The 57,671-nt window shown below is 70.3% G+C and carries 46 protein-coding genes (1 of these 46 running past the window's edge); 25 read left to right on the forward strand and 21 right to left on the reverse strand.

The features are described 5' to 3' along the window. Together IPK71_04445 and IPK71_04450 are read left to right on the forward strand one after the other, a co-directional pair. Positions 1 to 626, forward strand: the 3' portion of a protein-coding gene (locus IPK71_04445; GenBank protein ID MBK8212978.1) for a hypothetical protein. Its footprint begins 211 nt before the window's first position; 626 of the gene's 837 nt are visible here — the last part of the coding sequence; its start codon lies off the left edge, out of view; the stop codon is at positions 624 to 626. Between the two features lie 188 nt (positions 627 to 814). Next, positions 815 to 2,017: a serine/threonine protein kinase gene (locus IPK71_04450; protein MBK8212979.1), complete on the forward strand. Its 1,203-nt coding sequence runs from the start codon at positions 815 to 817 to the stop codon at positions 2,015 to 2,017. Between the two features lie 4 nt (positions 2,018 to 2,021). Here IPK71_04450 and IPK71_04455 read toward each other — a convergent pair whose 3' ends face one another. From IPK71_04455 to IPK71_04480, 6 genes are all read right to left on the reverse strand, one after another. Continuing rightward, positions 2,022 to 3,371 (reverse strand): sigma 54-dependent Fis family transcriptional regulator, encoded by a 1,350-nt coding sequence (locus IPK71_04455; protein ID MBK8212980.1) that lies wholly within the window; start codon positions 3,369 to 3,371, stop codon positions 2,022 to 2,024. A 34-nt stretch (positions 3,372 to 3,405) separates the two neighbouring features. Then, on the reverse strand, positions 3,406 to 6,171 hold the full coding sequence (locus IPK71_04460) for a protein kinase (protein MBK8212981.1): 2,766 nt from the start codon (positions 6,169 to 6,171) through the stop codon (positions 3,406 to 3,408). A 34-nt stretch (positions 6,172 to 6,205) separates the two neighbouring features. Next, positions 6,206 to 6,817 carry a hypothetical protein gene (locus IPK71_04465; protein MBK8212982.1) on the reverse strand — a complete coding sequence of 204 codons (612 nt, stop codon included), beginning with the start codon at positions 6,815 to 6,817 and terminating at the stop codon, positions 6,206 to 6,208. After that, entirely contained in the window at positions 6,814 to 8,325 is a 1,512-nt protein-coding gene (locus tag IPK71_04470) for a protein kinase (GenBank protein MBK8212983.1), read from the reverse strand. The genes IPK71_04465 and IPK71_04470 overlap by 4 nt, the downstream gene beginning before the upstream one ends. Before the next feature lie 302 nt (positions 8,326 to 8,627). Further along, complete coding sequence (locus IPK71_04475) at positions 8,628 to 9,452, reverse strand: hypothetical protein (GenBank protein ID MBK8212984.1); 825 nt, start codon at positions 9,450 to 9,452, stop codon at positions 8,628 to 8,630. Positions 9,453 to 9,958: 506 nt separating this feature from the next. Next, positions 9,959 to 11,575 (reverse strand): DUF4215 domain-containing protein, encoded by a 1,617-nt coding sequence (locus IPK71_04480; GenBank protein ID MBK8212985.1) that lies wholly within the window; start codon positions 11,573 to 11,575, stop codon positions 9,959 to 9,961. Positions 11,576 to 12,019: 444 nt separating this feature from the next. Between IPK71_04480 and IPK71_04485 the strand changes: the two genes are divergently transcribed. Next, positions 12,020 to 12,472 (forward strand): hypothetical protein, encoded by a 453-nt coding sequence (locus tag IPK71_04485; GenBank protein MBK8212986.1) that lies wholly within the window; start codon positions 12,020 to 12,022, stop codon positions 12,470 to 12,472. A gap of 6 nt (positions 12,473 to 12,478) precedes the next feature. Here the strand turns inward: IPK71_04485 and ppk2 are convergent, their stop codons facing one another. Beyond that, on the reverse strand, positions 12,479 to 13,666 hold the full coding sequence (gene ppk2 / locus IPK71_04490; protein ID MBK8212987.1) for a polyphosphate kinase 2: 1,188 nt from the start codon (positions 13,664 to 13,666) through the stop codon (positions 12,479 to 12,481). A gap of 245 nt (positions 13,667 to 13,911) precedes the next feature. Between ppk2 and ung the strand changes: the two genes are divergently transcribed. The 4 genes from ung to IPK71_04510 all read left to right on the forward strand — a co-directional run bounded on the left by ung (position 13,912) and on the right by IPK71_04510 (position 17,500). Further along, on the forward strand, positions 13,912 to 14,589 hold the full coding sequence (gene ung / locus IPK71_04495; GenBank protein MBK8212988.1) for a uracil-DNA glycosylase: 678 nt from the start codon (positions 13,912 to 13,914) through the stop codon (positions 14,587 to 14,589). Positions 14,590 to 14,672: 83 nt separating this feature from the next. After that, positions 14,673 to 15,527 carry a hypothetical protein gene (locus tag IPK71_04500; protein MBK8212989.1) on the forward strand — a complete coding sequence of 285 codons (855 nt, stop codon included), beginning with the start codon at positions 14,673 to 14,675 and terminating at the stop codon, positions 15,525 to 15,527. A gap of 123 nt (positions 15,528 to 15,650) precedes the next feature. Beyond that, a complete protein-coding gene (locus IPK71_04505; protein MBK8212990.1) occupies positions 15,651 to 16,094 on the forward strand; it encodes a fibronectin type III domain-containing protein in 444 nt (147 codons plus the stop codon). Further along, complete coding sequence (locus tag IPK71_04510; protein ID MBK8212991.1) at positions 16,091 to 17,500, forward strand: multicopper oxidase family protein; 1,410 nt, start codon at positions 16,091 to 16,093, stop codon at positions 17,498 to 17,500. Before IPK71_04505 ends, IPK71_04510 begins: the two co-directional genes overlap by 4 nt. A gap of 29 nt (positions 17,501 to 17,529) precedes the next feature. On the opposite strand, the gene IPK71_04515 is transcribed toward IPK71_04510, so the two are convergent. After that, positions 17,530 to 18,177, reverse strand: a complete 648-nt coding sequence (locus tag IPK71_04515) for a hypothetical protein (GenBank protein MBK8212992.1) — start codon at positions 18,175 to 18,177, stop codon at positions 17,530 to 17,532. A gap of 43 nt (positions 18,178 to 18,220) precedes the next feature. On the opposite strand from IPK71_04515, the gene IPK71_04520 reads away from it, so the two are divergent. From IPK71_04520 to IPK71_04560, 9 genes are all read left to right on the forward strand, one after another. Beyond that, the gene (locus tag IPK71_04520) at positions 18,221 to 18,517 is read left to right on the forward strand and encodes a hypothetical protein (protein MBK8212993.1); all 297 of its coding nucleotides are present in this window, start codon (positions 18,221 to 18,223) and stop codon (positions 18,515 to 18,517) included. Positions 18,518 to 18,532: 15 nt separating this feature from the next. Beyond that, the gene (locus IPK71_04525) at positions 18,533 to 19,180 is read left to right on the forward strand and encodes a hypothetical protein (GenBank protein ID MBK8212994.1); all 648 of its coding nucleotides are present in this window, start codon (positions 18,533 to 18,535) and stop codon (positions 19,178 to 19,180) included. Positions 19,181 to 19,237: 57 nt separating this feature from the next. Continuing rightward, positions 19,238 to 20,626 (forward strand): DNA ligase, encoded by a 1,389-nt coding sequence (locus tag IPK71_04530; protein ID MBK8212995.1) that lies wholly within the window; start codon positions 19,238 to 19,240, stop codon positions 20,624 to 20,626. Between the two features lie 50 nt (positions 20,627 to 20,676). Continuing rightward, a complete protein-coding gene (locus tag IPK71_04535) occupies positions 20,677 to 21,276 on the forward strand; it encodes a hypothetical protein (protein MBK8212996.1) in 600 nt (199 codons plus the stop codon). Positions 21,277 to 21,427: 151 nt separating this feature from the next. Then, on the forward strand, positions 21,428 to 22,849 hold the full coding sequence (locus IPK71_04540; GenBank protein MBK8212997.1) for a WGR domain-containing protein: 1,422 nt from the start codon (positions 21,428 to 21,430) through the stop codon (positions 22,847 to 22,849). Between the two features lie 3 nt (positions 22,850 to 22,852). Beyond that, positions 22,853 to 25,951, forward strand: a complete 3,099-nt coding sequence (locus tag IPK71_04545; GenBank protein MBK8212998.1) for a hypothetical protein — start codon at positions 22,853 to 22,855, stop codon at positions 25,949 to 25,951. Between the two features lies 1 nt (position 25,952). After that, positions 25,953 to 27,650, forward strand: a complete 1,698-nt coding sequence (locus IPK71_04550) for an SWIM zinc finger family protein (protein ID MBK8212999.1) — start codon at positions 25,953 to 25,955, stop codon at positions 27,648 to 27,650. A 285-nt stretch (positions 27,651 to 27,935) separates the two neighbouring features. Further along, complete coding sequence (locus tag IPK71_04555) at positions 27,936 to 29,522, forward strand: RNA-directed DNA polymerase (protein MBK8213000.1); 1,587 nt, start codon at positions 27,936 to 27,938, stop codon at positions 29,520 to 29,522. Positions 29,523 to 29,679: 157 nt separating this feature from the next. Next, positions 29,680 to 30,822: a hypothetical protein gene (locus IPK71_04560; protein MBK8213001.1), complete on the forward strand. Its 1,143-nt coding sequence runs from the start codon at positions 29,680 to 29,682 to the stop codon at positions 30,820 to 30,822. 7 nt (positions 30,823 to 30,829) lie between these two features. Here the strand turns inward: IPK71_04560 and IPK71_04565 are convergent, their stop codons facing one another. Further along, a complete protein-coding gene (locus IPK71_04565) occupies positions 30,830 to 31,438 on the reverse strand; it encodes a DUF937 domain-containing protein (GenBank protein MBK8213002.1) in 609 nt (202 codons plus the stop codon). Between the two features lie 78 nt (positions 31,439 to 31,516). Further along, complete coding sequence (locus IPK71_04570) at positions 31,517 to 32,335, reverse strand: hypothetical protein (GenBank protein ID MBK8213003.1); 819 nt, start codon at positions 32,333 to 32,335, stop codon at positions 31,517 to 31,519. Between the two features lie 242 nt (positions 32,336 to 32,577). Between IPK71_04570 and IPK71_04575 the strand changes: the two genes are divergently transcribed. Next, positions 32,578 to 33,597, forward strand: a complete 1,020-nt coding sequence (locus IPK71_04575; GenBank protein ID MBK8213004.1) for a hypothetical protein — start codon at positions 32,578 to 32,580, stop codon at positions 33,595 to 33,597. On the opposite strand, the gene IPK71_04580 is transcribed toward IPK71_04575, so the two are convergent. After that, on the reverse strand, positions 33,584 to 33,973 hold the full coding sequence (locus IPK71_04580) for a hypothetical protein (GenBank protein MBK8213005.1): 390 nt from the start codon (positions 33,971 to 33,973) through the stop codon (positions 33,584 to 33,586). The two genes, IPK71_04575 and IPK71_04580, sit on opposite strands and share 14 nt — an antisense overlap. Before the next feature lie 64 nt (positions 33,974 to 34,037). Beyond that, the gene (gstA, locus tag IPK71_04585) at positions 34,038 to 34,646 is read right to left on the reverse strand and encodes a glutathione transferase GstA (protein ID MBK8213006.1); all 609 of its coding nucleotides are present in this window, start codon (positions 34,644 to 34,646) and stop codon (positions 34,038 to 34,040) included. 289 nt (positions 34,647 to 34,935) lie between these two features. Here gstA and IPK71_04590 point away from each other — a divergent pair, with 289 nt between their 5' ends. The 3 genes from IPK71_04590 (at position 34,936) to IPK71_04600 (ending at position 36,684) form a co-directional block, all read left to right on the forward strand. Beyond that, entirely contained in the window at positions 34,936 to 35,322 is a 387-nt protein-coding gene (locus IPK71_04590; protein ID MBK8213007.1) for a hypothetical protein, read from the forward strand. Positions 35,323 to 35,386: 64 nt separating this feature from the next. Further along, positions 35,387 to 35,797, forward strand: coding sequence for a hypothetical protein (locus tag IPK71_04595; protein MBK8213008.1), 411 nt, complete (start codon positions 35,387 to 35,389; stop codon positions 35,795 to 35,797). Between the two features lie 125 nt (positions 35,798 to 35,922). Then, on the forward strand, positions 35,923 to 36,684 hold the full coding sequence (locus IPK71_04600; GenBank protein MBK8213009.1) for a hypothetical protein: 762 nt from the start codon (positions 35,923 to 35,925) through the stop codon (positions 36,682 to 36,684). A gap of 30 nt (positions 36,685 to 36,714) precedes the next feature. Here the strand turns inward: IPK71_04600 and IPK71_04605 are convergent, their stop codons facing one another. The 3 genes from IPK71_04605 to IPK71_04615 are packed head-to-tail and all read right to left on the reverse strand — an operon-like array spanning position 36,715 to position 42,229. Beyond that, positions 36,715 to 39,813: an efflux RND transporter permease subunit gene (locus IPK71_04605; GenBank protein ID MBK8213010.1), complete on the reverse strand. Its 3,099-nt coding sequence runs from the start codon at positions 39,811 to 39,813 to the stop codon at positions 36,715 to 36,717. Further along, positions 39,810 to 40,979 carry an efflux RND transporter periplasmic adaptor subunit gene (locus tag IPK71_04610; GenBank protein ID MBK8213011.1) on the reverse strand — a complete coding sequence of 390 codons (1,170 nt, stop codon included), beginning with the start codon at positions 40,977 to 40,979 and terminating at the stop codon, positions 39,810 to 39,812. The genes IPK71_04605 and IPK71_04610 overlap by 4 nt, the downstream gene beginning before the upstream one ends. Then, on the reverse strand, positions 40,976 to 42,229 hold the full coding sequence (locus tag IPK71_04615; protein MBK8213012.1) for a TolC family protein: 1,254 nt from the start codon (positions 42,227 to 42,229) through the stop codon (positions 40,976 to 40,978). The genes IPK71_04610 and IPK71_04615 overlap by 4 nt, the downstream gene beginning before the upstream one ends. Positions 42,230 to 42,450: 221 nt before the next feature. Between IPK71_04615 and IPK71_04620 the strand changes: the two genes are divergently transcribed. Beyond that, on the forward strand, positions 42,451 to 43,101 hold the full coding sequence (locus IPK71_04620) for a response regulator transcription factor (protein MBK8213013.1): 651 nt from the start codon (positions 42,451 to 42,453) through the stop codon (positions 43,099 to 43,101). Continuing rightward, a complete protein-coding gene (locus IPK71_04625; protein ID MBK8213014.1) occupies positions 43,088 to 44,428 on the forward strand; it encodes a HAMP domain-containing histidine kinase in 1,341 nt (446 codons plus the stop codon). The genes IPK71_04620 and IPK71_04625 overlap by 14 nt, the downstream gene beginning before the upstream one ends. 164 nt (positions 44,429 to 44,592) lie before the next feature. Here IPK71_04625 and IPK71_04630 read toward each other — a convergent pair whose 3' ends face one another. The 3 genes from IPK71_04630 to IPK71_04640 all read right to left on the reverse strand — a co-directional run bounded on the left by IPK71_04630 (position 44,593) and on the right by IPK71_04640 (position 46,497). Beyond that, entirely contained in the window at positions 44,593 to 45,012 is a 420-nt protein-coding gene (locus IPK71_04630; protein MBK8213015.1) for a hypothetical protein, read from the reverse strand. 70 nt (positions 45,013 to 45,082) lie between these two features. Beyond that, complete coding sequence (locus tag IPK71_04635; protein MBK8213016.1) at positions 45,083 to 46,102, reverse strand: M56 family metallopeptidase; 1,020 nt, start codon at positions 46,100 to 46,102, stop codon at positions 45,083 to 45,085. After that, entirely contained in the window at positions 46,099 to 46,497 is a 399-nt protein-coding gene (locus tag IPK71_04640) for a BlaI/MecI/CopY family transcriptional regulator (protein ID MBK8213017.1), read from the reverse strand. Before IPK71_04640 ends, IPK71_04635 begins: the two co-directional genes overlap by 4 nt. A 219-nt stretch (positions 46,498 to 46,716) precedes the next feature. On the opposite strand from IPK71_04640, the gene IPK71_04645 reads away from it, so the two are divergent. Further along, on the forward strand, positions 46,717 to 53,619 hold the full coding sequence (locus IPK71_04645; protein ID MBK8213018.1) for a beta keto-acyl synthase: 6,903 nt from the start codon (positions 46,717 to 46,719) through the stop codon (positions 53,617 to 53,619). Next, the gene (locus IPK71_04650) at positions 53,612 to 54,334 is read left to right on the forward strand and encodes a 4'-phosphopantetheinyl transferase superfamily protein (protein ID MBK8213019.1); all 723 of its coding nucleotides are present in this window, start codon (positions 53,612 to 53,614) and stop codon (positions 54,332 to 54,334) included. The genes IPK71_04645 and IPK71_04650 overlap by 8 nt, the downstream gene beginning before the upstream one ends. A 7-nt stretch (positions 54,335 to 54,341) precedes the next feature. Here the strand turns inward: IPK71_04650 and IPK71_04655 are convergent, their stop codons facing one another. The 3 genes from IPK71_04655 to IPK71_04665 all read right to left on the reverse strand — a co-directional run bounded on the left by IPK71_04655 (position 54,342) and on the right by IPK71_04665 (position 56,833). After that, positions 54,342 to 55,313, reverse strand: coding sequence for a c-type cytochrome (locus tag IPK71_04655; protein MBK8213020.1), 972 nt, complete (start codon positions 55,311 to 55,313; stop codon positions 54,342 to 54,344). After that, positions 55,310 to 55,660: a cytochrome c gene (locus tag IPK71_04660; GenBank protein MBK8213021.1), complete on the reverse strand. Its 351-nt coding sequence runs from the start codon at positions 55,658 to 55,660 to the stop codon at positions 55,310 to 55,312. The genes IPK71_04655 and IPK71_04660 overlap by 4 nt, the downstream gene beginning before the upstream one ends. A gap of 72 nt (positions 55,661 to 55,732) precedes the next feature. Beyond that, positions 55,733 to 56,833 carry a hypothetical protein gene (locus IPK71_04665; GenBank protein ID MBK8213022.1) on the reverse strand — a complete coding sequence of 367 codons (1,101 nt, stop codon included), beginning with the start codon at positions 56,831 to 56,833 and terminating at the stop codon, positions 55,733 to 55,735. Positions 56,834 to 56,901: 68 nt separating this feature from the next. On the opposite strand from IPK71_04665, the gene IPK71_04670 reads away from it, so the two are divergent. Beyond that, positions 56,902 to 57,396 (forward strand): hypothetical protein, encoded by a 495-nt coding sequence (locus tag IPK71_04670; protein ID MBK8213023.1) that lies wholly within the window; start codon positions 56,902 to 56,904, stop codon positions 57,394 to 57,396. The last annotated feature ends 275 nt before the right edge of the window (positions 57,397 to 57,671 follow it).

Here is a 57,671-nt window from a genome sequence, read left to right on the forward strand (position 1 = left end):
ACGTGGGCATCGTGACCGTGCCCATCGGAGCGCGCGAGAAGCGCCCGGTCATCGTGTCGCTCCATGGCGCAGGCTCCCTCGCCGAGTGGGGATGCGGAGACTGGATGGGCCCCACCGGCGGGTACGCGTTCGTCGTGTGTCCGCGCACGGCCACGGAGCGCCCGGGGCTCCCGTCGTCGTGGGGCTCGGCCGAAGAAGCGGCGAAGCGCGCCGAGACGACCCTCGCGCGCGCACGAGAGCGCTACGGCGCGTGGATGTCCGACGCGCCTCCTCTGCTCGTCGGGTTCTCGCAGGGCGCCGAAATGGCCGTGGTCGTCGCCCACGCGTCGAAGCTCCCCGTCGGCGCGCTGTTCGTGCACGAAGGTGGCTACCGCCAACAGAGCGTCGCCCTTGGTCGCCTGCTCGCGGGCCCGATCCGCGCGCGAGCCACCTGCTCCACGTGGGGGTGCGGCGCGAGCCTCCCTCGCCGCCTCGGGCCCCACGCGCGCACGGCCGACTACGGCCCACGTGGGCACTCGGTGGGGGTCGCCGGTCCCGAGATCACCGCCGAGCTCGCGAAGCTCGTCGCGGGCTTGCCCGAGTGGGCCGGGTTGCCGACGGCGAGCGCGCGCGCGCCCTCCGAGTGAGCGCGACGACGTGCCACGGCGGCACGTCGTCGCCGCACCGAGCCCATCCTTGCCGCGCGAACGTGGATCGATGGCGACCACCGATCCTTCCGATCACCCTTATTTTTGCCTATGGGCGCGATCGACCGCACCGGTGAGCTACGCTAAGGGAGGCCAGTCCCACGATGCCGGCGTCCCGTCTCCCGCGCATGACGCTCCCCGTACCCGGCCACGAGCCCTGGGACGGCGGCGCCGCGCGCGATGTCACGGCACGCCTGCCCTCCCCGTCGAGCGGCGGCACGGTGCCGATCCGGGGCCCCGTGTCGGTGCCCACGCCGACCGAAGCAAGGATCGACGGGCGCTTCGAGGCGCTGCTCTCGCCGGGGACGCTGTTCGGTGGTCGCTACGTGATCGAACGTCCGCTCGGACGTGGCGGCGCCTCCCTCGTGGTGCTCGCGTACGAGCCCGCGGCCGATCGGTACGTGGCCCTCAAGGTGCTCGTCCCCTCGGCCCACACCCCGCCTCGGACGCTCGAGAGGTTCGAGCGCGAAGGGCACGCGATGGCCGCGATGGCCACGCCCCACGTGGTCAAGGTGCTCGCCGCGCACCGACACGAGCAAGGGTTTCCCTACCTCGTGATGGAATACCTCGAGGGCGAGGACCTCGCTCGGTACCGCGAGCGCCACGGCCCATTGCCTCACCAAATCGCCGTCGATTTCTTGCTCGAGGCGTGCGCAGGCCTCTCGCGTGCTCACGCCGCGGGCGTCGTGCACCGCGACCTCAAGCCCTCCAACATGTTCCTTGTCGCCGATCACGATCGCGGTCGACCGTGCCTCAAGCTCATCGACTTCGGGATCGCGAAGGTGGCTAGCGGGGAGCGCATCACCCACACGTCCGAGGTGTTCGGCTCGCCCGAGTACATGTCGCCCGAGCAGGTGCGCGCCTCGTCCGACGTCGACGCGCGCTCGGACATCTGGTCGATCGGGGTGTGCCTCTTCGAGCTCCTCTCGGGACGTGTGCCGTTCTCGGGGGAGTCGGTGCTCGAGGCCGGCTCGCGCATCCTCTTCGAGAAGCCGCGCTCGCTCCGCGCGCTCTGCCCCGAGGCGCCGGAGGGGCTCGTCGCGGTCGTCGAGCGATGCCTCGAGAAGAGCCCAAATCGCCGATATTCTTCGGTCGACGACCTCGCGAAGGCCCTCGCACCGTTCGGATCCAAGGCCGCACGCACGGCGTCACGGCCGCGCCTCTCTGCCGTGGAGGCCGAGGTGCCCTTCATGGCGCGGAGGTCGACCGTCCGCGCGGCGTACGCGATCTTGGCCGTGGCGATCGTCACGTTCGTGTGGTCGATCGGCAGGCTCGTCGTGTCTCCCGCCGAAGCCCGCTCGAGAGCCGCGAGCACACCCGCGGCCCCCTGAAGCGTCAATCGCGGAGGCCGCGCCCCTCGCGCAGCCCGAAGCGCTGGGCGAGCCGATGGAGGTTCATGCGATCCATCTGGGCGCGGCGGGCCGCGCGGCTCAAGTTGCCATTCGCCCACTCGAGCAGCTCGCCCAAATAGGCCTTTTCGAAGGCGTCGATCGCGCGCGCCTTGGCCTCGCGGTACGGGAGGAACTCGGGTTTGTCGAGGGCCTCGCCGCGCCGCGAGCCGAGCCCCTTCGCGGGCGAGCCGTCACGGAACACGACCACGCGCTCGACCACGTTCTTGAGCTCGCGGACGTTGCCGGGCCAACTATGAGCCCGCAGCCCCGCGAGCACGTCGGGGGTGAAGAGATCGTCGGCCTCGGTCGCGCCGAACAGGTCGAGGAACATGCGAACCAAGAGCTCGATGTCGTCGACACGTTCCCGGAGCGGCGGCACGCGCACCGAGATGACCGAGAGGCGGTAGTAGAGATCCTCTCGAAAACGGCGCAAATTTACCTCTTTTTCGAGGCTACGGTTCGTGGCGGCGACGACGCGCACGTCGACCTTGCGCGGGTGCACCTCGCCGACGCGGCGGATCTCGCGCGCCTCGAGCGCGCGGAGGAGCTTCGGTTGGAGCTCGAGGGGGAGCTCGCCGATCTCGTCGAGGAACACGGTGCCACCATGCGCCGACTCGAAGGCCCCCGCGCGCTCGCGGTCGGCCCCGGTGAACGCCCCGCGCGCGTGCCCGAAGAGCTCCGCCTCGACGAGGCTCGGCGAGATGGCGCCGCAGTCGACCACGACGAACGGCTTCTCGGCCCGCGACGAGCGCCGCACGATCTCCCCGGCGACGAGCTCCTTGCCCGTGCCGCTCTCGCCTTCGATGAGCACGGTGGTGTCGTGCGCGGCCACCCGCTCGAGGATCGCGAAGAGCTTTCGCATCGCGAGCGAGCGGCCGTAGAGCTCGCCGAAGGAGAGCTGGTCCAGCGTCGAGACCTCGCGCGTCGACGCGACCTCGCGCACCCTGAGGCGAGACTGGCCCACGTCGATCACCGCCTCGGGGCCCGGGAGGCGCGCATCGGTCACCTGCACGCCGTTCACGTACGTGCCGTTCATCGACCCGTAGTCGACGACGCGCCAGCCGTTCGCCTCGCGGAGGAACTGCACGTGGAACCGCGACACGTGCCGGTCGCGCAGCACCACGTCGTTGCTCGGGTGCGCGCCGATGCGCACGCGCTCGCCGTCGAAGGGCACCGTGTGACCGACGGCCTCGCTCCCGTCGCGCTCCACTTGCACGGCGAGCGCACCATGGACGATCGATCGCCCTTGGGTACCCTCGGTCTCGGAGCGCGAAGCGGGGCCTTGGTCGCTCATCGGCGTCTCCCCATCGTATGCGTGCTCATCGCGCTCAAGGGCGCAAAATGCAGGTCGCCGCCGACATCACGAACAAGACCACCGAGATCGCGAGCGCGACCCACGCCGAACGCGTGGACACCAAAGGTGCCACCGCCGGCCCCTGCGCACGAGCGGCTCCCCCGCTCGTGGGCCCAGAGCCGTGAATCCACCAGCCCCTCGAAGAGGCTGGAGACAGCTCGGGGAGATCTGTCACTTGCCGATTCGGCAATTCCACCTCGTTCTCGCGAGCCTCGTTCGCCTCCTTGGCCGCGCGGGCGATGAGCTCGAGCGGGGCCGGGACGGGCACGGGCGCCGGCGTGGAGATCGCCACACCACCCCCTCCCAATGGCTTGCGCGACTCGGGCTCGAGGCCGACGAAGCGCGCGTCGAGGGCCCGGAGCGCCTCGCGCTGCGCCTCGAGGTGGGCCGGGCACTGCTCCCGGACGTACTCGGCCACGACGCGCGTATCGGCCACGAGGAGCGCCGACTCGATCGCCTTCGCCATCTCCGCCGCCGAGGGGAACCGCGCGTCGACGTCGCGGTTGAGCGCGCGCTCGAGCACCCGATCGAGCGCGTCCACCCCGGTCTGCCGAATCGCCCCCGTGCACACCATGAGGGCGGTCTCGATCGGGTCCTCCGAGTCGAACAGCTTGGCGCCGCAGACGAGCTCCCAGAAGACGACGCCCATCGCCCACAGATCGATGCGATGGTCGGATTTTTGGCCTCGAAAGCGCTCCGGCGCCATGTACGAGGCCTTGCCGCGGAGCTCGTTCCCCGTGGTGACCTCGGCACGACCGAGGGCCCGCGCGATGCCGAAGTCGATGACACGAACGGCGCCGTCGCTGCCGACCATCAGGTTCTGCGGCGAGATGTCACGGTGCACGAGCCCGAGGCGCTGACCGACCTCGTCGGCGGCGCTGTGCGCGGCCTCGAGCCCGCGGAGGGCGCCCACCACGATGGCCGCGGCGATGGGCAGAGGGAGCGCACGACGCCCGGCCGACGTGCGCGCGAGCTGCCCCACGCTCACGCCGAAGACGTACTCGAACACGAGCATGACGCCTTCGCCCGAGGTCACCACGTCCAGGATCGGCACGACGTTCGGGTGCGTGATGCGCGACGCCATGCGGGCCTCGTCGAGCATCATGCGCGAGAACTTGGGGTCGCTCGCGAGGCCGGCGTGCAGCTTCTTGATGGCCACGGTGCGCGAGAAGCCCGCCCCGCCGAACATCTTGCCGAGGTACACGGTCGCCATCCCGCCCGAGGCGATCGGCCGATCGATCGCGTACCTTCCGGCGTCACCCTGCCCGTCGTGGCGCTGCGGTCCGGCTTGCGAGGGCGGAGGTTGCGCGTCGGCCGCCGGATCGCGCGTCATGACGAGCGTGCCCTTCAGCCACCTGAGATCGTTCGACGCCTCGGCGCCACGCGGAGCCTCGGGGAGGAGAGACGGCGGAACGGCGGGAGCCTCCGGGAGGAGGGACGGCGGGACCTGAGGTGCGTCCGGGAGGAGCGACGGCGGACGGCTCGTGGCCGCACGGCCCGAAGGGCTCAGCGCGTTGGGACGCGTGACCGCGGTCTCGGTGACCGAGGTAGCTCGACGCACGATCTCGGCTCCCGTCGACGACAGCACCACGCCGGTGTCGTCGACCAGGTAGTGCACTTGAGACGTCTCTTCGTCGTGGACCCCGTCGATCTCCGCGATGCCGCGCGGACGCTCGGAGCGGTCGGCCTTCACCTCGGTCACGAGCACCGGCGCCGACCGCGCGTCGGCCAGCGCACCCGGATAGCTCGCTGCCTCGGCCTCGGCGGTGCGCCCGAGCGGGTCGCCGGGTGTGTCCGACCCCATGCTGAGGCGCGCCTCGTCGATCATCACGCGCACGAGCTGATCGAGCGTGACGATGGATCGCCCATCGCCATCGGCGGGTGAGGGGTCCGGCTCCTCGGCAGGGATGAGCCCAAGGCCGATCCGCAGCTCACGCGCGAAGACCCACGCCGCGGCGTAGCGTTCTTGCCGTGAGACCGAGAGCGCCTTCTCGAACACGGCCACGAGGGCGTTCGGGAGCCCGTCCTTCGCCACGGCCGCCTCGACGAACCGACGGCGCGTGTCCCGGGCATCGGCTCCTTCGGTCTCGACGAGCGCGGCGAGATCGGCCCCGAGGAGCCCCATCGCGAGGGCGGCGACGCCGTACACGTCGGTCCGCGCGTCGGCGAGGAGCTCGCCTTTCCGCTGCTCGGGGGCGAGCGTCAAGAGCACGCCCGCGCTGCTCGCGCCCGGCACCTTGCGGTAGCTCTCCGAGACGAGCCGCGCGAACGCGATGTCGGGGATGGCGAGGCGCTGCCCCTTGCGCTCCGGATCGACGAGCACGCTCTCCGACCGGAGCGCGCCGTGCACGACGCCCTTGCCGTGAGCCGTCTCGAGCAAATCTAGGATTTCACAAACGAATTCCATGGCGACCGGCCCCGGGAGGCGACCACCCCAGTGCCTTCGAAGCTCCTCGAGCGACTCTCCCGTGACGAGCTCGGTGACGACCACGGCGCGCTCCGAGTCGCCCGTTCCGGTCGCGAGGGTCTTGGGGATCCCGGGCGTGAGCACGCGGTTCACGTGCGTGGTCTCGTGGATCCACCGCTCGAGGGCGCGCTCACGGAGGCGCAGCCACAGGACGTAGCCGAGCGCGCGCTTGCCCTCGGCGTCCTCGACCTCGTAGCAGTGGCCACGCCGGTCGGCCCGCACGACGCGCACGACGCGGTACCCGGAATGGACCTCGGCCCCGACGGCGAGCACGCCGTTCCCTCGCGGGGCCTTGGGCGCTTCGGGGTCAGCGTTTCTTGAGGTCGATGGCATAGGAGGTGGGGCTGGGCGCTGCCGGCTCGCTCTTCGATGCCTTTCGGCGGATGCTCGAGGCGCGGGTGAGCCGACGGAGGAGCTCGGGGGTCATCGGCGGGAGCCGCGACGCCGTCGGCTGGGGCTCGACGGGGTCCAAGATGACCGAGAGCACGCGGGCGAGCTCGTCGGCCGAAGCGAAGCGCGAAGAGGCGGTAGGCGCGAGCGCTCGCGCGAAGGCTTCGGCCAGAACGGCGGGGCAATCGGGCCGCGCGGCGCGCACGGACTCGGCCACGCTGGGGACGGCATCGCGCGTGAGGGGCTCCCCCGTGAGGAGCTCGATCATGCAGGCTGCCACCGCCGCCACGTCCCTGTAGAGCGGGTCGTCACCGACCACGCTCACCGCGAGCTCGATGTGCCTCGCCCACGCCACGTCGGCGTCCATCGTCGCGAGCTCCTTGCGGTAAGCGTGCGCGATCCCGACGGCGGTCGCCATGTCGTGGCCCGTGGACACGACCTCTTCGACGGTCATGGTGGCGCGGTCGGGCATGGGCCCGCGAGGCAAGGTGATGCGCTCGGGGACGAGCGTCGGACGCCCCGGCTTCATCGGGGCTCCGTGAGCGAGACGCCCGCGTGAAGGCGAACGACGGCGTGCGCACCTTCCCCTTCATGGGCGCCGTGCGGCCGCGATCGGAGCGCCCAGGCGAACACCGCGACGGAGAAGAACATGAGCACGAACGCGCTGACGAGCGCGACCCGCGACGCCAAGGGCCACGCGGATGGAGGTGCCTTCGGAGGGATCGGCGCGAGCTCTTCGACCGGAGGAAGCGGAGGAGCGGGAGGAGGAGCGACGCTCGGCACCTCCGCCGGGGCATCCGGAGGCTGAGACCGCTCCACGTGGACGGCGCGAGGCCGCGACGACGCGAAGACGGGCTCGTCGTCCCGTGGCGGGACACGCGAGTACGATCCGAGGCCCGGCGGGCGAGACACCGGCCCCGGCGCGAGGCTCGGCGGGGCCACCGAGACGGCGAGCGGCTGCGGCGGAACCGACGGCGCCATCACCAAGGTGCTGCGGGCCGTGACGACGGGCTCCTCCGGCGCGACGCTCGTGACGACGTCGTCCGCGGGGGCAGGCCTCGCCGGTGCGGGAGGCGGCGGGCGATCGAGCTCGGCCTCGAGGAGCACCCGTTCGTAGTCCGAGAGCGTCGTGACGGTCGGCTCGTCCGGGGCGAAGAGGGGCGGCTCGTCGTCGACGGGCTCGGCCGGCTTGCCCGCCACCACGTTTCGGAGCGCCGTGGCGAGCTCATCGGCCGAGAGCCAACGCTCGGCCTTCTTGAACTTGAGCGCCTTGTCGACGACGTCGACCACCTCGTCGGGCACGAGATCCTCGCCCACGGCCATGCGGAGCGAGCGCGCCGACGACAGCGTCGCCGAGTACAAGAACCCGTCGGGAGAGTCGCTCGGGTGGACGTGCTGCCCCGAGAGCAGCAAAAAGAGGATCGCGCCCACGGCGAAGAGGTCCGACTGCGCGTCGACGAGCTCGCGGTGACCTCGGGCCTGTTCGGGTGCGAGGAACTGCGGCGTCCCGAGCACGAGCCCCATGGCGGTGAGGTCCTCGGCGGAGCTCACGACCCTCGCGAAGCCGAAGTCGGCGATCTTGACCTGCCCGTGTTGCACCAGCACGAGCTCGGGTCGCAGGTTGCGGTGCACGATGCCCTCCGCGTGCGCGCACTCGAGCGCGTCGAGCACCTGCGTGATCAGATCGACGGCGAGATCGAGCGGAATGCGGCCACCGAACGCCTTGCGGATGTCCTCGAGGGTCTCGCCTTCGACCGGGTCGGTCACGAGCACGGGGCGCCCGTCGGGGAGCACGTCGTCGTCGATGACCTTGATGATGGCGGGGTGCGTGATGGTGTTCGCCACGTACGCTTCGCGGCGGAACCGAGCGGAGAGCGTCTCGTCCGTGCAGAGGTGGGGGTGCAGCACGCGCACGACGACCCGGCACCCGTTGCGGTGGTCCGCGAGGTAGGCCTGGCTCGTCTCACTCATCCGTAGGAACCGGACGATCTTCCACTTTTTGCAGAGGACGTCGCCCGGTCGAAGATTCGCCTGCACGAACCACCTCTCCGCGGCAAAAGGTGCTCGAGGGATCCGGCGGGATGGGACCGGGGGGGAAAGCCGGATCTCCCTCGAGCAGAGCGCAAGAGAGCACGGAGTATGCCGCGGACGTATTCCAGTGATATCGGACACTTCCAGGCACGACGGCCGAAGGTCGCTGCGGAGGGTTGGCGTCACCCGATGGAGCGCACCCTCACTCGAAGGGCTCTCTGGATCGGGCTCGAGTCACCCAAGGTCACGCATTGATGAGGCACGCCCAAGGAGGCGCTGCGTGCGTGGTCGGGAGGCGGCGAGGCGCGTCACTTCGGCGTGCGGACGATGCTCCCGCCGACGATCGCGTAGGTGTGCGTCGCGGTCTGGCAGCCCGTGGCCACGCAGTGCCCTTCGGCCGCGACGCCCGTGCGCGAGACGTTGGGCGTGCGGTTGAGGCTGAACGTCTGCGGGTTCGTTCCCGAGGAGCTCGACGACGCGCGGTACACGGCGATCGTGGCGGTCGCCTCGGCGCGCAGGTACTGGACGCTCGTGCAAAAGAGCATGTTCTCTTTGCGCTGAAGGGTGAGCGTGTCCGCCTCGAGCGAGCGGATCTCGAACGTGGTCGCGGGCGCCCCGAGGCTCACCCAATAGAGGCGCGTGCCGCTGACCGTGAAGCGCACGGGCTGCGCCAGGGCGAGCGTCGTGTAGCTCGCGACGGGCGCTGCGCAGCCCGAGAGGGGGCAGGTGTGGAAGCCGCGGCTATCGCGGTAGACGAGGGTCGTGTCGTTGAAGTCGAACCCGAGCACGGGGAAGGTCGTGCCGTCGACGAGGACGACCGGAGGGCCCGCGTCGACCGCGCCATCGGGGGTCGCGTCCGCGCTCGCGTCGGCCGCGCCACCGTCGATGTCTCCGTCGGCTTCGGCGTCGAGGCTCGCGGCGTCGAGGTTGGCCGGCGCATCGGCGCCCGCGTCGACCGGAACGCTCGCCTCGGGGACGCTCGCCTCGCTCGGCGCCACCGACGTGTCCGCCGCCTGCCCCGCGTCGTCTCCCGGAGCGGGCACGACGCCTTCATCCCCGAGACAGCCCACCACGGCGGCTCCCCCCGCGATCGCAAGAACGCCGAATCCCACGACGAAGCCGCTTCGTTTCATGTTTTGTCCTCCACCCCTCGGTTACGCAGCTCGGTGCCCGCCGTCGCACGTCTCGTGTCTTCTCGCCCTCGGAAAGAGCGCCATTCCGTCACGCGGAACGCCTTCGTCCCTCCGCGGGCCCCCGTCCGGAGCCGCCGAACGCCATCCCCGACCCGCGGGCCCCCGTTCGGAGCCGCCGAACGCCATCCCCGACCGCGGGCCCCCGTTCGGAGCCGCCGAACGCCATCCCCGGCTCCGCGGGCCCCCGTTCGGAGCCGCCGAACGCCATCCCCGGCTCGCGGGCCCCCGTTCGGAGCCGCCGAACGCCATCCCCGGCTCGCGGGCCCCCGTTCGGAGCCGCCGAACGCCATCCCCGGCTCCCCGAATGCCGGTTTGGGCGTCGAAATGCCATCCTCCCCTTCCCCGATGCCGTTTCGGGCCCCGAATCGCTGTCCGTGGCGCTGCGGGAGGACGCTCCACCAGGGGGAGACCCTTCCCGCAGCGGGCCACGGCCCTCGTCACGCCGCTCAGCGCGGCGCGTTCTCTTGGCGACGGCAGTCGGCCGTGCAGCCAGGGGTCGAGTCGCACTGCTCCTGCGGAGACTGCACGATGCCGTCACCGCAGAAGGGCCCACGACCGCAGTCGGCCGTGCAGCGGCCATAGCCGCCCGTGTTGCGCTCGCGCCCTTCGTCGCAGAGCTCGTCGGGCGTCTTCACGCCGTCGCCGCAGACGCTCTTGCAGGTCGAGAGCACGCGATCGAAGTCGCTCAGGGTGAGCCTGTAGCTCGAGGCCGTCGGGTTGCGCTCGGCCTGGAACACCGCGAACTCGTAGAACCCACCGACCGTGAGGCCGAAGGCCGTCGCCTGCGCGGGCCCGAGGGTGATGCTGCCGGTCTGCGCCTCTTTCACGCCGCCGATATCGACCGCGAGGTGGCCGTTCACGAACACCCAGACGTCGTCGTCGCCGCGGAAGGTGAGGGTCTCTCCACCCTTGTAGGTGAAGGGGATGCGGACCTCGCTCGTGAAGAGGAAGTTTCGCATGTTGCCGCCGAAGTCGGCCTGACGCTCGGGCCACGCGTTGGCCGCCGTGTCGAGCGGGAAGAACGCGCCGTCGTCGAACACGAAGGTGTCGTCGGGTTGTTTGTTGAGGCGGAGCGTCGACACCACCTTCTTGCTGAAGGGCGTGTCGCGGAACCACTGCGAGAACGTGGTCGCGTCTTGGATGATGTCGAGCGCGCCCGTGCCGCGGCGCGAGAGGAACTCGGGGCGGCCTTGCGCGTCGAGCAAGGGCTTCACGAGGCCCTGCGCGATGACGTTGATCGCCGGGTTCGTGAAGTTCGCCGCGAGGAAGTCGGGGTGACCACCGGCCGAGGCGGCGGCCTTGAAGTCGCGGTAGGCGACCCAGAGATCCTTGGTGGCGGGCGGCGCGGCCTTGGCGTGGGTGCACTCGAACCCGGCCTCGAGGGTGCACGTCGGCGAGCAGCCGTCACCCCCGCGGGTGTTGCCGTCGTCGCACGCTTCGCCAGGAAATTTCAGGCCGTCACCGCACACCGAGGTGCAGGTGCCGCCGGTGCATTTCGGCTCGACCTTGCAGGCCGGATCGCAGCCGTCGAACGGCTCGAGGTTGCCGTCGTCGCACTGCTCGACCCCCTCTTTGACGTTGTCGCCGCAGGTGGTGCGCGTGCACGGCTGGCCCGGCGTCGTGCACTTGAAGCCGTCTTCGATCTTGCAGGTGGCCGAGCAGCCGTCACCGTCGGCCTTGTTGCCGTCGTCACAGAACTCGTCACCGGCGAGCAGGCCGTCCCCGCACTCGAGCGCGACGCACGGGCGACCCGGCGTGGGGCAGGTGTACCCGGGCTCGATGCGGCAGTTGTCGGTGCAGCCATCGCCCGACTTGGTGTTGCCGTCGTCGCAGAGCTCGGTGGCTTCGTTCTTCACGCCGTTGCCGCACACGAGCGTAGGCTGGGCGTCTCCGGGCTCGTTGCCACCCTCGGAGAAGCCGCCCTCGGCGAACTGGTTGGGCACGTTGCCACCGTCGACGCCCGAGTCGGGGAAGCCGGATTGCGGCTCGGTGTTCGTGCAAGCCGCGAACACGTAGGTCGTCACACCGAAAGCGAGGAGAGAGAAGGCGACGGTTCGGCGCATGCTTCTAGTAACGCACGCGACATGCCATCGGGAAAGATCGAATTTCGCGGAAGTGGGCGCATTCGAGCCGTGCCACTCCGTGCAACGAGGTTGGCGATCCGAGGCGTCCGTGCCTCACCTCGGGAGCTCGACTGCGGGCCTCGGGCTCGCACCGCGCCCTTTTTTTCCCCGGCTCGAGCCCCTCGCCGTGCGCGACTCGCCCCCTTACTGGACCACAGCATCGCACATGGTGCTCGCTCGATCGCGCCCGCCGCGCGCGAGGCCCATCACGATCCTCGCGCTCGGGGCTCGGGGCTCGAACACGCGCGTCGCCGTCGATCCAACGCGCCGCCTCGGCCTCGACGGGCGTCCCTTCGAGCGATTCGCGTTGCTCTCGCCCCTCGACTTCCCCTACACGGAGACCCGAGGGGCACGGTCGAAGCGCGCCCCTTCGAGCGCACATCGATGACCTCGCCCCCTTCGCACCACGAGACCCTTGCCGCCGCCGAGGCGCATGTCGCTCGCGCGGCCGCCGAGGCCACGTCGTTCGACGGCGTGATGACGCTCCTCCACGTGCTCGCCACGCTCGCGCGGCAGGCGCCGTCGTGGATGGTGGGCCGGTTGGTCGTCGAGATTCGTACCGGGCACCCGGAGTGCTCGCTCGCCGTGGGCACGATCGACGGGGCGAACGTCACCTCGCTCTTCGCCCCGCTCGACGTGCCGGCGAGCCTCGACCTGGTCGAGCGCGCGGTGGCCGAGATGCTGCCCGCCCTCCGCCCGCTCGATCTCGAGCTCCTCGCCGACGGCCTTCGCCTCACGGAGGGCGAAGCCGAGGCCGAAGAAGAGGCCTCGCACAACGCCCCGACCCGCAAAGCGAAGCGGCCCGAGGCCCTGCTCTCGCGCGTGCGCCGGCGCTGACTTACGCTACTCGCTCGTGCCCGGCGCGAGCATGTCGTCGGTCCGATTGTGCACGAGCGAAGGGCGACCGACGATGAGCGGGTCGACGGGCCCAATGGCCTCGACGTTCTTCCGCGCATAGGGCAAGCGCTGGAGCACGTACCGCATGGCGTTCAGGCGCGCGCGCTTCTTGCAGTCGCTCTTGATGACCGTCCACGGGGCGTCGGACGTGTCCGTGTGGAGAAAAATAGCCTCTTTCGCGCGGGTGTAGTCGTCCCACTTGTCGAGCGAGGCCATGTCGATGGGGCTCAGCTTCCACTGCTTGAGCGGGTGGAGCTTGCGCTCTTTGAAGCGGCGCCGCTGCTCGTCACGGCTCACCGAGAACCAGAACTTGAAGAAGTAGAGCCCGGACCGCACGAGGTGGCGCTCGAGCTCGGGAGCCTGGCGCATGAACTCGTCGTACTCGGACTGCGTGCAGAAGCCCATGACACGCTCGACGCCGCCGCGGTTGTACCAACTGCGATCGAAGAGCACGATCTCGCCGCGCGTCGGCAGGTGCTGCACGTAACGCTGGAAGTACCACTGGCCGCGCTCGCTCTCGGAGGGCTTCTCGAGCGCCACGACGCGCGCACCACGAGGGTTCAGGTGCTCCATGAAGCGCTTGATGGTGCCGCCCTTGCCCGCCGCGTCGCGCCCCTCGAACACGATGACCACGCGCGCCCCCGTCTCGCGGACCCACGCTTGGAGCTTCAAGAGCTCGACCTGGAGCCTGTATTTCTGCTTCTCGTAGGTGGAGCGCGCGAGCAGGTATTTGTACGGGTACGCTCCCTCGCGCCAGCCCGCGGCGAGCTCGGTGTCCGAGCCTTTGACGGGCATGGCCTTGTCGACCGTCTGGAGCAAGAGGCGCCGCAGCGCCTTGCGATCGTCGGGCGACGCGCCCTCCATGAGCGTGCGGAGCTCGGTGACGAGGGGGCCCGGGCTCTCGTCGTGGGCGTGCGCGCGCAAGAGCTCCCCGACCGTCTCTTTCTGGACGACCCGCGCGCGCGACGTGGCGACGTCGACCACGTGTTTGCCGAGCCCGGCGCCATCCGAGGGAGGCGGACCGTCGAGCCGCGCGACCGGGCGAGGCCCCGCGCCATTTCGTTTCGTCCCGGCTCGGGCGCGGGAGGGGCGGTCGGCCTTCGGGCTCTCGGTCTTCGCGTCGTCGTCGTGCATGGGTCCTCTCTTCTCGGCAGCGCGCCTTTGGGTCGGGCGAGGTTGATCGCGCGGCAAGTGGGCCGCGGATCGCGCGCGCGAGGGGCGACGAGGTGCAATGGGCGTGCCCTGGCACACACGCGCTTTTTCCCTGAAATCATTCGTCTTTTCGTCGGCTCGCGCGCCAACTTTTCGCCCCCCGTGCAGGCCGTGCGGATCCATCTTCGGGTTGACGGACGCACGGTCTCGGGGTCGAAGGGCGACGCATGAGCGCATCCGCCACGATTCCGCCGAGCTGGGCCGCCGATCTCGCCGGCGTGACGTCCGGGCCCGCGTTCGACGATCTGTGCGCGTTCGTCGCACGTGAGCGCGCAAGCGGCGCGGTGTACCCGAGCGAGCGGGACGTGTTTCGGGCCCTCGAGCTCACGCCGAAGGACCGGGTGCGCGTGGTGCTCCTCGGCCAGGACCCGTACCACGACGAAGGTCAGGCCCACGGGCTCTGCTTCTCGGTGAAAGCGCCGACGCGCCCGCCTCCTTCGCTCCGCAACGTGTTTCGTGAGCTCGAGACCGACGTGGGCGTGCGTGTGCCCGAGGGCTTCGGTGATCTCACCGCGTGGGCCGAGCGCGGGATGCTCCTCCTCAACACGGTGCTCACCGTGCGCGCGCACTCTCCGGCCTCGCACAAAGGCAAGGGGTGGGAGGCCTTCACCGACGCCGTGATCGCGGCCGTCTCGCGCGGGTCTTCGCCCGTCGTGTTCTGCCTCTGGGGCGCTCACGCGCGCGAGAAGAAGAAGGCCATCGACACCTCGAAACACGCCGTCGTCGAGTGCGCACACCCTTCGCCGCTCTCGATCAAAAAGTTCCGTGGGTCGCGCCCCTTCTCGCAGATCGACGAGGCGCTCGTGCGCTTCGGCGGGCCGCCCTTCGACTGGACGCTCGGGTGATCGCGAAGCAGAAAGCGGCCTCGTTTTCCCGGAAAGGACGCGCAGAAGGGCGGAGCGAAAGGACTTTTGGTAGCCTCCCGGGGATGCGCGTCCGGTCGAAGCTCGTCGTGTTGGCCTTCCCCCTCTCCCTCGCTGCAGCCTTCGGCGCCGCGTGCTCGAGCAGCACGACGCCCGAGACCACCGCCGACGCAGCCGCCGAAGCAGGAGGCACCCCCGACGCGTTCGTCGAGCCGACCGAGGTCCGCCAGACGGGCCGCGCCCTCGTGCTCCAGCAACGCACGCCGGTCGAAGGGGCCACGGTCACGGCAGGAACGACGAGCACGACGACGAACGCGAACGGCGACTATTCGCTCATCGTCCCCCGCGGGAAGCCCGTTCGGCTCACCTTCGCGGCGCCCGAGTTCTACAAGCTCGTCGAGCAGGAGTACGTCGTCGAGAAGGCCACCTACGAGCGCGGCGAGTCGCTCATGTTGTCGCGGCAGACCGCGGGGCTCCTCAAGGCGTTCCTCCCGGGCCTCGACACGGCCAAGGGCATCTTGGTCGTGCGCGTCGTCGCGGGCGAGGGCTGCAAGAGCGAAGAGGGGACCGAGCTCTCGCTCGACCCGCCGGGCGCGACCCTCCGCTACACGGTGAACGGCCTGCCGAGCGACAAGCCCTTCGTGACGGCAGGTGAGAACAACGGCGCCATCTTCTACAACGTGACCCCGGGCGCCAAGGTCACCGTGACGGCGAAGAGCCCCACATGCTCGCAGCTCCCGTTCCCGGTCGCGTTCGAAGGTGTAAAGTACAACGACAACCAGACGACCGAGGGCGGCGAGTCGTTCACGTTCATGCGCGTCTTTCTCGGAACGAAGGTCCAAGCGCCCGACGCGGGCCCCGTCGATGCGGGTGCGGGCGACGCAGCCCCGAGTGACGCCGGAGACGCCACGACGGACTGACCCGGCCGCCCCGCCGGTCGCACGCGCCCCGGTTCGACGCCGAATTCGCGAACGTTCCCGAGGGGTTCGAAGATTCTTCGCGAAGGGAGGTCACGCACGGTCACGCCGGCGCTAGGAGCCGACATGCCGCTCCTCCGCCCGACGTCGCACGCCCTCGCCCCAACCCTCGTCGCCGTGAGCCTCGCGCTCGCCGGGTGCTCCTCCGACACCGATCATGGCGAGCACGACGCCGGCACGCCCTCGCCCTCGCCCAGCACGACCACCTCGTCGACCCCCGAGGCGGGCACCCCGGTCGTGCTCGGAGCTCCGACGATCACCGGGCTCCCCGCGATGGCCGGGGGCATCCACGTCACGTGGAAGAACGCCCAGAAGGACTGCGACACGATCGAGGGCGAGAGGAAGTCCGCCTCCGAGGCGTACAAGGTCGTCTTCTCGGTGCCGGGCTCGGCCGACAACAAACACGACGGCGTGGGCCTCGTCGCGGGGACGCCCTACACCTACCGCCTCCGCTGCAAGAAGGGCGAGAGCGCGTCGGCGTACTCGGACGAGAAGACGGGGACGCCGTGAGGCGCTCGGCGGCCTCCGTCGCGGCGCTCGTGCTCGGCGCGTGCGCGAGCGTGACCGACGGGCCGGGCGCGACGACCCCGGATCCTCTCGAGCTGTCGACCGCGATCGACACGAACCCCGCACCGGACGTGGTGGAGGTCGCGCTCACGGCCCGCGAGGCCGAGAAGGATCTGGGCGGACCGAAGCCCACCCGCGTGTGGACCTACAACGGCACCATGCCCGGCCCGATGATCGACGCGAAGGTGGGCGACGAGCTCGTCGCGCGGTTCACGAACACGCTCCCCGAGCCGACGTTGGTCCACTGGCACGGCGTGCGTCTCCCGGCGGCGATGGACGGCTCACCTTCGGTGCAAGCCCCGGTAAGACCAGGGGAATCGTTCGAGTACCGGTTTCGCTTGAAAGACGCAGGGCTCTTCTGGTTCCACCCGCACGTGCGCACGGGGGAGCAGGTGGAGCGAGGGCTCGCGGGGGTGCTCCGCGTGCGCGGCGAAGGGGAGCCCGACGTGGACGACGAGCGGGTGCTCGTGCTCGACGACGTGAAGCTCGGAGAGGACGGGCAGTTCCCGACCTACGTCGACGACGCGTCGAAGATGCTCGGGCGCGAGGCCGACACCTTGCTCGTGAACGGCGTGCGAAACGCGGAGATCCGCGCGCGCCCCGGGGCGCTCCAGCGCTTCCGCATCGTAAACGTCGCCAACGGGCGCTTCTTCCATCTCAAGCTCGAGGGGGCCCCGTTCGTGGTGATCGGCACCGACGGGGGGCGCGTCGCCGAGCCGTACACGACCGACACGCTGCTCGTCGCGCCGGCCGAACGGTACGACGTCGTCGTCCGCGTGCCTCGCCGTGAGGGCGATCTGGCGCTCACGACGGAGCCGTACGAACGGGGCCACGACACCGGGAAAAACCCTGCCAAACGCGTGGCGACCGTCCGCGTGCGCGGCGAGGCGATCGCGGCCGAGAAGCCCCTCCCGAGTGGGCGCCCCCTCACGAAGCTCCCGGCCCCCACGGGCGCGCCGGTGCGCTTCGTGCTCGACGAAGGCACGACGCCGAGCGGGGAGCTCACGTTCACCTTGAACGGAAAGGCGTGGCCCGACGTCCCCGCGGAGAGGGTCGGCCTGGGCGAGGTTCGCACGCTGGAGCTCGAGAACCACGCCGAGATGGACCACCCGTTCCACGTGCACGGGACGTTCTTCCAGGTGCTCTCCGTGAACGGCGTGCCCGCGCCGCGCCTCGTCGAGAAGGACACCGTGATCGTCCCCATGAAGGGCAAGGTGACCGCCGTGGCGAGGTTCGACGCGCCGGGCGCGTGGATGGTTCACTGCCACATCAACGAGCACTCCGACGGCGGCATGATGGGCGAGATCCTCGTGGGCGACGCGGTCTCGAAGGCTCACGGCACGCACTGAGACGATCCGTCGTCCGCCTCTCCGAGAGGCTACTTCGGGCACCTACGCGCCATCTCGACGAGGGCACGCTCCCCTCGGAGGTCCCCCGGACCGAGCGCGTATTTGGCGTCGCAGGTGGTTTTCTCGGAGGTGGCCTCCGTCGCGATGAAGCTCCGGCCCACGCCGACCACGAGCGCCGTGACCGGCCCGGTCTCGAGCGACGCGAGGCGAACGACGCGTCCCTCGCGCACGGAGAAGACGACGACACGGCCACGCGCGTGCTCTTCGCCCCGTGTGTCGATGTGACGCTCGCGGAGGCCCACGACGAGCTCGGCAGCGCCGTCTTCGTCGAGGTCGTTCTGTAAGGTGTCCGTGACCTCCGTGAGGAGCGTGTCGTGGGGGCCTCCGAGCTCTTCGTACTCGTGGAGCTCCGCCCGGCACCTCTTCATGGTGCCGTGGATCGTGAGCCATTGGCACGCGCACACGTCGATGTCCCCGACGTCGCGTGCTTCGGTGCGGCCGCCGACGAGCGGACAGGGCCCGGTCTCTGCGGTCGAGGAAGATGCGGCGGGCGCGAATCGCGACGGGACCACGTCGAGCGGAGCGACGCCAACGGGGGCCTTCGCGGGCACGACGACCACCGGGGCCTTCGCCGCACGTCCGCCACACGCGGAGAGGCACGCGAGCGCGAGCGCCACCGAAGATTTGGCCCATCGCCCACTTTTCGCCGAAGAAGGATCCATGATCGAGCGCCGCAAAAATCGTAGCGAAAACACCTGGACCTCGCTCGAAAACCTCTTCACGACGCGCGTCCCGTTCGGCACGGCGGTGCTCTCCGACGAACAGGGTCTCCCCATCGTCGCGAGCGGCATCCCCGACAACGAGGTCGAGCGCGCCGCCGCCGAGCTCCTGCGCTCCCACCAGGCCTCGATCGTGACGGGCACGGGCATCTCGCTCCGCCTCGGCACCACGGGCATCGACGCGCGGGGCCTCGAGCGGCTCCGCACCGACGTGTCGCGCATCCTCGCCGCGGTCTGAGAGCGCCGAGGCGTCGTGCCGTACCGCGCCCCGAGCGACGTGCCGCGAGAGCCCGAAACGACGGGGCTCGTGTGCTCGGCCTGCGACGTACCGGTGGACGAAGGCGAGACCCCTCGATGCCCCAAGTGCCTGCGAAAGAGCACCGTGGTCGCGCGGGGGCAGCACACCGCCGCGAAGGGCACGAACGCGGCGTGGCCCGCCGGCGAAACGTGTGCACTTTGCACGGAGCGCCCGATCGGAGACGAGTCCGTCTACCTGCGTGTCGCGAAGACCGCGAGCACCGTCCGGTCTTCGACGACCACGGTCTTCGTGAAGATCCCCGTGTGCGGGGAGTGCCGTGACAGGGTGGTGCACCATGAGCGCGCGCGGATCCCGACGGCCGTGCAGTTCGTCGTAGGCCTCACCTTCTCCCTGGGGGTGTTGATGAGCGAGCCGCTCGCCGAGGTCGCGGGTGTCCTCGGCGCGTCGATCGCGGCCTACTCCCTCGGGCGCTTCGTCCGCGAGAATCGTAAGCTCCGTGCGCGGCTCGACGAGAGCGGGCTCACGGCCGCGTTGCTCGCGCGGCTCGATGGTCCGAGCGGCATTTTCATGTGGAGTAACGCAGCATTGCACGCGAACCCGTCCCGCCTTCATCCCGTGATCACGCTCGACGACGCCCACTGACGGAAGGCCGCGCGCGAGGCCTTCCAAGGCGCGCGAAACGGCGCGATGCTGACGCCCATGGCCGCGGAGAAACCTTGGTGGCGGCAAGCCCCCACGCCGGCGCCGACCGCCACCCCCTCGCCTTCCGCGGGACCGCCCCCGCTCGCCGAGCTCGCCGACGGCGAGAGCACCACGATGCAGGGCTCGGGGCGCGAGCCGTACGTGCTGAAGAACACGGGCGGCGTGTACTCGTGCTCGTGCCCTGCGTGGCGCAACGCCGGGGGCGCCATCGACACGCGCTCGTGCAAGCACCTCCGAAAGCTCCGCGGCGACGCCGCCGAGGACCACAGGCTCGCGCGCGGCGGCGAGGCGAGGGCCGCGAGGACGCCAGGAGACACCGTGCGCGGCGAAGGCGCGGCGCCCCCCGTGCTCCTCGCGCATTCGTGGGACAACGTGACCGATCTCTCGTCGTGGTGGATGAGCGAGAAGCTCGACGGCGTGCGTGCCTATTGGGACGGAAAGCGCTTTTTGTCCCGCCTCGGCAACGAGCTCTTCGCGCCCGAGTGGTTCGTCGAAGGCCTGCCCGACCACCCCCTCGACGGCGAGCTCTGGGGCGGAAGGAAGCTCTTTCAGCGCACGGTGAGCACGGTTCGGCGCCAGGACCGCGGCGAGGCGTGGCGCGAGATCCGGTACGTCGCGTTCGACGTGCCCCACGTCCGCGAGCCGTTCGAGGCGCGCCTCGAGGCCCTCGCCGGCATCGTCTCGCGCATCGGCAAGCCCCACGTCGAGGCCCACGCGCAAGCGCGCTGCGAGAGCCTCGAGGCCCTCCGGGAGGAGCTCCGGCGCGTCGAAGCGCTCGGTGGCGAAGGCCTCATGATGAGGCGACCCGGGTCGATGTACGAGGTAGGCAGGTCGCACACCTTGCTCAAGGTGAAGAGCTTCCACGACGCCGAGGCGCGCGTCGTCGGTCATCTCCCGGGAGCGGGAAAACACAAAGGGCGCCTCGGCGCGCTCGAGTGCGAAATGCCCGACGGGACTCGGTTTTCCGTCGGCACGGGCCTCTCCGACGACGAACGAAGGAGCCCTCCTCCCATCGGCGCCATCGTCACCTACCGGTACCAAGAGCTCTCGAACGACGGAGTGCCCCGCTTCCCGAGCTACGTCGGCACGAGGGACGACATAGCCTTCCCCGAGCGGCCCGCGAGGCCCGCATCCGCGCGAGCGGCGAGCCCCACGGCCACGCGAGAGGCGCCAGGCGACGCCCCTCCGTTTCGGCGCTTCACGAGCGGGGACACGTCATGGGAGATCGCCCTCGACGGCAAGTCGCACACCATCCGCAGGCTCGTGGGGAGCGCGCTCGAGACCACACGCACGGCCTTCTCCGACGCGACCGCGGCCTGGCGAGACGCCGAGGCGCGCGTGGCGGCCAAGATCGGCGAAGGCTTCGTCGAGGTGCGCGAGGAGTGACCCGGGGCCGAAAATTCGGCCACGGAGGCCCACCGGGCTAGCGTCGTTTCATGCGCTCCACGCTCGCCACCTCGATGGTCCTCGCGTCGGTCTCGTTCGTCGGCGCGTGCGGAGGTCGTACTCCCGAGGCGACGCCCACCAAGGCCGAGGCAGCCCCCTCGAAGGCGGCGCCCGTCACGCTCACGAGCGCGGAGACCACGGCTCCGAGCCCCGCGGCGCCGAGCGCGGACACGACCAAGGCGGAGACCCGCCCAGAGGCCCCGAAGGCGACGCCCGAGCCGCCGCCGAAAGCCGTCGCGGTCGTGGTCGACACGTATGGCCTGCACATCGGGGGTGGCCCGAACGACACCGCGACGAAGGCGCCCTTCGTGCACTCGGTGGAGCCCCACTTCCCGGCGCTGGCCGCGTGCTTCGCGAAGGCCGACGACACCACCAAGGGCGGCGATTTCGGCGTCGATCTGCTCGTCGCCCGCGAAGGCGGGAAGGCCAAAGTGACCCAGCCCCGCACGGCGATCCCGGGAGAGGCCTTCCGTGCGTGTGTCGTCGACGTCTTCTCGGCAGTCGAGTTCGAGAGACCGAAGTACGGCGCCACCATGGCGAGCTACGCCGTGCGCTTTCGGCCGAAGGCGAGCGACACGACGGCCCGCTGACTCCCGGGCGCGCGACCGAGCGCCGCGCGTCATCGCACATGGACACACCCTCGTGACGTACGAGGGAATCCATGGATGCAGCGCGGCAAGGCGATTTCGTGCGCGCGCGCCTTCCAACCGCCGCGATCGTGCGCGTAGCCTTGGGCTCGCCATGAGCGAGCGCACCTACCTCGAGCTCTCCGAAGACGCCGGCTCCCACAAGTTCTACGAGGTGATCGTCGACGGGAAGACCCTCACGATCCGCTACGGGCGAATCGGAGACGCCGGCCAGACCAAGGTCACCGAGTGCGCTTCTCCCGAGAAGGCCCAGGCCGAGGCCAAAAAGAAGATCGCCGAGAAGACCAAGAAGGGATACGCGGCCGCCGTGATGGGCGAGCGCAAGAAGCGCACGGTGACCCGCCGCGCGACGACGAGCCAGAAATCGTCGGCCAAACAGGCGCCCATCGTGTGGAAGTTCTCTTCGGGGAACGAGGGCGCATTCGGTATTTTCGTCGACGACGCGCGCGTATGGGTAGGCAACCAATCGGGCGCGGTCTACTCGCTCGGGCACGACGGCACCGTGCTGAACCAGCTCAAGCTCCCCGACGGGGTGAAGTGCATCGTGGCCGACGACGACTGGCTCTACGCCGGGTGCGACGACGGCAAGGTCTACGACCTCGGCAGCAAGGTGCCCCGCGTGGCCTACGAGATCGCGGACGACGTCGACATCTTCTGGCTCGACATCAAAGACGGTGTGCTCGGCGTGAGCGACGCGGGCGGAAACGTCGTGATCGTGAACCACGAGGACGAGTCCCAGTGGCGCAAGAAGTCGAAGGGCTCCGGGGGCTGGATGATTCGCTGCGACGAGCTCGGCGTGTACCACGGCCACTCCGATGGGGTGACCATGTACGACTGGGAGGACGGCACGGAGATCTGGTCGCGGAAGACCTCGGGCTCGGTGCTGTTCGGGTGGCAAGAAGAGTCGACCGTGTTCGCGGCGACGAGCCAGAACAAAGTCCACAAATTCTCGAAGCGCGGCGAAGGTGAGCAAGTGTACGCGTGCGACGCCACGGTGTTCTCGTGCGCCGCCGCGGAAGACGGCAAATACGTGTTCGCCGCCGACAACTGCTCGTCGGTCTATTGTTTCGCCGAAGACGGCACTCGGCTCTGGAAGCTCGGCACCGGGTGCGGCTCCGCGCTCTCCATGCAGTTCTTCAAGGACAAGCTCTACCTCGTCACGACCGACGGCACTCTCGCCGCGCTCGACGCGAGCGAGGCCGCGATCAAGGCCGCCGAAGCGGGCCAAGTGGCCGCGCCGAAGACCATCGCGACGCCGAAGCCGGTGGCGATCGCCAAGCCCGACGAGGTGGAGACCACGGTCGACGTCAACGACGGCGTCGTGGTCGAGGTCGTAAAGGACGGGGCCCAGCTCCGCGTGCGCGTGGTGTCGAGCGGCTACAAACGCGATTGGTTCGTGCAGTTCCCGAAGGACCTGCGGCACGAAGGGGCCAAATACGTGGTGGACGAGGTGCGCGAGGCCGCGCGCGGCGACTTCTACCGTGCGCACGGCGCGATTCGCCGCCTCGTCACCTGACCCATGAAGCTCGTTCGGCAGGCGCGGCTCCTCTTCGTCGAGGGCAAGTCGGAGAAGGTGTACGAGGTCGACCTGTGCGAGGTCGGCGCGAACAAGCTCGTCGTCAATTTTCGGTATGGCAAGAAGGGCGCAGCCCTGAAAGACGGCTCGAAGACCGTCGCGCCGGTGGGCCTCGCCGAGGCCGAGAAGGTCTACGACAAGCTCGTCCAATCGAAGATCGAGCAGGGGTACGTGCGCGAGGAGGACCTGGCGGCGGCCCGCGAGCGCGTCACGGCGGCGGTCCGTTCGGTCGCGCGGGCGCCTTCCGCCCCCGGGGGCTCGGGCGGCGAAGAAGCACGCAAGCGCGTGGTGCTCGAGCGGCTCGCTCGAACCGGCACGGATCGGCGTTGGTTCCGGCGCGAGGGGGCAGCTCGGACGTGGCCACTCGAGAGAGCGATATGGCGGGCCGGCGAGCTCCGCCTCCCCGAGGCAGAGCCCCTCCTGCTCGCGCTCATCGACACCGCGACGAGCGCAGAAGTTTCCGGCGGCGGAAAGGGCATTCGCAACTACGCGATCGCGTTCGCGCTCGGCCGCCTGGGCACCGAGGCCTCGATCGAGCCGCTCGCGAAGCTCCGCGCCGACCCGAAGCAGCCCGGGCACGTCCAGCGCATCGCGACCGAGGCGCTCCTCCGCCTGAGCGACGCCGAGACGCGCGCGGAGCTCGCGAAGGACGTGCTCGCGAGCCTTCCTACGCCCCTCGTGACGGCGCACGCCGCTGGCCCCGAGGCCTTCGCCCAGGCGCTCGCGCTCCACCTCGCGTCGGATCCGAACGCGTTCGCGGTGATGGACCTCGTCTACCTGGTCGACGACGAGGTGGTCCGCCCGGGATTCCTCGCCGAGCTCGCGCGCGCGAAGCTCGACACGCCGACGTTCTACTGGCTGAGGCACATCTACAAGGCGGCCGAGTACCGCTGCGATCCTCGCGTCTTCGGCCTGCTCGCACACCGGTTCGAGACCACGCGCGCGAACCCGGTCGTCTGGGGTCGAAAGCCGCAGTCGGTCTATTCGAGCGCGACACGCGAATATCTCCGGAGGCGGGTGTGGCGCACGCTCCGAAAAAAGGGGGAGCTCGGCGACCCCGACTTCGTGCCGCTCGCCGTGGGCACCTTGCTCGCCTACACAGACGCCGACGCCGACGAGCCTCGGCAGGGATACGACGCGTTCGCGCGCTACCGCGTGCTCGGGCACCTGCTCTATACGAACAGCCCTCGCTACGAGCTACGCCGCAACACCAAGGCCTTTCGGCTCAGGCGTGGCCAGCGTCGAGGCCAGCCCCCGCCAGGTGTGCGCGAAGAGGCCTTTCCCACCTTGTGGGAGGCGCGGCCCGAGGGGCTCATGCAGCTCCTCGCCGAGAGCGTGTGTGCGCCGGTGCACGAGTTCGCCGCGCTCGCGCTCGAGGCGTGTCCCGCGTTCCTCTCGGAGCTCGACGCCGACGATCTCGTGCTCCTCCTCTCGCGCCCGTACGAGCCTACGGCGAAGCTCGCATTTCGCGTGGCCAAGGAGCGCCACGGGCGTGGCGCGCTCACCCCGAACGAGCTCGCCGCGCTCGCGTCGTGTGCCCACGAGCCAGCGCGCAAACAGGCCTTCGCGTGGATCACCGAGGGGCGGAGTGGCCTCTCCGACGATACGGCTTTTCTCGCGGCGCTCGTGTGTGCGCGGCACGCCGACGCGCGCGCCTTCGCCCGGACTTGGGTTCGAGGCCTATCGCTCCGAGGGGCTTCGGGGCCGGCGCTCGTGGGGCGAATCCTGGCGAGGCTCATGGCCCTCGGTGACACGCCCGAGGACGCGGTGCTCGCGCTCGACGTCGCGCAGACAGTCACCGTGGCGCTCGGGCATCACCTCGCGGAGGTGGGGCCGGCGGCGCTCCGAGACCTGCTCGCCCATCCCCTCGCGGGGGTGCAAGAGATCGGCGCGGAGCTCCTCTCGCGGCTCGACTCGCGCTCGGGGCTCATGCCCGTCGACGTCGTCCTCGCCGTGCTCAAGTCACCCTTCGCGAACGTGCGCGCCGTCGGAATGCGGCTCCTCGCCGAGATGCACGACGACGCGCTGACCCTGAATTTCAAGCTGCTCGTGCACCTCTCGTGCGACGCGAACGCCGATCTCCGGGCCTCGTCGCGGCCCCTCGCCGCCCGCGTCGCGCGCGCGCACCCCGAGATCGGGCTCGCCATCGTCGAGGGTCTCGTGGCCGCCCTCTTGCGCCGCAAGCTCGCCGAGGACGTGCCCTCCCACGTGGTGAGGGTCCTCGTCGAAGACCTGGCGGAGCCGCTCGGGGCACTCCCGCGCGAGACCATGTGGCAGCTCCTCCGCTCGGGGTCGCTGCACGCCAAAGAGGTGGGCGGGAGGCTCCTCACGAAGGTGCCCTCGGCCGAGCTCCAGCTCGACGAGATCGTCTTCCTCGGGAGCCACGACATCTTGGCCGTGCGCGAGCGCGCGTGGGCGTGGCTCGCGAGCGAAAAATCCAAGGCCTACGAGAATTTGGCGCTCACCGCGCGCCTCTGCGACTCGCCCTGGCAAGACACCCGCGAGGTGGCCTTTCGGTTCTTGCGCGAGGCGCCGGCCGAGCACGTGACCGCCGACGTGATCGTCGCGATCGTCGACAGCGTCAAAGACGACGTGCAGGCCTTCGGTCGTGAGCTCTGCTCCCGTGTCTTCCGCGACGAGGACGGGCCGAAGCTGCTCGCCCGCCTCTCCGAGCACCCACAGTCGAGCGTGCAGCTCTTCGCGACGAACTACCTCGAGCGCTACGCGGCGGGCCACCCCGAGAGGCTCGAGGCGCTCGTCCCCTATTTCACGAGCGTGCTCTCGCGCGTCGCCAAAGGGAGAATCGCCAAGGCCCGCGTGCTCGCGTTCTTGCGTGCAGAAGGCACGAAGAGCGCCGAGGGGGCGGCGATCGGCATGGCCCTCTTCCATCGGCTCTCGGCCACCATGGCCATCGAAGACGCCGCCACCTCCATCGAAGCGATGCTCGCGATAGGCAGGGCGTTCCCCGAGGTTCCACTGCCCCTCACGCTCGTCCCCGTCCCCGTGGTCACCGCCGCGGCGCGCACCTCGAGGAAGTCCTGATATGGAGCTCGCCTACGCCTTCAAGCGCGCCTCCGTGGTCGACGATCGCCTCGACCGGACGAGCCTCTCGTTTTCTCCCGATCTCTTGCGCGACCCCACCTTCTTCTCGGGGGAGCTCGAGAAGGGCGTCGCGTTCCGCGAGGCGATAAGCGCCCTCCACGACATCGTCGTGTCCGACCTTCGCTTCAAGCCGAAGGACAAAACGGCGTACAAGGAGTGGGCGGCCAAACAAGAGCTCGTCGACATGGCCGAGATCGCCGGGCAACGGGCGGACGTGGCCAGGCGCATTCGCGAGCTCACGCTCCGCATCGCCGAGTCGGACAGGCGGCGCGCGGCGCGGATGGCACCCTACTACCGCGCGCAGCGAGCCTATTTCGACTGGCTCTACAAGAACGACCGCGACGCTTGGATCGTGCTCGACCCCGTGATCACGGTGCACCCCGACGAGGTGTTCTTCGAGTGTTTCAGCCAAGACGAGTCGACCTACGGGCGCCTCGGCACGGGGTTCGAGGTCTACAAAAACGTGGGCAAGCTCGCCTGCGGCACGACCAACATCGACTACTCGACTCCCCTCTACGAAGAGTTCCAGAAGATCCGCAGCTACAAGACGACCCGGTTCGAGATCGACCCTTCGGGCTTCGAGGCGAAGACGACCGGCGAGGCCGCGTACGAGGAGCAGAAGATCGATCTGCCCGACTCGTGGGTGCGCGGCTTCTTGCAGGTGAGCTCCGCGATGGCGCTCCCCGCGCGCACCTTCCGCCTCGAGCCGATGGACGTGCACAACCTGCTCTTCGTGCTCCGCACGAAACGCGAGAAGAAGGGCCCGCGCGCCATCAAGTGGGTGCTCGTGCCCGGGCAGCCCGTGAAGGCCGTGTTCGAGCCATGGAACCTCGAGGTCGTATGTGCGCGTTCGCCGTACACCGGGCCCGAACGCGAGGAGATCCGCGTGTGGGGGCGGAGGAGGCTGCTCGTCCTCGAGCGCCTCGTCGCCATCGCGAAGTCGTTCGATGTGCATTTGCTCGGACAGGGGCTCCCGAGCTTCTACGTGGCCGACCTCGGGCACATGTCGTTCACGCTCGGACTGTCGGGCTGGACACGCAACGACTGGTCGACGGCGGGCAACTTCGACCTGCTCGCCCCTCGCGCCACGACGGACGACTTCACGAAGCGCCGCGTCTTCGACGCCTTGAAGTCGACCTGGCTCGCAAGGCCCGAAGACCTCGCGAAAAAGCTGGATTTGCCGACGTCGGCGGTGCTCGGCGCCCTCTCCGCGTGGACCCAGGCCGGGCGCGCCATGTTCGACTTGAACAAGGGCGTGTACCGGGCGCGTGAGCTGTCACGCGAGCCCCTCCCGCTCGACAAGCTGCGCTTCGCGAACGAACGTGAGGCCGCGGCCGACCGCTTCCTCGCGCAGAAGGCGGTCTCGTCGCACGCGCGCGCGGTCGAGGGTGGCGCGCTCGTGCTCTCGGGCACCGTGAAGGACGGCAAACACACGCACACCCCCGAGCTCTCGATCGACGCCGACGGGAGGCTCGTGCGCGCGACGTGCACCTGCAATTTTTTTCGTCAGAACCAGCTTTTCAAAGGGCCGTGTGAGCATATGCTCGCGGTACGGCTCTTCGAGGGGGCGCCACGGCTCGCCAAGGCCATGTCGTTCACTCGAGAGGATTCACCCGTCGCGAGGGGCCCGTACCGATGATCTCGGTGCTCGGCGCTTCGAACGGGAGAAAGGAGCATTCACGCGCGGCGGACTTCGGGGTCACATCTTGCAAACCGGGCGGTGTTTCGCCGTCCATGCAACCTGGCCCTCCATGCGTCACTGGCCCGCTCTCGACTGTGCGTCCGATGCCTAGCTAGTGCTGTTCCGGGTTCAATCCCGCATATTCAACGAGCACCAGCTAGGCACGGCCGCTTGAGTTGAGCGAGCCAGTCCCGAGACATCTTCGAAGGCCCCCGAATCCGCCGCGCGTGAACGCCGTGTTCCATGGCTCAAGACAAACGCCAAGCCCTCTACGACCGCATTCGAGCCACCTCGAGGGACGAGGTCGTGCTCGAGGAGATGATCCGCCTCGGGTTCTGGCCCGCCCGAGGCGAGGTACCCCACGATCCGGCCGACGAGATCCGCGCGCGCACCGAGATGCAGCGCGAGCTCTCGGCGCTGCGCACGGAGCAGAGCCGCCTCGGGAACCTCGAGGCCCTCAAGAAAGAGCTCTACAAGCGCAGGCTCGCCGCCTCGAAGGCCAAACAGGCCGAGACCCGAGCCCGGCGGGAGCGAGAGCGCCTCGCGCGGGCCGAAGGCTGGAAAATACGCAAAGCGGGCGACATCGTGTTCCTCGGCCGCGAGGTCTCGGGGGGCTTGTCCGACACCACCTGCGACGAGGCCAAGCTCACGAAGCAGGGGCTCCCCGTGCTTCGTACGGCGGTCGACGTGGCGCGGGCGGCCGGTGTAGGCGTGCCCGAGCTGCGGTTTTTGAGCTACGCACGCACGACCTCGCGAATATCTCACTACCGTAGGTTCGCGATACCCAAGAAGGCCGGTGGGGTCCGGGTGATCTCGGCGCCCATGCCGCGCCTCAAGAGGCTCCAGCGCTGGCTGCTCGACTCCGTCCTCTCGCACGTCGAGGTGCACGACGCGGCCCACGGGTTCCGCGAGGGGCGATCGATCGTGAGCAACGCGAAGGCCCATGTGGGCGCGCGCGTGGTCGTGAACATGGACCTGTCCGATTTCTTCCCGGGAGTCCTCTTTCCGCGCGTCAAGGGCATGTTCCGCGCCCTCGGGTATGGCGATTTCGTGGCCTCGGTGCTCGCGCTCGTGGCCACCGAGCCCGACATGCAGAAGGTCGTGCTCGACGGCCGTACCTTTCACGTGGCCGAGGGGCCGCGCAGGCTCCCGCAGGGCGCTCCCACGAGCCCCGCGGTGACGAACGTGCTCTGCCGCAGGCTCGATCGCAGGCTGTTCCTCGCCGCCCGAAAGCTCGGCTTCGTCTACACGCGGTATGCCGACGATCTCACCTTCTCGGCCCACGACGACGCGTCGGCCGGGCGCACGGGGCAGCTCCTCGCGCAGGCGCGCTTCATCGTCGAAGAAGAGGGCTTCACGCCCCACCCGAAGAAGACCCGAGTGCTCCGGCGAGGCCGGCGGCAAGAGGTCACGGGAATCGTGGTGAACGACGGGCTCGGCGTCGAGCGTGAGAAGCTCCGCAAGTTCCGCGCCCTCCTCCACTCCATCCGCGCGACCGGTATCGAAGGCAAGACCTGGGGCGACTCGCCCGACGTGCTCGCGTCGGCGAGAGGGTTCGCCTCGTACGTGGCCATGGTAAGCCCCGAGAAGGGCCGCGCGCTGCTGGGGCAGGTAGCCGAGCTCGAGGCCCGCTACGGCGCAGCGAGGCCGCCGCGCGCGTCCAAAGAGGGCATGCACGCGAAGGCCGCGCCGACATCCGCAGGCCACGCGACGCCGGTCGCCACCTCCGAAGCACCGAGGCCCGAGAACGTGCCCCCCGAGGCTCCGAAGCCCGAGGCTCCGAAGCCCGAAGCCGAAGCGCCCAAGAAGAAGTGGTGGAAGCTCTTCTAGGGGCACCCAAGGTCGGTAGACAGAGCCGGCGCGTCAATCGGCTCGGCGCAAGATCTGCGGCTCGGGAGGCCCTCGAAAAAGCCGGCCCCTTCGGCGCGACGGCCAGGTACGGGCTGCGTATCCCGGCCGAGGCACGAAGCCTCACCCGAGGTTCGCCATGCGCTTCTCCCACTTTCGGATCTTTCCAGCAATCGTGCTTGGGGCAGCGATCTGCTCGGCCTGCGGGCCCGGCGGCTCCGTCTTCCCCACGGAAGACGCCGAAGCGACATCGGACCCGACCATGAACGACGGCATCGACCCCGGACAGGACGCCACACCAGACACGCTCTCGTCGCCCGAAGACGAGAGCATGGTGCCCCAAGATGCCGCCACCGACGCCGACTCTCGAGATGCCGCCACCGACGCCGACTCTCGAGATGCCACCACCGACGCCGACTCTCGAGATGCCGCCACCGACGCCGACTCTCGAGATGCCGCCACCGACGCCGACTCTCGAGATGGCTCTGTCTACCCGGGCGACGCTGGGATCGACGCGGCCAAGGAGGCTGGCGTCCAGGGGCCTCCCCCTTCCCCGCTCTTCGCTCCCGGGGAGAGCGGCGCGGTCTACACGTTTCGTTCTGTCTGTGGCGTCGGCCGACGGGATCGGGTCGGCACCGCCGACATGTGCTGCAGGACAAGCTCCATTCGGGTCGAGACAACATGCGATACGGTCATGCGCGAAGAGCCCGATGGCACCGGGAATTTCAGAGTCGTGATCGACTCTCTCCAGAACTGCACTCGCACGCCCACCCCCACGGGGTATTGCAGCCGTTCGGGCAACTTGACGCGTTGCGATAGAACGAACCTGGTGTGCCCCCCGAACCAACCCGAGAGCTCCTTGGAGAAGTTCGGGGCAGGCACCTACGAGCGGCGGACATGGGTCAACCCTCTCTCGGGAAAGCGAAGTGCCCTGGACCATTATTGGGTGCCCGGCTGCCCCATGGGCGCGGCAGGTTTCGTGCCCACGGCTCCCTTTGCGCCCGAACCGTCGACCTGCGCTCCGACCGTAAGTGACTACTCGATAACGCTCTCGATCCTCTCGACCCTCGAACGCACGGGCCCTGGCACGTTCTCGCTTCAGCGTACGTGGAACGACCCGTCGACGAAGAACCCTCGCGGAACCCACCCGTCGTGCACCGACGAACGTTTCTCGGACGTTCCGCTCGCGCTGAAGAACCGCTACGTCACAACGGGCAGGGGCACGGGGGGCACCTTTCACACCGACCGCTACGAGTGCACCTACACGCTGACCAAGAAGTAAACCAACGTTACTTCTTGAAGAAGCCCCCGAGGAGGTTCGCGATCCCCTGCGGGCCACCGGCGGCCTTCACCACGTCCCCGAGATCGACGTCACCGTCGCCATCTTTGTCGAGCACGGCGTTCATGAGGGTCGCGCCGACACCGGCGTTTTGGTCGAGGTGGCGGCGCTGCTGGCCGAGAAGGCCTCCGAGGCTCTCGGGGGAGTGCCCCTCGCTCTGGGCGCGCTGACCCAAATAGGCCATCACCACCGGGGCGAGCAGCACGAGGAGCTGGAGCGCCTGATTGCCGTCGAGCCCCGAGGCCTGGCCAATCCCTTGCGCCGCCGTCTCTTGTTTGGAGCCCAAGAGGTGCCCGAGGATCCCGGCGCCGCTCCCGCCCCCTCCGAGCGCCGCGCCGAGCACGGAGCCGAGATCGGGGCCCGCGGCGTGATCGCGCTGGAGGGCCGAGTGGAGCGCCGCAGCACCTTCGGGTTGGCTCGCGTTCTTCCCGAGCGCACCGAGGATCATCGGCAGCGCCACGGCGACACCGCTCGATGTCTGCTCGGGGCTCGCGCCGATCTGTCCCGCCATGGACGAGATGGCACTCGGACCGAGGGAAGAGAGGATTTGACCCATCATGTCGTCGTTCATGGAGGGCACGGTAGCACTCGCCACGTGTCGCTATCGGGAGACGACGTGACCCGACGGCAACGCAGGCTACGAGGCGCGCTTCACGTGGGAGGGAAAGTAGCCCGCGAGGAAGGACGGGCGGGCGGGAGGCTCGCTCTTCTGCCGCGCGCGACGGCGAGCGCGGCTCTGGCGCTGGTAGGTGCTGGTGACGCGGCGGGCGAGATCCGGGCGATTCACGAATACGATCGGCGCCGCCACGCGGACTCGGCGGAGGATCTCACAGATACGGGAGAGGGTCGTCGCGCGAGCACCCGGGGTCGACCTTCGCTCTTCGAGCAGGCGCGCGCGCGCCTCGACCTCACGCGCGAGCGCGACGCGCACGGCGCTCATGGCTTCGGAGTCGATGCCGCCGAGGGCTTCGACCCCTTCGAGCCGCTGGGTACGACGGGCGAACGTCTCGAGGGCGACGAGCGCTTCGAGGAGGGTGCCGGCCGACCGCGCGGCGCGGTGTGCCTTGCGGAGCGCCGCGGCCTCTCGCGCGAACCTCGGGCTCGGTGTCCTTGCGCCATGAATCACGCGAAGCGCCGCGACGACCTCGCGACGCGCGCGGCTCACGAGGCCCGGCGAAAACCTGAAGACGGCGCGACGACTGCCAACTTCGATGACGCCCGCGAGCCGACGCAGCTCCGCCGCGAGCGAGGGGCCGAGCTCCGGGTCGACCGACGCGAGGCCGCGGTGCCCAGGGGCGTCTCCGTCTCCGGGTGAAGGCTCCGAGTGGGCATCGAGGACGTCGGCCGCGGCGCGCGCCTCGTCGAGCAGCACATCGATAGGGACGGGCACCGAGGTGCTCGAGGGGTGCCTCGATCGGGTCTTTCGAGGCGGGGACGTCGGGGTGAGTTTGGGCATGGTGTCCTCCGTGCCCGGTGTGTCGGCAGGCCTCGGCCACCCGTTGCGTGCGATTTTTCCAACACGACGCCGCACCGCATATCCAATGGATATCGTTCACGTTTTTTTGGCGCCGAACCTCTCCGTCGGGGGGGCGAGGCGCCGAAGGTGAGAGCCTGCGCCTCCCAGGGGTGCGACACTCGACGCGACACACGCACGCGGGGGGCGTACCTCGTGCGGCACCCATCCCCTCGAGGTCACCCATGACGAAGCTGGCTCGCCGTATCCTCCCCGCGCTGCTCTCCGGCGGCCTCCTCGGCCTCGCGTGCAGCACCGTCGATCCCGTCGATCCGCCCGCGGAGGCCGGGCTCGACGCCGACTCCCCCGACACGTCCACGCCCGAGCCCCCGAAGGACGCGAGGCCCGACACCGCCGAACCAACGACCGACGCTTCGCGAGACGCCTTCGCCGACGGAACCACCGACACGGACGCGAGCGACGGGGCCACCGACGCCGCCGTGGACGCCGACACCGACGCATCGGTCGACGCGAGCGGGGACACCGGGGCGGACGCGGCCACGGACGCCGGAGACGCGGGCGCGGGTCAGACTCCCATCTTTCTCGCCGGAGAGAGCGGCGCGACCTACACCGTCACGGCGGTCTGCTCCATCACGGCCGTGAACCGCACGGGGACCGCGCAGAGCTGCTGCCGAAGCTCCATGTACACGGCGACCACCACCTGCGATTCGGTCGTGCGCGAAGAGCCCGACGGCGCCGGCGGCTTGCGGGTCGTCGTGGGCGCCATGCAAGGCTGTACGACCACGGTCGCGGGCGACACGTGCACGCGGTCCGGTGAGATCGCGCGATGCGACGCCACGGGGCTCACGTGCCCGTTCCGCCGCGACAAGGGCGATCCGTCCCTCTTGGTGGGGACGTACGCGCGCCGCATGGCGCCTGGCCCCGGCGGCACCCAGGTGCCGCGAGATCACTACTGGATCCCAGGCTGTCCCTCGGGCCCTGTCGGCACGACCCCGACGCCGACGTGCACACCGCCTGCAACTTACGCGCAGTCCGGGAGCATCCTGACCACCTTCGCCCGGTCGGGCGTCGGAGAGTTCAGCGTGCGGCGCTCGTGGGCGCAGACTCCCCCGCTCTCGTGCCGCACTCCGAGCCTCGACGGCGCGCTCGCGCTCGCGAACACCCGGTTCTCCGAGGCGCAAGGCGCGGGCGGCACGTTCAACGCGGTGGGCTACGGGTGCACGTACACGCTCACGAAGAAGTAACGCCGACCGCTGACGCGCCCTGCGCGCGCCAGGCCGCGATCGCCTCGGGGGTCCGCGATTGGAACTCGCGCAGGGCCTCAATGCGCGCGCGGCGCCTTCGGAACGGGCGAGAGATGGCGTTCGCGAGGAGCCGCGCGATGTTGATCGACGTGCTGATCTGATCGCCGCGGTAGCCGCTTCCCTCGAAGATCTCCGGGCTGCGGAGGATCTCTTCGGTCTCGGCGACCTCGACCAAGTACACGCGCTCTCGCTCGCACTCTGCGCAGTGGGCATGTCGCTCGGGGCCGTGCGTCGCGCATACGCGCTGGGCGCACCGTGGGCACGAGAGCGTCGCCACGTTCTCGCAGAAGGCACACGCGGAGCTCCGGTAGGTCATGCGGCCGATCTTCGCACGGGTCGGGCCGAGCAAAGGGCTCGGCCACGACCCGTGGACGGAGGCATCAGGCTTTGAGGAGACCTTCGGCCTTGAGCGCCTCGACGACCGCCGGGCGCTGGGCGACGCGGCCCAAGAAGGCACCGAGGTTCGTGAGGCCCGAGATGTCGACCTCGACGAACTTGGCCCATCCGGCGACGACGAAGAGGTAGATGTCGGCCACGCTGAACGACTCGCCGAGCAGGTAGGGCCCCTTGGCGAGCGCGGCGTCGGCGAACCCGAGGCGCTTCAGCACGTTCTCGCGCGCGATGGGCTTGTAGTCGTCCGGTGTGTTCGGCGCGAAGAGCGGCGTGAACGATTTGTGCACTTCGGTGCCGATGTAGTTGAGCCACTCCTGGAGACGCACACGCTCGAGCGTACCGTTGGCCGGGGCGAGCTTCGCTTCGGGCACCTTGTCGGCGACGAACTGCACGATCGCCGGGCCCTCGGTGAGCAGCTCCCCGCCGTCGAGCTCGAGGCAGGGGACGTACCCCTTCGAGTTCTTGTCGAGGAACGAGCTGCCGTCCGGGAGCTTCTTGGCCCTGTCGACCTTGACGAGCTCGAACGGGAGGTTCGCCTCGCGGAGCGCGATGTGCGGGGAGAGCGAGCAAGCGCCAGGGGAGTAGTAAAGCTTCATGGAGGAGGTGACCTTTCTCGAGAGGTGGGCGCGTCGCGGACGAAGCGCGTCGCGAGCGACGAGCGGCGTACCGTAGCGTGCGCTGGGGCTCATTTCGGCACGGAAAAGACCGTTCTCATGGGAGGACCGCGAGCGGTCTGCTCCCCAAGAGGCGTCTCATGCCCCTCGGGTCGGTGCACGCCCGTGTGTTACGTCGCGCTACGCTGGCCGGTTCGGTCGCCGCGAACGGCCGCTGGTCGCACGGGCTCGAGCCCGCCGGGCGCGCTACGCTCCCTGGTAGGAAAATCCCTTGCCGAACGTCTCGCTCCGACAGACCCGACGCGCAACGCTCATGGTGCTCACGATCGCCGCGGGCGTGCTCGTCGCGGCATGCTCGTCGGACGATCGCCCCCCTGCCCTCGTGGTCGGGATGCCGGTGGTCGGCCCCGTGCCGAGCTTCGAGCCCGACGAGGATGACGGCTTCGACGACTTGGCCCACGCGACCGACGGAGGAGCTCGCGACGCTGGGAAAGACGCGGCGCCGGACGCGGAGGTGGAGTGCAAGTGCGGTGGATGCCCGGTCACGCTCTACGGGGGCATGCTGTCCGTCGTGGTCCCGTGCGGGTATTCCATGTGCTCGTCGCAGGTCAAACAGACGTGCACCTCGTCGTGCAGGATGAAACGCACGAGCTGCTGACACGAGAGAGCCCCTCGCAGCCGAAAGCTCGGGCCATGGAACGGGGTTTGCTGCCCGTGGCGCCATGGCCGCTCACCCCTCCCCCGACGACGACGAACCGACGGTCCCGATGGACATTCGGGACGCGCTGGACGAAGCGCTCGAGAGGGCCAGAGACACTCGCCCACCCCCTCCCTACTACGAGGCGTGGGCCGCCACGAAGACAGGCAGTTACGCGGCCCTGCTCGCCGACAACGAGACGTCGACCGGAGAGCGCCCCGTGAGCGTCGGGAGCGGGGCATGGAGGACCCGGGAGGGCCCCATCTCGCGCGACGAGGACCTGGAGACGGCAGCGTATCCGAAGGAACCGGGAGATCCGCTCATGGAACCCGGAGATCCGCCCTTCTGGCTCGACGACGCTCCGACGGACCCCGGCGGGTACGACGGAAGCGGGGACCTCGAGGTGCCGCGGCTCACGGGCAGGCGCGGCGCGTGAGCCTGCGATCGCGCCGATCGCATGGGTGATCGCCGGGATCCGGATCGCGGCGCGCGATCGATAGCGTGGGGATGCGTCTTCGAGGGGTCTCGTCGGCGGCGTGTCGCCCGGCGTAGGCTTCGCGCGTGCGTTCCCCGCGTCCCCTTCTCTTGCGGCTCTTCGTGCGGCTCCTCTCGATCCCGGTCATCGTCGGCGTGCTCTTTCTCGTCCGCGAGATGCGCCGGTGCGACTCCCGCCCGAGGGCCGCGCCACAGCTCTCGCCCGAAGACCTCGCGAAGGTGACCCGCACGATCCTCGACGACGACGAGGCCCGTCGCGCGGCGCTCGCGGGGGCCAAGTCGAACGTCACGCCTCGACCCGAGCTCGGAAATTGTCCCATCGGAGTGCACACGTTGGCCGGGCAAGACGACCCGGCGCTCGCGCCTTCGCCCGGCCACTACGACGTACCGCGACTCGGGACGACCGACGGCGGCCGACGAGCCGAGACGGCCGACGACCGCATCGCCCTCGAGGACCTCGGGATCGCGTATGCCGACGAGGTCGCGACGAAACCCGGCCCCTGGCCTCGCCGAACGACGACCCCCGACACGGCGAAGGCGTACCTCGACCCGAGCGCGCGCGGCGCCGACTACGCGCTCGTGATCGACGACGAGACCCCGGCCAAAATCTCGGGCCCCACGTCCTTCGTGCCGGGGAGGCTCCGAGGCCACTTCTATGTGTGGGATCGCAGGTCCCGGGAGATCGTGTGTGCCGCCGACGTGGACGTCGTAGGCTCGACGAAGCTCCGAAAGATCGAGGCGTCGACCAGCCTCGAGAGCACGCTCGCGTCCGACGTTCGAGAGCAGGCCATCCGTCAAGCGCGAGAGCGACTCGTGAGAGCGCGCTGACGGCCCCGTCACGAAGGAGCCACCGAGGCCTCAGTCCCTCTCGCGGGTCGGCGACGCGCCGAAGCGGAGATAGAGGGCCGGAACGAGGGTGAGGCAGAGCAAGGTCGAGCTCACGAGCCCGCCGAGGATGACGACGGCCATGGGCCGCTCGATCTCGTTTCCCGGCTTTTCGCCCACGACGACCAGCGGGACGAGGGCGAGCGCCGTAGTGAGCGCGGTCATCACCACGGGGACGACCCGTTCCCTCGCGCCGCGTACGACGAGCTCTCGCCCGAAGGCGACCCCCTCCTCGCGCTCGAGGTGGCGGAAATGGCCAACCAGCAAGATGCCATTTCGCGCGGCGATGCCGAGGACCGTGACGAGACCGACGAGCGATCCCAACGACACGACACCCCCGGTCGCGAGCACGCCCGCGATCCCTCCGACGAGCGCGAACGGGAGAGTGCCCATCACGAACAAGACGAGGCGGGTCGATCGAAAGTCGGCATAGAGGACGAGCGCGATCCCGACGAGCGAGAGCACCGACAGCGCCACCATTCCTCGGCGAGCCTTCTCGCGTGCTTCGTGCTGACCGAGCACCTCGGCGTGGTGGCCCTCGGGGAAGGCGATCTTCGCGACCACTTCGCGTACGTCGCGCGCCACGCCACCGAGGTCGCGCCCGGAGGCGTCGCACGTCACGTCGATACGCCTCGATCCCCCGTCACGCAGCACGACGTTGGGCGAGGGTCGCACCTCGACCGTCCCGAGATCCGCGAGGCGCACCGTGGGACCGGGAGCCCCGGAGACACGCGCGAGGGGAACGCGGAGCTCACGGAGGGTGGTCACATCGGCGCGCAGCGCCGGCTCCCCGCGGACCACGACGGCCACCGTTCGATCGTCGCGCACGACCTCGCCGACACGTGCACCCTGCATATAGGTCGAGAACGTGCGCCGCACCTCACCCGCGGTGAGGCCCGCTCTCTCGAGGCGCTCCGGATCGAGCGTGAGCACCACCTCGGGCAAGAGCACCTGCGGCTCGACCTTCACGGAGCTCGCGCCAGGCACCGCGCCGACGGCGGCGCGGACCTCCTCGGCCTTCGAGCGGAGCACGGCGAGATCCGGCCCGAAGACGCGGATGGTGAGTGCGCCGCTGCCCCCCGTGAGCACCTCCTTCATGCGCTCTTCGAGGTACGTTTGGACGTCCCGGTAGAGCCCCGGATACCCGTGCACGATGGCGTCGATCGCGGCGAGCGTCGCGGTGCGATCGACGCTCGGGTCGAGGCTCACCCAAAGCTCGGCGAAGTTCGGCCCCACGACTTCGTCGGCGACCTCGGCGCGCCCGATGTGCGCGCCGAAATGGCGGACCCCGGGGACGGCGAGCAGCTCCTTGCGTACGCTCTCCGTGAGGCGTTGCATCTCCTCCACCGACGTCCCGGGCCTCCCTACCCAGTGCATGAGCACGTCGGTCTCTTGGAAGCGGGGCAAGAACCCTTCGCCCAGAGCGGGGACCACGGCGGCGGCGGCGACGAACGCCACGGCCATGACCGCGATGGCCGCCCGCCACCTGGAGACGATACGCTCGACCACGGGCGCGTAGGCGCGCGCGACGACGCGAGCGAGCGGCCCCCGATGCCCCACCGCCGTCGCGTCGTGACGGAGGAGCACGTACGAGAGAGTGGGTGTGAGTACGAGGGCGACGAGCAGCGACGCGGCGACGGCGAGCACGTAGGAGACGGCCAGAGGGCGGAAAAATGCGCCCGCGAGGCCGTCGAGGAAGTACACGGGCACGAACACGAGGACCACGATCGCCGTCGCGTACACGACGGCGCCACGCACCTCGACGCTCGCGTCGACGACCACGTCGAACCGTGGGCGCGGCGCGGCAGACGAGGCGTTCCGAGCGAGTCGCCGCTCGATGTTCTCGACGTCGACGATGGCGTCGTCGACCACCTCACCGAGCGCGACGACGAGGCCCGTGAGGCTCATGGTGTCGAGCGCCTGGCCGCGCAGAGCGAGCACGGCGGCCGCAGCGACGAGCGAGAGCGGGATCGCCGTGACCGAGATGAACGCGGTACGGACGTCGTAGAGGAAAGCGAAGAGCACCACGACGACGAGCACGCAGCCGATGGTGACCGCGCTCCCGAGGCTCGCGAAGGCGCGCTCCACGAAGGTCGCGGGGCGGAAGATCTTCGAGTCGATCTCGACGCCGGGCATCGCGGGCCGAAGCGCCTCGAGCGCAGACTCGACCCCGCGCGTGACCTCGACGGTGTTTCCCCACGGTTGCTTCTCGACGATGAGGAGGAGCCCATCTCCGCCGGTCACGGCGCCCGCGCCGATCGGAGGGGGTGCCCCGTCCGAGACCTGAGCGACGTCCCCGAGCCTCACCGTGGCCCCGCCGGGCCGGCTCGCGACGAGCGCAGCGGCGAGGCCCTCGCGGGTCGTGCCGAACGGCGCCTCGGTCACGGCGAGGCGTTGGTTTTTGGTGTCGACGTACCCGAGCGACGCGGGGGTCGTCGCCTCACGCGCGGCGGTGACGACGTCGTCGAGCCGCACGCCGAAGGTTTCGAGCTTCTCGGGGTCGACGCGCACCTCGAGCTCGCGGGGGCGCTCGCCCCACACGGCGACGTTCGCGACGCCCGGCACGGCCATGAGGCGCGGGCGCACGGTGAACCTCACGAGGTCCGAGAGCTCGAGGATGGATGCGGTCTTCGAGCCGATACCGATCTTCATGACGCGGCTCGTCGACGAGAGCGGAGAGAGCATCACCGGCGGCTTCGCGAGGGCCGGGAGCGAGCTCGCTTGCGCGGCGACGCGCTCCTGCACGAGCTGACGCGCACGAAACGGATCGACGTCGCTCTCGAAGAGGAGCGTGACCGACGAGAGGCCGAGCACCGACTTCGATCGCATCGCCGTCACGAAGGGCACCCCCGCGAGGCCACGCTCGAGCGGCATCGTCACGAGCTTCTCGACCTCGAGCGCCGATAGGCCCGGTGCCTCCGTCTGGATCTCGACCTTGGGCGGCGCGAACTCGGGGAAGACGTCGATGCGCGCGTTCGACGCGGTCCTCGCTCCCAGGACGAGGAGGACGACCGAGAGAGCGATCACGAGCACCCGGAGGCGCAGGCACCGCGCGACGAGCGCGCGGATCATTTGCCGGTCCCCGTCTCGGCCCCGAAGAGCTCGGAGCTCCCCGTCGTCGCGACCTTCGTGCCGACCGCGGGTCCGCGAGCGAGGACCGCGACGTCCCCCTCGACGCGATCGACCTCGACGCGGCGGCGCTCGAAGGCCCGAGGGCCCACTTCCGCGTACACCCACCGCTCTCCGCCAAAATCGGTCACGAGCGCCGAGATCGGGACGGCCGTGGCTGCCACCGGACTGCCCGTGACGAGCGCGATCGCGACCCGCTCTCCTGGGCGAAACGACGCCGTCGCAGGCAGCGCGTAGTAGAGGTCGACCGAGCCCGTCGCGGCGTCGGCGGTGAGCGGTCCGTAGAGGCGTGACGCCGGTACGTCCGTGCCCGAGGGCTCTGCGCCGAGCGGCCGAACCCGAGCTTCGGCGGTCTCCGAGACGCGGCGAAGATCCGTCGAAAAGAGGCTCACTCGCACCCAAAGGGCCGAGGTGCCGACGAGCTCGAGGACCGTCGCGCCGGCGGGCACGAGGCCGGCCGGTGGCACGCTCACGGCGCGGATCACGCCGTCCTCGGGGGCCCGCAGGGGGATCGCGACGTCCGAGTCGAGCGGCGAGTCATGGAGGATTTGCGCGCGGGCCTTCGCCGCCGCCACCTCGGCACGCGCCGTGTCCCTGTCGACGCGGGCCTCCTCGGCCGTTCGGGCCGCCGCGGCCCCCTCGCGAACGAGCTTGTCGGCGCGCTCGAGCCGCGCCTCCATCGCGACGAGGCGCGCCTCGGCGGTCGCGACGGTGCGCTCGGCCGCGGCGCGTACGTCCCGATCGACGGGCGCCGTAGGGACGAGCATGGCGAGGGTCTCTCCCCGCGTGACGCGCCTGCCGGCCACGAGCGACTTCGCATCGACGCGGCCCGAGAGGGGCGCCGCCACGACGATCGCCCGCCCTGTCGAGGGCACGACCTCACCACCCAACGTGCGCAGGCGCGGCGCCGTATGGGGTCGGACCTCGCTCGTCGCGAGCCCGACACGCGTCGCGGCTTCTTGGGTCAGCGTGACGCGCGCGCGCTCGGCGTCGGTCGCTTTGCACGAGACCTCCGCCGGCGCTTGGGAGCCCTTTTTGGCGTCCTTGGCGCCGCAACCGAGCAGCACCGCCATCCCCACGACGAGCCCACGACGCACGAAGCCGTTCATTCTCGGATCCTCCAGCCGACCGCGCGGTCGAGGCGTGCGCGCGCGCGGCAGCGATCGAGCTCGAGCTCCACGGCGCGAAGCCGGGCGTCCACGAGGCGTCGCGTCGCCTCGAGGACGATGATGTACGCCTCGGCGCCGGCGGCGTACGCAGCCTGCGCGACCGCGACGTTCGTCTCCTGCAGCGGCACGATCGTCTCTCTCCAGGGGCGGAGCGAGCCGTCGGCGACCTCGAGCTCTCGGGCGGCGACACGCACGTCGGTCACCACCTCGTGGCGCTTCGCGACATACGCCAGGATGGCGCGCTCGATGTCGGCCTGCGCACGCGCGCGCCCTCCGGGGTTTTGCGAGAAGATCGGAATGTCCGCCGCGAGCCCCGGCACGAGGAGCACGGGATCCCCGCCGCGTGCGCCGACCGGCTTCGCGTCCAACCTCCCGAAAACTTGAACGATTTTGGCTTTCTCGAGCCCCGAGCGTTCGAGGCTCGCCTCGACGAGGAGCTCCGCCGCGCGCAGGTCGGGACGCGACGCGAGCGCGACGCGCTCGGCCCTCGCCGCGTCGATCGCCGCTTCCCGGACGCGCTCCCTCGGCACGATGCGGAGGCGCTCTCCGAGCGGGCTCTCGGCGAGCCCGACGAGCAGGCGGAGGCGACTCTCCGCGATGGTGCGCTCCACCTTCGCGCGCGCGGCGAGATCATCGGCAGCGAGGGCATCGGCCCGCGCGAGGTCGGCCTCGAGCCGGCTCGCGTCACCGCTCGCGTGACGCGTCGCCGCGATGGAGGCGCTCTTGGCGGCGAGCGCGCGAGCTTCGGCGCGGAGCACCTCTCGGCGAGCCGCGGCCTCCGCCTCGGCGAACGTGATCCGCACGTCTCGCACCAGGTCGAGCCCGCTCTGCACGAGCGCTCGCGCCATACGCTCGACGTCGAGCTTCGCCGAGGCGATCCGCCAAGGCCTCTGCACGAGCGTGCCCACCGGGGCGAGCAACGAGAGCTCGAGCTGCCTTGGGCCGATGGGGAAGAGAAACGCGAGGTTCGGGTTCGGGAGCGCGTTCGCGTCGGCAAGGTCCGCCCGCGCGAGCCCGAGCTGCGCGAGATCGGCGCGGAGCTGCGCGTTGTTCCAGAGGGCCGCCGCGACCGCGTCCCCCTCGCTCAGCCCGTCGAGGGACGCCACACCCGGCGGCAACGAGGGCGCGATGTCCTTCGCGTCGTTCGTCAGCGAGACCTCGCGCGGGCGCGCGCCCGCAACCCGCTCCACCGAGCCGTCGACCCACCTCCGGTCGTACGGAGACGAGCCTGCGCACCCCTCACCACATAAGAGGGAGAGTCCCCCGACGAGGCCTAGGGCGAGTCGTCGCGCGCCTTCCACCCGGACAGGGGAGCCCATCTTCCCGAACGGATCCCGAACGGCCCCTCGAAGCTGAACGGAAGCCGAACGGGGCTCCTCGCGGGTCGGCGGGCACGTGCTATGGGCAGGGTGTGCGGGTGCTCGTCGTCGAGGATCATGCCGAGGTGGCGGAGCTCGTGGGCCGTGCGCTGGCAAAGGACGGGCACGACGTCGTGCTCGCGCGGTCGATCACCGAGGCGGAGGCGCGGCTCGATTCGGAGGTCTTCGCCTGCCTGGTCGTCGACATCGGCCTGCCCGACGGCGACGGGCTCTCCTTCTGCGCAGCGTTGCGCGCGCGAGGCATTGCCGTGCCCATCCTCGTGCTCACCGCGCAGGCGCAGGTCTCCATGCGCGTTCGGGGCCTCGACGCCGGCGCCGACGACTATCTCCCGAAGCCGTTCGCGGTGGCCGAGCTCCGCGCTCGCGTGAGGGCCCTCGGGCGGCGCGCGCCCGAGACACGCGCCTCGGGAACGCGAGTCGGTGACGCCGAAGTCGATCTCGTGGGGAGACGCGCGACGATCGCGGACGTCGAGGTGCCACTCACGGCGAAGGAGTGGGAGATCCTGGCCTTCCTCGTCGCCCGACGTGGCCGCCTCGTGCCACGCGGAGATCTCGTGGACGGCGTCTGGAACGGAGCAGAGGGCGCCGAAGGGAGCCTCGAGGTGCTCGTCGCCCGTATCCGGAAGAAGCTCGGTGGGAGCGCGGTGCGCACGGTGCGAGGCGAGGGGTATGTCATCGACTGAGCGAGGCTCGCTCGTCGATCGCGTGGCGTGGGTCACCGCACTCGTGGCCGGCGTCGTCGCGCTCGTCTCGGCGTCGTCCGCGCTCGTCGTGGCCGACGGGCTCGTCACGCGGGCCGAAGAGGCGCGGCTCCGCGACGCCGCGCGCGGATCGCTCCACGAGATCGAGACCGCGACACGAAACGACCGAGCCCCCGATGCCCTCGACGACGAGGTGCGCGAGGAGGTCGAGGAGCTCGGCGCAGGACAGATCGCGCTCCTCGTCACGGCCCGCGGGGTCACGGTGGCGGGCGATCCGCAGCTCGCGTTCGTCGCGCCTGGAGCATGCGCGTCGGACACGCGCGCAGGCACGACGCTCCACGCGTGCCGGGTCGACGAGGCGGGGCTCTCGGTGACGGTCGGGTCGCGACGCCGGGAGACGCCCCTCTCGGGGACGGTGCTCGGCCTCGTCACCGCGACTCTGCTCGCCGCGCTCGTAGGGAGGCTCGTCGCACGTCGCGCGGCGCTCTGGGCCTTGGCGCCGCTGACCTCGCTCCGGACCTCGCTCGAGACTATCCGCGCCCGAGAGCCGCGCGACGCGAAGCTCGGAGGCGACGATCGCATCGCCGAGGTGCGCGAGCTGCGGGTCGCCTTGGGGGGGCTGCTCTCGAGGCTCGGCGAGGCGCTCGACGCCGCTCGGGGCTTCTCGGCCGAGGCCGCTCACGAGCTTCGCACGCCGCTCACGACGCTCTCGGCCGAGCTCGATCTCCTAGCCGAGGAGGAGCTCCCGCAAGAGGCGCGTGAGGCCGTAGAGCGGCTCCAGCGCCGCACCCATGACATGACGAGGCTCGTCGAGCGCCTGCTTTTTTTGGCCGAGATCGAGCCCCTCTCGGAGCAGGGTGAGCCGAAGGGCGACCTCGACCTACGCGACCTCGCCTTCCGGGTCGTCGACTCGCTCCCGCACGGGGCGAAGGAGCGAGTCGTCGTTCGAGGCGAGGGAGACGTCCGCGTCCACGGGGATGACGTGCTCCTCGGCGCGCTCGTCGAGAACCTCGTCGACAATGCGCTGAAATTCTCGGAGCACGAGGTGAGGCTCACGGTCCGACCCGACGGCGACGTCGTGGTGCTCGAGGTCGCCGACGAGGGCCCGGGGCTCGCGACGGAGCTCGACGATCAGCTCTTCCGCCCCTTCGTGCGCGGGAGCGACGCACGCGCCCGCGGCACCCCCGGGCACGGCCTGGGCCTCGGCATCGTGTCGCGCATCGCGAAGGCCCATGGGGGAGAGGTCTCGAGGGTCCCGGAGCAGAGCGGCGCGACCTTTCGGGTGCGCCTCCCCGCGTCGCGCGCGTGAGCCCCTCGCAACCGGATCGACCGTCGGAGTGACGAGCTCCTCGACGTCCTCGAGCCTGAGGTCTCCGAGCACCCTCCGGCCTGCGCCGACGCGCTCGAACGAGGTCGACTCGAACGTCATCCAGGGGAACGATGTCGTGGACCGGACCCCTCGGGTCCTCCAGGCTACCGCGCGTGCGCCGGCATACGAAGGGAGAGCGACGCACGGAGCCCTCGCTCGCGCGAGAGACCGAGACCGAACGCGAGCGAGCCCGGCGAGGTCGCCGCGTCGCGGAACGTGCCGTCGCGGCTCGTGCGAATCCCGCCCTTGGAGATCTCGACGAAGAACCGCTCGCGCACCGTGACGACGATGGGTGCCGTGGGCTCGGCCGTCCGGACGAGATCCCCTTCGACCCCGACGTCGATCGGGAGCGTGTCGCCTGGCGCGAGCTCCACGACGACGGGGCGCTCGAGGGTGCGGAGGTCGAGGCCTTCGAGGGCGCGAAGATCCGCGGCCCTGACGCGCACGGGCGGGGGGCTCGCGGCGCACGCGGAGAGGACAGCGGCGGCAAAGGCGAACGAGACGAGGCGTACGAACGAGGACATCGGAGACTCCTTTTACTATGCGTGTAGTAGTTCGAGGACGGGAAGCCCCGGCGCGGCCCGAAGGTCCGCATCAGGGGAAGACGACGGAGCGGAGCGCCACGAGCGCGACGCCGAGGACGAGCGCCCAGCGCGCCGCGACGTGGCGACCGGAGGGAGGTGCGGCAGGATCGAGGAGCGCCGCGACGCGCACTTCGAGACCGGCAGACGCGACCCCGAGGTACGGCGCGCCGAGCCCTTCCCCGTGGCCGCCTCTCTCGGCGACGCGGACGAGGGCCGAGGCGAGGGCGAGAGGGCTCGCGCCGTGCGAAACCGCGGCTTCGTCGGCGCGGTCCTCGATGGCCGCGCGGAGGGCGCGCTCGGCGCGGGACACGAGCGGGACGAACGCGAAAAGGCCCGCGACGGCGCTGACGCCGACCGCGAGCCAAGGATGCCGACCGCGGAGATGCGCGACCTCGTGGAGCAAGACGGCCTCGCGTTCGTCGGGGGAGAGCGCGCGCCACGCCGCCGCAGGGACGATGATGCGCGAGGCGCCCGGCCCCGCGACGAACGGGGACCCGACGACCGCGGGCGTGACGACGATCTCCACCGTCGGCGACTGCCCGATCCCGAAGGTCGACGTCGCCTCGGCGCGCGCGAGCTCGACCACGCGGCGCGCGCGCAGGAGCGCCAACCCTCGGCGCACGAGCGAGCCCGAGGAGATCGCCACGAGCAGGGCGACGAGTGCCCACGGAGACGCGGGCCCGAGCCTGTCGGAGAGGACACCCGCCACGATCCCACCGGTACCGTCGGCCGCTTGCGCGACGCGAGACGGGGCCGTCACCGTGGCGTGCACGAAGGGTCCGAGCGACGTCACACCCGCCCCGAGCCGCAACGCTCCACGCGGCGACGCGGCACCAGGCTCACCCGAGGGTCCACGCAGCGTGGCCGCCACGAGCACGACGAACGGCACCACGGCGAGCACGAGGCGGGGACGCGCCCGACCCCGGCGACGCGGGAGCATGCGCGACACGATGCCACCGAGCGCCAAGGCGAAGAGGAATGCGCCGACCCCGGAGAGGAGACGACCGAGCAAGACGGCCGCGGGAGTCACGAGCTCTCCTTCTTGTCGCGGAGGCGCGCGTCGATCTTGGCGCGGAGGGCGCGCAAGTCGGCCTCGGACAGCGCGTCGTCGTCGAGGAGGGCGAGGAGCGGGCCGCGTGGATCGTTCGGAAACAGAGCGCGCTTCAACGTCGCGACGAGCCCGCGCGAGACGGTGGGAGCGCGGGTCCCGGCGCGATAGAGGTACCGCCGCCCCTCTCGTTCCCGCGCGACGAGCCCCTTCTCGTGCAAACGGCCGAGCACCGTCATGACCGTGGTGTAGGCGAGCGTGTGTCCCTCGTCGGCAAAGGCGGCCTGAACGTCTTGCACGGCGAGCGCGCGGTCGGAAACGAGCAACCCGAGCACCCGAGCTTCGAGCGGGCCGAGGTTGTGCTCGTCGGGCGGCATGGGCGTCGATCTACTACGGCGATAGTAAACGTCAAGCGTGGCCTCTGACCCTCGGCACGGAGAGCGCGACCCCGGGCTCCCCACCGCCCTCTCCACGCGGCCGCACGAGCACTGACCACCCGCCCAGCCTTCGTCGGTCACAACATGGTCACGACGGGCCGAAAACCCCCACTGTTGCGCCCATTTCCGGGCGTTTCGGGCTAGAAACCGGCCCCGAAAATGACCCCTGTCGCGATCGTCGGCCACGGATGTGTGCTCCCCGGTGCCCAGTCTCCCGAAGAGCTCTGGGACCTCGTCGCCGAGAGACGCTCGGCCATCACGCCCACGGACCCAGGGCTATGGCGCATCGACCCGGGCGCCGACCGCACCAAGCTCGCCGCCGAGATCGTGAGCGAGACCGGCGGGTACGTCCGCGGCTTCTCGTTCGACCCGAGCGGCTTCGCCGTTCCGGCCTCGGAGCTCGAGGGCCTCGACGAGGTGTTCTTGTACACGCTCGCGGCGACGAGGGACGCCCTCCGTCGGGCGGGCTTCGACCCTCGCACGGGCGCGAAGCGCGGCTCGGTCGTGCTCGGCAACCTCTCGTACCCCACGCCTGGGCTCGTCGAGCTCGCCATGGGGACCTGGCGCGACGGGGGCTCCCTGCCCGAGGGCCAGAACCCGAAAAACCGGTTCATGTCGGGCCTGCCGGCCCACACGGTGGCGAAGGCCATCGGCTTCGAGGGGGGCTCGTTCGCGCTCGACGCGGCATGCGCCTCGTCGCTCTACGCCGTGAAGCTCGCGTGCGATCGCCTGAACGACGGCGTCTGCGACGTGGCCGTGGCGGGCGGCGTGAACCACGCCGACGACCTCTTCCTCCACGGCGGGTTCTCGGCGCTGAAGGCGCTCTCGCCCACGGGCCAGAGCCGCCCCTTCCACGCCGACGCCGACGGCCTCGTGCCCGCGCAGGGAGCCGCCGTGGTGGTCCTCATGCGCCTCGCGGACGCCCTCGCGCAAGGCAAGACCGTCCTCGGCGTGGTGCGCGGCGTCGGGCTCACGAACGACGGCAAGAGCCGCGGGCTCATGGTCCCCACCGAGGAGGCGCAGATCCGCGCGATGCGCCTCGGCTACGCGGACGCAGGTCTCTCCCCCGACGCCGTCTCGCTCGTCGAGTGCCACGCCACGGGCACCGTCGTGGGCGACGGGGCCGAGCTCCGGAGCATGCGCGAGGTGTTCGGAGCGCGAGGCCTCGCGATCGGCTCGCTCAAGTCGAACATGGGCCACCTCATCACCGCGTCCGGCGCCGCGGGCATCATCAAGGTGCTCGAGGCCATGCGCCACGGCGTGAAGCCTCCCACCGTAGGGGTCGAGTCTCCGAACGAGGAGCTCGCGGGTGGCGCCTTCCACGTGATGCGCGAGGCCGAGCCATGGCCGAGCGAGGGCCCACGGGTGGCCGGCATCTCGAACTTCGGTTTCGGCGGCAACAACGCGCACCTCGTGCTCGAGGAGTATCGGGGCCAACCGTTCCCGGAGGCGCACGAGAAGCGCGCCGATCACGCCGTGGCCATCGTCGCCCAGAGCGTGCGCACGGGCCACTCCAAGGACGACGCGGTCCTCGGCCAGGCGTTCTTCACGGCGCACCCACCGCACGGGCCGAGCCTCGTCGCCGAGGCCCCGTGCGACACCGTGACCATCGAGGCCGCGGGCCTCAGGTTCCCTCCGAACGACCTCGAGGCGGCGCTCCCCCAGCAGCTCCTCCTCGTGGCCGCCGCACAAGACATCGAGGCCGCCCTCACGAAGCTCGCAGGCGATCGCACGAGCATCCTCGTAGGCATGCAGACCGACGCCGAGGTCGCGCGACACGCCGTGCGTTGGTGCGCCGATCGCGGGTGGGTCTCGGCGCTTCCGCAGCCGCTTCGTGACGTGGGGCTCACCGCCGCGACGGTCATCGGCTGCATGCCGAACATCGTCGCGAATCGCCTGAGCCACCAGCTCGATTACCGCGGGCCGAGCTTTGCGGTGTCGAGCGAGGAGCTCTCGGGGAACGTGGCCCTCGAGCTCGCCGCCCGCGCCCTCCGGCATGGCGAGATCGACGCGGCCGTGGTGGGAGCGGTCGACCTCGCGTGCGAGCCCGTGTCGCGCGCCGCCGGCCGAGCCGTGCTCGCCCAAGGCCGAAACGTGCCGGGTGACGCCGCCGTGCTCATGGTGCTGAAGCGTCACGCGGACGCCGTGCGCGACGGCGACTCGGTGCTCGCCGTGCTCGGCTCCGACGCGGAAGCTCACGCCTCGGATCGCGACGCCCTGTTCGTCTCGCAAGACCTCGAAAACGCTGGGCTTTCCGCAAAACTTGGGCACGCCCACGCGGCGGCGGGCCTCCTGCACGTGGCGGCGGCGGCGCTCGCCTGCGCCCATCGGGCGATCCCCACACGCGCGGGCGCCATGCCTTGGCTCCCGGCGCACGGAGGGGCGAAACCCTCACGCACCGCGCACGTCGAGGTCGTCGCTTCGTCGGGCGAGCGCGCGCGCACCACGCTGTCGGCACCGTTCGGCTCTCCCGGAGAGCCCATGTTCGTGGGCCCACGCCCTGCCATCTCCGTGTATTCTGCACCCACACGAGAGGGGCTGCTCGCGGCGCTCGCGTCGGGGGCCGAGACGACCCACGATCCGGAGGCGCGTACGCACACGTACCGCGTGGCCGTCACCTCGGAGAGCCACGAGGCGCACGTGGCCCGCGTAGCCCACGCGCGCACGCTCGTCACCGCGCTCCCGGAAGAGACCCGGGTCTCGTTCTCGACGCTCGAGGACGGCATCTACTTCGGCAATACGCCCATGCAAGGAGAGCTGTCGTTCGTGTACACGGGCGCGGCGGGCGCCTACCCGCACATGGGGCGCGACCTCGCCCTCGCGATGCCCGACCTCGTGGACTCGTTCACCTCACGGGCCCGGAGCGTGAGAGACGCCGCGGGCTGGGTCTACACCGACGATCCTACGTTCGACTCGACGCCGCTCGACAAGCTTTGGGGAGCCTCGTATCTCGCGCAGCTCCACACCGAGCTCACCCGCAAGGCGCTCGGCCTCCAGCCGACGGTCGCCATCGGCTATTGCTCGGGGGAGACGAACTCGGTCTTCGCGCTCGGCGCGTGGGAAGACCTCGACGGCTTCCGGCGCGACGTGAACGAGTCGCGCGTGTACGACCGCGAGCTGTGCGGGGAGCTCTTGTGCCTCCGCAGCGCGTGGAAGCTCGATCCCGAGACGCCCGCGGAGTGGTCGACGTGGCGCATCCGGGCCAAATCGACCGACGTGGAGGCCGCGCTCGCCAACGAGCCGCGCGTGCACCTCGTCATCGTGAACGCGTCGCACGACGTGGTCATCGCGGGCGATCCGGCGGGTTGCGCGCGGGTCGGCGCCATCTTCGGCCGCAAGGCTCAGCGCACGCTCGGGTACGACTTCATCATGCACTGCCAAGAGGCACGCGAGTTCGAGAGCCGCTGGCGCGCGCTCCACACGCGCCCGACGAAGGCCGTGCCCGGGGTGCGCTTCTACACCCACGCGACGCTCTCGAGCTACGAGCCGTCGACCCAAGCCTGCGCCGACGCGCTCACGGGCCAAGCGATGAACCGCGTGGATTTCCCCGCGCTCGTGGAGCGCGCGTACGCCGACGGGGTCCGCATCTTCATCGAGCACGGGCCGCACGCGGGCTGCACTAAGTGGATCGGCGACACGCTCGGCGACCGCGAGCACCTCGCGATCGCGCTCGACAGGTTCGGTCATTCGTCGCTCTTTCAGGGGGTCGAGTGCGCGGCCAAGCTCTTCGCGGCGGGCGTCGCGGTCGACTTCGCGGCGCTCACGCGTGCGCTCGCGACCTCGAAGCCCGAAGCGCCGGCGCGCGCGCGGTCGCTCCGACTGTCCGTGCCCGCTCACCCCGCTCCGGTGCCCGCCAAGCCTGCGTCCTCCACACGCCCTTCGGCGAGCCCGGCCGCGCGAGCGACGGGCCCCAAGGTGAACCTGCTCCGCGCGCGTACGAACGGCGCCTCCGAAGGCGACGTGCTCGCCAAGGCCCCGTTCCTCGCGAGCGTGCTCTTCGCGCGGCCCGTCTCGTTCGGAGCGACGAACGGCGCCGCGCACGGCGAGGGCGCCGAGCTCACGTTCGCCCATGCGCCGGCCGCCGACCCAACCACCGACGCCCCTGCGCTCTCTGACTTTGCCTCGACCATGCTCCCGGAGCCCTCGACCATGCCGACCGTCCCGTCTTCTTCGTTCCCCGTGGCCCAGGCTCCTGCGGCGGAAGCCTCGTCGTCGGCTGCGGTCGACGCGCTCACCGCCCACCATGAGCGCATCGCCGAGCTCCACCGGGCCTTCCTTCGGCAACAGGTCGCGCTGCAGACCCACTTCGTGAACACCACGCTGGCCCCGCTGGCGGGCCTGGTGGCTCAGGGTGCGCCGGTGACACAGCCAAATGGCGGCAATCTGATTGGTTACGGCACGTTGGCGCCAACGTCGGTCGCTTCCGTGGCACACGCTCCGCAGAGTTACGCGGAGTTGGCGCCAACGCCGGTCGCTGCCCCGACCCCCGCGGCACAGTCGGCACAGATGCCCCCGGCCCCCAAGCTCGCCCCCACCAACGGCGCCCTCGCCAGGTCGACCCCCGCCGCCCCGCCCGCCCCGCGCGCGCCGACCGTCGCCGCCCCCGCTCCGGCCAAAGCCCCCACCCCCGCTCCGGCCAAAGCCTCGCCCACCGCACCTCGAGTCACCAAGGTCGCTCCCCCGCGCACGCCCACCGGCCTCAAGGTCGATCGCAAGGGCCTCGAGGTGCTCTCGTCGGGCAAGATCTCGAGCATCTTCGGCCCGCTCTTCGAGCAGCAAGACGGCTACGCCCGCCAGGTCCGCATGCCCGAGCCCCCGCTCCTCCTCGCCGACCGCGTGCTCGGCATCGAGGGCGAGCCCGGCACGATGGGCACCGGCACCATCTGGACCGAGACCGACGTGAAGGAAGACTCGTGGTACCTCCACGAAGGCCGCATGCCCGCGGGCATCATGGTCGAGTCCGGCCAGGCCGACCTCCTCCTCATCTCGTGGCTCGGCGCCGACTTCCTCAACAAGGGCGAGCGCGTCTATCGCCTGCTCGGCTGCGAGCTCAAGAGCCACGGCCCCCTGCCCACCATCGGCGACACGCTCCACTACGAAATCTCGGTCGACGGCCACGCCGAGCAAGACGGCATTCGCCTCTTCTTCTTCCACTACAACTGCTGGGTGAACGGCGAGCTCCGCATGAGCGTGCGCTCCGGTCAGGCCGGCTTCTTCACGACCGAAGAGCTCGCCAACTCCGCCGGCGTGCTCTGGGCGCCCGAGGCCGCGGAGCCCAAGAAGGACGCGCGCCTCGACCCGCCCGCCGCGCTCACCGAGAAGCGCAGCCTCACGAAGGCCGAGGTCGGCATGCTCGCCGACGGCAAGATCCGCGAGGTGTTCGGCGAGGCCTTCGCGCGGGCGGACACGCACACGCGCACGCCGGTGTTCGCGGGCGACAAGATGCGCCTCCTCGACGAGGTCGACGTGTTCGATCCGCAAGGCGGCCCGTGGAAGCGCGGCTACCTGCGCGCCACGCTCCACCTCACCTCCGAGGACTGGTTCTTCGACGGCCACTTCAAGAACGACCCCTGCATGCCCGGCACCCTCATGCTCGAGGGCGGCCTCCAGGCCATGCAAATCCTCATGACGGGCCTCGGCCACACCCTCGATCACGACGGCTCGCGCTTCGAGCCGATGGCCGAGCAGAACTACAGCCTCCGCTGCCGCGGCCAGGCGATCCCCACGTCCAAAGAGGTCGTCTACGAGATCTTCGTCGAGGAGATCCACGGCGGCGCCGAGCCGATTCTCTTCGCCGACATCTTGGGCTCGGTCGACGGGCGCAAGGCCTTCCACTGCAAGCGCATGGCGCTCCGCCTCGTGCCCGCGTGGCCGCTCGACGCGGGCCGCATGAAGGTCGAGATCCCGAAGGACGATCGCCCGGTCGCGGTGGTCGATGGCTTCAAGTTCGACTACGCGTCGCTGCTCGCGTGCGCGTGGGGTCGGCCGTCGCTCGCGTTCGGCCCGATGTACGAGCGCTTCGACAGCCCCCGCCGCGTGGCGCGCCTCCCCGGACCGCCCTACCACTTCATGTCGCGCGTCACGCACGCCGAGGGGAAGATCGGCGGCATGGAGGCCGGCAGCGTGGCCGTCATCGACTACGACGTGCCCCGCGGAGAGTGGTACTTCGGCCAGAACGCCGCCTACGCGATGCCCTTCGCCGTCATGCTCGAGACGGCCCTCCAGCCCTGCGGATGGCTCGCGTCGTACGCGGGAGGCGCCCTCGCCGCGGAAGAGAACCTCTACTTCCGAAACCTCGACGGCACCGGCACGCAGCACCGCGAGATCCCCGACGACATCGGCACGCTCTCGGTGCGCACCAAGCTCACCAACATCTCCGAGGCCGACGGCATCGTCATCATGAGCTTCCAGGTCGTGATGAGCGCGGGCGACCAAGAGATCTACACGCTGAAGACGGTGTTCGGGTTCTTCCCCGGCGACACCATGCGCAACCAGCTCGGCCTGCCCACGACCAAGGAGCAGCGCGAGGCCCTCGCCGACGCGAGCGATTTCCGAGTGGATCTCACCACTTACCCCGATCGTTACTTCGGCACGTCGCTCCGCCTCGCGAAGGACGACATGCTCATGATCGAGCGCATCACGGGCCTCTGGCTCCGCGGCGACAAGGCCGGCAAGGCCAACATCGGCCGCATCCGCGCCGAGAAGAGCATCGTCGCGCGGCAGTGGTTCTTCAAGGCCCACTTCTACCAAGACCCGGTGCAGCCCGGCTCGCTCGGCATCGAGGCCATGCTCCAGGCGCTCCAGGCGCTCGCCATCGAGCTCGGCGCAGGCGAGGGCATCTCGAGCCCGCGCTTCGAGACACAAGCCTCGGGCGTCGCGATGACGTGGAAGTACCGCGGCCAGGTCATCCCCGAGAACGACGTGGTCGTGGTCGACATCGAGGCCACCGAGATCCGCCGCGAGAACGGCACGGTCACCGTCGTCGGTCAGGGCTCGCTCTGGGTCGACGGCAAGCGCATCTACGAGGCGAAGGGCCTCGCCGTCCGCGTCCTCGGTGGCTGATTCCGCGAAGCTCCCTGCCCCTCTATCGCTCGCACCCGCGCTCTTCCCCGAGGGCGTCGTGGTGCGGGCGATCGAGCTCTTCGAGCCGAGCGAGGCGGCGCTCGCGAGCTTCTCGTCCGTGGCCCTCCCCGAGCGCCTCGCGACGGCGGCGCTCGAGCGAAAGATCCACTACCTCGCCGGCCGCTCGTGCGCGCGCGACGCGATGGGCGAGCTCTCTCCCCCGCACCGCGACGTGCCGGTCCCCACGGGAGAGAGCCGCGAGCCCCTCTTCCCGGAGGGCATCGTCGGCACGGTGAGCCACACGAAGCGCTACGCTGCGGCCGCCGTCGCCCACGCCTCACGCTTCCGGGGCCTCGGCGTCGACGTCGAACGCTGGATGAAGATCGACGCGCCACCACGCCTCGCAGGCCACGTCACGGTGCCCGGAGAGCTCACCCATCTCCTCGAAACAACAGGACTTTTGCCTCACGAAGCGCTCACCCTCGTCTTCTCGGCCAAGGAGAGCGTCTACAAGGCGTTCTTCGGCGCCGTGAGGCGGTACTTCGGCTTCCACGACGCGCGCATCACGCGCGTGGACGAACGAAGCGGCGCGTTCTTCGGGCAGCTCCAGTCGGACCTCACGGGCGAGCTCTCCCGCGGGTACACCTTCGAGGGGCGGTACGAACGTGTCGACGGCGGGCTCGTGACGGCCGTCGCCTTTCCTTCGCGCGGGTGAGACGGGGCTACTCGAGCCCCTTGGCCACGACGAGGTTGCTCACCGGCGGTTGCGCGCGGAGGGCCACGATCATGGCCTCTTTGTCCTCTTTCGTCATTCCCGAGTAGTACGACCACGGCATCATGTAGAGCGTCCTTCCGCTCTTGCCTTTGCCCTCGTCGAAGACCCGGCGCAGGTCGTCGTCCGAGTAGGCGCCGATGCCGGTGGCCTTGTCGCTCGAAATGTTGGGCGCGACGATGGTTTTGCTGCCCACCGGGTACCGCGTGCCTCCGCCGAAGGCCTTCCCCGGGATCTTCTCCATGCGCTCGTTCGTCGTGTCGTGGCAATCGTGGCACGAGGCCACGTCGAGGAGCCAATTGCCCCTCGCGAGCTTGTCGCTGGGAGGTGGCGCGGGAGGGGGAGAGCCGGTGAGGGGCTGCGGCAGCGCGCGGATGAACATCGAAACGGGGAATCGAATCTCGGTCTTTCCCGGGTCGTTCTTCACGGGCGCGAGGGTGCGCAGATAGGCCACGATGGCCAGCGCGTCGTCGTCACTCAACGTCTTCGCGTAGGTCTGATACGGCATTTGCGGGAACAGGGCGCGCCCGTCGCGACCGATCCCTTCGCGCATCGCGCGCACGATCTCGCCATCGGAGGCCTTGCCGATCCCCGTGTCCGGATCGGGCGTGAGGTTCGCCGCGCGCAGGCGGAACGGGGCCTTGCCCATGGGCCCGAAATCGCGACCTGCGCCGCGCTTTCCCTCGACGGGCACGTCGCCGGGCCTCGACTCGTCGATGGGCGAGTGGCACCCCGTACACCCCGTGACGTGCTCGACGAGGTATTTGCCTTTGGCCACCGCCTCGGGGGTCGTGGGGGCCTTCATGTCGGGCGCGGGCCGCGCGTTCGGCAAGAGCACGTAGAACCTCGTGCCGAGCCCCACGACCACGAGCCCGACGAAGCCGAGCACCACGGCAGCGCCACGAACGAGCTTCTTCTTCATGGTCTTTTCCCCTGATTTTTGTCGAGTGTTCGCGCGTACCGCACCACGGCCGTGATCTGCTCGTCGCGGAGGGTCCCGCCGAAGGCCGGCATGCCGACCCCCTTGCCCGCGCGCACCGTGGCGACGACGTCCGCGTCGCTCTTCCCACGAAGCGGTCCTCCCTCGCGGAAGCTGGGCGGTGCCGGCCCGCCGTCCCAAAGCGCCGACCCGCCCTCACCTGCCGCGCCGTGGCACTTCGCGCACGCCGCCGCGTAGAGCCCTGCGCCGTCGGGTGCGCCCGCCGCCTCGGAGCGCGAGCACCCCGCCGTCAGCGCGGCCACGAAGACTCCCCATCGAACGAACGACATGCCTTTTCAGCATGCGGGACGGGGCTTTCTTCTGTCAACGAAGGACGACCGATCCCGCGCGCGCACGCAGGATCATGCGTCGAGGACGAGGTCGACGGGCAAGAGCCCATCGGCGACGAACGACGCACGCGCGGCCTCGAGGGACACGTCCGGGTGGAAGCCACGCCGAAGCGAGTGCCCCCCGAGCGAGCCGATGGCCTCGAGGATGGTGCCCTCGTGCGTCTCGAGGACCGCGTCGAGCGTGGCGAACCCCGCCTGCACCTCGGCGTCGGGCATGGCGCTCTCGGGGTGTCGGCGATCGAGGCGCACGTCGTCGTGGTACTGCGCCGCGTAGAAGTACGCCGTCACGATCCGCCCGGGCTCCCCCTTCTTCACGCGAGGGAGCCGCACCCGCGCGAGCGCCACCCGCCCACGTCCGTCGGCCTCCTCGGCCTCCGCGTCGGCTGCGTCGATCGTGGCTCCATTGACCGCGTCCACCAGGGCCCCGAGCACCTCGCGGCGATCGTCGGTCAGGCCCTCGGTCAGAGAGAGCTCGCGCAAGAGGTCGCGCGCTTGCGGCGTGTGAATAGGGATTTGGGCGTCGAGCACCCAGGCCGCGCTGCTGAGGAGGGGCTCTTTCGCCTTTCGGAGCGCCCGCGCGAGCCCAACGAACGCCCCGTCGATCGGCGTGAGCACGTCGCGCGTGACACCATCTTTGGCCCGAGCGAGCACGGCCGCGTGCCTTGCCTCGGGATCGAGCGCCATGTCCGCCCACGAAGCACCGATCGCCAAGCGCGCTTCGGGTGGCGAGACACCGAGCGACGCGGCCTCCACGATCGCGTACTGCGGCGCCGCAATCTCGAAGGGCACGTCGGGCAAGTCACCGAGCTGCGCCGAGACGAGCTCGCCCGGCGTGAGCTTCGACGCGCTCCTGTGCACGAGCGAGCGCGCGATCGCCATGGCCGCGAGGGGAGAGCCTGCGACCTTGACGACGACCCACGTGGACGGCGCACGCAACGCCACGGCCGCCGCGACGACGTGCCCCTCACGCTCCTGCGCGCACGCCCACGCCACGACCTCGCCCTTCACGGTAGTCGCCGAGGTGGCGGAGAGCGCCCCTTCGGCTTCCACGCGATCGCGGAGCGGCCGCGCGGCCTCCGGAGTGGATTCTCGATCGACGACGGTGACGTGCATCCTGGGCTCCTCGGGCGGATGCCTACCACACGGGCCCCTCCCGCCTCCCAAGGATCCCTCGCGCTGCCGTGTCGATCGGAGCCATGCGCGCGCCCCGCCTCCCGACGGTCGTCTTCGCCCTCGCCATGGGATGCGCGCCCACGCGGGCCCCGGCGCGCACGCCGAACGAGGCAGAGCCGCCGGCCGCGGACGAGCCCTCCGCGAGGGGCGATGTGCCCGATCCGCGCTTCCAGGGCGCCCTCGAACTGACAGGAGCCGACCCGTTCGTCTCGAGCAGCGAGCCGCCCCCGCGATTGTCGACCCCACGACGTGGAACGGTGGCCCCCGCCGAGATCGAGGTCGCCCTCTTGGGAGCCCGCGCGAAGATGGTCGCGTGCGCCCTGCGGGGGACCCTCGTCGTGCGCATGGTCATCGCCCTCGACGGCTCGGTGACGGCCTCCGTCGAACGGAATCGCCTCGTCCGAGGGGAGGCGTCGTGCGCGCTCGACGTCGTACGCGCCATTCGAATGGCGCCTCGGGTCGACGACGCGGCCGAGGCCCTCGTGCCCCTCGTGTTCCGCTGATCCGCGAGGCCGAATCGGTCGTGTCGCCGCGAAACGCTCTACGAACGACCGCCATATTTCACAACACATACGGATACTTGACGAGACCTGGTCGCACCACCTACCGCCCGCCGACGTTGAACGTTCGTTCCGTCGTGGTGTGGAAAAGAAGGCGATGGGCAGGTGTTGCATTCGTAAGCTTCGGTGTACGCTGCGGCGCGACGGTCGGTCTTCGGACGGCCGACACAAGGTCTGGCCCAGCGGTGTTCGCCCATACCGCGGGACCTATCGTCTGG

It is taken from the genome of Myxococcales bacterium, from assembly GCA_016712525.1.
GTDB lineage: Bacteria > Myxococcota_A > Polyangia > Polyangiales > Polyangiaceae > JAAFHV01.

Bases quoted from the DNA above. Each gene is read 5' to 3' on its own strand.
- IPK71_04450 (MBK8212979.1), top strand. From the start codon at position 815: ATGACGCTCCCCGTACCCGGCCACGAGCCCTGGGACGGCGGCGCCGCG.
- IPK71_04455 (MBK8212980.1), bottom strand. From the start codon at position 3,371: ATGAGCGACCAAGGCCCCGCTTCGCGCTCCGAGACCGAGGGTACCCAA.
- IPK71_04465 (MBK8212982.1), bottom strand. From the start codon at position 6,817: ATGAAGCCGGGGCGTCCGACGCTCGTCCCCGAGCGCATCACCTTGCCT.
- IPK71_04475 (MBK8212984.1), bottom strand. From the start codon at position 9,452: ATGAAACGAAGCGGCTTCGTCGTGGGATTCGGCGTTCTTGCGATCGCG.
- IPK71_04480 (MBK8212985.1), bottom strand. From the start codon at position 11,575: ATGCGCCGAACCGTCGCCTTCTCTCTCCTCGCTTTCGGTGTGACGACC.
- IPK71_04485 (MBK8212986.1), top strand. From the start codon at position 12,020: ATGACCTCGCCCCCTTCGCACCACGAGACCCTTGCCGCCGCCGAGGCG.
- ppk2 (MBK8212987.1), bottom strand. From the start codon at position 13,666: ATGCACGACGACGACGCGAAGACCGAGAGCCCGAAGGCCGACCGCCCC.
- ung (MBK8212988.1), top strand. From the start codon at position 13,912: ATGAGCGCATCCGCCACGATTCCGCCGAGCTGGGCCGCCGATCTCGCC.
- IPK71_04500 (MBK8212989.1), top strand. From the start codon at position 14,673: ATGCGCGTCCGGTCGAAGCTCGTCGTGTTGGCCTTCCCCCTCTCCCTC.
- IPK71_04505 (MBK8212990.1), top strand. From the start codon at position 15,651: ATGCCGCTCCTCCGCCCGACGTCGCACGCCCTCGCCCCAACCCTCGTC.
- IPK71_04520 (MBK8212993.1), top strand. From the start codon at position 18,221: ATGATCGAGCGCCGCAAAAATCGTAGCGAAAACACCTGGACCTCGCTC.
- IPK71_04530 (MBK8212995.1), top strand. From the start codon at position 19,238: ATGGCCGCGGAGAAACCTTGGTGGCGGCAAGCCCCCACGCCGGCGCCG.
- IPK71_04535 (MBK8212996.1), top strand. From the start codon at position 20,677: ATGCGCTCCACGCTCGCCACCTCGATGGTCCTCGCGTCGGTCTCGTTC.
- IPK71_04540 (MBK8212997.1), top strand. From the start codon at position 21,428: ATGAGCGAGCGCACCTACCTCGAGCTCTCCGAAGACGCCGGCTCCCAC.
- IPK71_04545 (MBK8212998.1), top strand. From the start codon at position 22,853: ATGAAGCTCGTTCGGCAGGCGCGGCTCCTCTTCGTCGAGGGCAAGTCG.
- IPK71_04550 (MBK8212999.1), top strand. From the start codon at position 25,953: ATGGAGCTCGCCTACGCCTTCAAGCGCGCCTCCGTGGTCGACGATCGC.
- IPK71_04555 (MBK8213000.1), top strand. From the start codon at position 27,936: ATGGCTCAAGACAAACGCCAAGCCCTCTACGACCGCATTCGAGCCACC.
- IPK71_04560 (MBK8213001.1), top strand. From the start codon at position 29,680: ATGCGCTTCTCCCACTTTCGGATCTTTCCAGCAATCGTGCTTGGGGCA.
- IPK71_04565 (MBK8213002.1), bottom strand. From the start codon at position 31,438: ATGATGGGTCAAATCCTCTCTTCCCTCGGTCCGAGTGCCATCTCGTCC.
- IPK71_04570 (MBK8213003.1), bottom strand. From the start codon at position 32,335: ATGCCCAAACTCACCCCGACGTCCCCGCCTCGAAAGACCCGATCGAGG.
- IPK71_04575 (MBK8213004.1), top strand. From the start codon at position 32,578: ATGACGAAGCTGGCTCGCCGTATCCTCCCCGCGCTGCTCTCCGGCGGC.
- IPK71_04580 (MBK8213005.1), bottom strand. From the start codon at position 33,973: ATGACCTACCGGAGCTCCGCGTGTGCCTTCTGCGAGAACGTGGCGACG.
- gstA (MBK8213006.1), bottom strand. From the start codon at position 34,646: ATGAAGCTTTACTACTCCCCTGGCGCTTGCTCGCTCTCCCCGCACATC.
- IPK71_04595 (MBK8213008.1), top strand. From the start codon at position 35,387: ATGGCCGCTCACCCCTCCCCCGACGACGACGAACCGACGGTCCCGATG.
- IPK71_04605 (MBK8213010.1), bottom strand. From the start codon at position 39,813: ATGATCCGCGCGCTCGTCGCGCGGTGCCTGCGCCTCCGGGTGCTCGTG.
- IPK71_04610 (MBK8213011.1), bottom strand. From the start codon at position 40,979: ATGAACGGCTTCGTGCGTCGTGGGCTCGTCGTGGGGATGGCGGTGCTG.
- IPK71_04625 (MBK8213014.1), top strand. From the start codon at position 43,088: ATGTCATCGACTGAGCGAGGCTCGCTCGTCGATCGCGTGGCGTGGGTC.
- IPK71_04630 (MBK8213015.1), bottom strand. From the start codon at position 45,012: ATGTCCTCGTTCGTACGCCTCGTCTCGTTCGCCTTTGCCGCCGCTGTC.
- IPK71_04640 (MBK8213017.1), bottom strand. From the start codon at position 46,497: ATGCCGCCCGACGAGCACAACCTCGGCCCGCTCGAAGCTCGGGTGCTC.
- IPK71_04645 (MBK8213018.1), top strand. From the start codon at position 46,717: ATGACCCCTGTCGCGATCGTCGGCCACGGATGTGTGCTCCCCGGTGCC.
- IPK71_04655 (MBK8213020.1), bottom strand. From the start codon at position 55,313: ATGAAGAAGAAGCTCGTTCGTGGCGCTGCCGTGGTGCTCGGCTTCGTC.
- IPK71_04660 (MBK8213021.1), bottom strand. From the start codon at position 55,660: ATGTCGTTCGTTCGATGGGGAGTCTTCGTGGCCGCGCTGACGGCGGGG.
- IPK71_04665 (MBK8213022.1), bottom strand. From the start codon at position 56,833: ATGCACGTCACCGTCGTCGATCGAGAATCCACTCCGGAGGCCGCGCGG.